The organism is Lentzea sp. NPDC059081 (genome assembly GCF_042738015.1).
GTDB lineage: Bacteria > Actinomycetota > Actinomycetes > Mycobacteriales > Pseudonocardiaceae > Lentzea.
In genome coordinates this window covers 194,958-249,374 of sequence record NZ_JBHYGW010000011.1, presented here as the reverse complement: position 1 = coordinate 249,374, position 54,417 = coordinate 194,958, and the positions used below count along the sequence as shown (strand labels likewise).

59 protein-coding genes, 1 tRNA gene and 1 pseudogene are annotated in these 54,417 nt (G+C 69.8%); 41 read left to right on the top strand and 20 right to left on the bottom strand.

Translation table 11 applies throughout. The features are described from left to right. The first annotated feature begins 279 nt into the window (after positions 1-279). A complete protein-coding gene (locus tag ACFWV3_RS25140; RefSeq protein WP_382414204.1) occupies positions 280-1,050 on the top strand; it encodes a hypothetical protein in 771 nt (256 codons plus the stop codon). A 141-nt stretch (positions 1,051-1,191) separates the two neighbouring features. Continuing rightward, positions 1,192-2,235: a glucose-1-phosphate thymidylyltransferase gene (locus ACFWV3_RS25135; protein ID WP_382414203.1), complete on the top strand. Its 1,044-nt coding sequence runs from the start codon at positions 1,192-1,194 to the stop codon at positions 2,233-2,235. Here ACFWV3_RS25135 and ACFWV3_RS25130 read toward each other — a convergent pair. Continuing rightward, the gene (locus ACFWV3_RS25130) at positions 2,232-3,272 is read right to left on the bottom strand and encodes a winged helix DNA-binding domain-containing protein (RefSeq protein WP_382414201.1); all 1,041 of its coding nucleotides are present in this window, start codon (positions 3,270-3,272) and stop codon (positions 2,232-2,234) included. The genes ACFWV3_RS25135 and ACFWV3_RS25130 overlap by 4 nt on opposite strands. 9 nt (positions 3,273-3,281) lie before the next feature. Continuing rightward, complete coding sequence (locus ACFWV3_RS25125) at positions 3,282-4,385, bottom strand: phytase (protein WP_382414199.1); 1,104 nt, start codon at positions 4,383-4,385, stop codon at positions 3,282-3,284. A 55-nt stretch (positions 4,386-4,440) separates the two neighbouring features. On the opposite strand from ACFWV3_RS25125, the gene ACFWV3_RS25120 reads away from it, so the two are divergent. From ACFWV3_RS25120 to ACFWV3_RS25110, 3 genes are read left to right on the top strand one after another with little or no spacing between them, the layout of a single operon-like run. After that, a complete protein-coding gene (locus ACFWV3_RS25120) occupies positions 4,441-5,064 on the top strand; it encodes a nicotinamide riboside transporter PnuC (protein ID WP_382414197.1) in 624 nt (207 codons plus the stop codon). After that, a complete protein-coding gene (locus ACFWV3_RS25115; protein WP_382414196.1) occupies positions 5,061-6,236 on the top strand; it encodes a M14 family zinc carboxypeptidase in 1,176 nt (391 codons plus the stop codon). The genes ACFWV3_RS25120 and ACFWV3_RS25115 overlap by 4 nt, the downstream gene beginning before the upstream one ends. Positions 6,237-6,286: 50 nt before the next feature. Then, positions 6,287-7,495 carry a GNAT family N-acetyltransferase gene (locus ACFWV3_RS25110; protein WP_382414194.1) on the top strand — a complete coding sequence of 403 codons (1,209 nt, stop codon included), beginning with the start codon at positions 6,287-6,289 and terminating at the stop codon, positions 7,493-7,495. Positions 7,496-7,543: 48 nt separating this feature from the next. On the opposite strand, the gene aceE is transcribed toward ACFWV3_RS25110, so the two are convergent. Continuing rightward, positions 7,544-10,303 carry a pyruvate dehydrogenase (acetyl-transferring), homodimeric type gene (gene aceE / locus ACFWV3_RS25105; protein WP_382414192.1) on the bottom strand — a complete coding sequence of 920 codons (2,760 nt, stop codon included), beginning with the start codon at positions 10,301-10,303 and terminating at the stop codon, positions 7,544-7,546. 319 nt (positions 10,304-10,622) lie between these two features. Between aceE and ACFWV3_RS25100 the strand changes: the two genes are divergently transcribed. The 9 genes from ACFWV3_RS25100 to ACFWV3_RS25060 all read left to right on the top strand — a co-directional run bounded on the left by ACFWV3_RS25100 (position 10,623) and on the right by ACFWV3_RS25060 (position 16,772). Beyond that, positions 10,623-11,054, top strand: a complete 432-nt coding sequence (locus tag ACFWV3_RS25100) for a DUF3052 domain-containing protein (protein ID WP_330851204.1) — start codon at positions 10,623-10,625, stop codon at positions 11,052-11,054. Between the two features lie 58 nt (positions 11,055-11,112). Then, the gene (locus ACFWV3_RS25095; RefSeq protein ID WP_382414190.1) at positions 11,113-11,571 is read left to right on the top strand and encodes a peroxiredoxin; all 459 of its coding nucleotides are present in this window, start codon (positions 11,113-11,115) and stop codon (positions 11,569-11,571) included. A 37-nt stretch (positions 11,572-11,608) separates the two neighbouring features. After that, positions 11,609-11,683: transfer RNA gene (locus tag ACFWV3_RS25090), tRNA-Val, on the top strand. A gap of 285 nt (positions 11,684-11,968) precedes the next feature. Continuing rightward, positions 11,969-12,871, top strand: a complete 903-nt coding sequence (locus tag ACFWV3_RS25085; protein WP_382414188.1) for a hypothetical protein — start codon at positions 11,969-11,971, stop codon at positions 12,869-12,871. A gap of 418 nt (positions 12,872-13,289) precedes the next feature. Continuing rightward, positions 13,290-13,664 carry a hypothetical protein gene (locus ACFWV3_RS25080; protein WP_382414186.1) on the top strand — a complete coding sequence of 125 codons (375 nt, stop codon included), beginning with the start codon at positions 13,290-13,292 and terminating at the stop codon, positions 13,662-13,664. 10 nt (positions 13,665-13,674) lie between these two features. Next, positions 13,675-14,853 (top strand): cytochrome P450, encoded by a 1,179-nt coding sequence (locus ACFWV3_RS25075; RefSeq protein WP_382414184.1) that lies wholly within the window; start codon positions 13,675-13,677, stop codon positions 14,851-14,853. Between the two features lie 13 nt (positions 14,854-14,866). Continuing rightward, complete coding sequence (locus ACFWV3_RS25070) at positions 14,867-15,337, top strand: GNAT family N-acetyltransferase (protein ID WP_382414182.1); 471 nt, start codon at positions 14,867-14,869, stop codon at positions 15,335-15,337. Positions 15,338-15,443: 106 nt separating this feature from the next. Further along, complete coding sequence (locus ACFWV3_RS25065) at positions 15,444-15,737, top strand: hypothetical protein (RefSeq protein ID WP_382414180.1); 294 nt, start codon at positions 15,444-15,446, stop codon at positions 15,735-15,737. Between the two features lie 9 nt (positions 15,738-15,746). Continuing rightward, positions 15,747-16,772 carry a saccharopine dehydrogenase family protein gene (locus ACFWV3_RS25060; protein WP_382414179.1) on the top strand — a complete coding sequence of 342 codons (1,026 nt, stop codon included), beginning with the start codon at positions 15,747-15,749 and terminating at the stop codon, positions 16,770-16,772. A 26-nt stretch (positions 16,773-16,798) separates the two neighbouring features. Here the strand turns inward: ACFWV3_RS25060 and ACFWV3_RS25055 are convergent, their stop codons facing one another. Next, on the bottom strand, positions 16,799-17,005 hold the full coding sequence (locus tag ACFWV3_RS25055; RefSeq protein ID WP_382414177.1) for a CsbD family protein: 207 nt from the start codon (positions 17,003-17,005) through the stop codon (positions 16,799-16,801). A 184-nt stretch (positions 17,006-17,189) separates the two neighbouring features. Here ACFWV3_RS25055 and ACFWV3_RS25050 point away from each other — a divergent pair, with 184 nt between their 5' ends. Genes ACFWV3_RS25050 through ACFWV3_RS25010 form a run of 9 tightly spaced genes read left to right on the top strand, consistent with a single transcriptional unit; the run spans position 17,190 to position 20,985 of the window. Next, positions 17,190-17,747 (top strand): RNA polymerase sigma factor, encoded by a 558-nt coding sequence (locus ACFWV3_RS25050; protein WP_382414175.1) that lies wholly within the window; start codon positions 17,190-17,192, stop codon positions 17,745-17,747. Next, the gene (locus ACFWV3_RS25045) at positions 17,738-18,277 is read left to right on the top strand and encodes an Asp23/Gls24 family envelope stress response protein (protein ID WP_382414173.1); all 540 of its coding nucleotides are present in this window, start codon (positions 17,738-17,740) and stop codon (positions 18,275-18,277) included. The genes ACFWV3_RS25050 and ACFWV3_RS25045 overlap by 10 nt, the downstream gene beginning before the upstream one ends. Before the next feature lie 4 nt (positions 18,278-18,281). Further along, positions 18,282-18,629 (top strand): Asp23/Gls24 family envelope stress response protein, encoded by a 348-nt coding sequence (locus ACFWV3_RS25040; protein WP_382414171.1) that lies wholly within the window; start codon positions 18,282-18,284, stop codon positions 18,627-18,629. Next, positions 18,623-18,916 (top strand): hypothetical protein, encoded by a 294-nt coding sequence (locus ACFWV3_RS25035; RefSeq protein WP_382414169.1) that lies wholly within the window; start codon positions 18,623-18,625, stop codon positions 18,914-18,916. The genes ACFWV3_RS25040 and ACFWV3_RS25035 overlap by 7 nt, the downstream gene beginning before the upstream one ends. 57 nt (positions 18,917-18,973) lie before the next feature. Then, positions 18,974-19,423, top strand: a complete 450-nt coding sequence (locus tag ACFWV3_RS25030; RefSeq protein ID WP_382414167.1) for an Asp23/Gls24 family envelope stress response protein — start codon at positions 18,974-18,976, stop codon at positions 19,421-19,423. An 11-nt stretch (positions 19,424-19,434) separates the two neighbouring features. Further along, positions 19,435-19,611, top strand: a complete 177-nt coding sequence (locus ACFWV3_RS25025; RefSeq protein WP_382414165.1) for a hypothetical protein — start codon at positions 19,435-19,437, stop codon at positions 19,609-19,611. A gap of 2 nt (positions 19,612-19,613) precedes the next feature. Further along, a complete protein-coding gene (locus ACFWV3_RS25020; protein ID WP_382414163.1) occupies positions 19,614-19,934 on the top strand; it encodes an Asp23/Gls24 family envelope stress response protein in 321 nt (106 codons plus the stop codon). Further along, positions 19,931-20,449, top strand: a complete 519-nt coding sequence (locus tag ACFWV3_RS25015; protein ID WP_382414161.1) for a DUF6286 domain-containing protein — start codon at positions 19,931-19,933, stop codon at positions 20,447-20,449. The genes ACFWV3_RS25020 and ACFWV3_RS25015 overlap by 4 nt, the downstream gene beginning before the upstream one ends. Beyond that, entirely contained in the window at positions 20,446-20,985 is a 540-nt protein-coding gene (locus tag ACFWV3_RS25010) for an alkaline shock response membrane anchor protein AmaP (protein WP_382414160.1), read from the top strand. Before ACFWV3_RS25015 ends, ACFWV3_RS25010 begins: the two co-directional genes overlap by 4 nt. Before the next feature lie 51 nt (positions 20,986-21,036). Here ACFWV3_RS25010 and lipA read toward each other — a convergent pair whose 3' ends face one another. The 3 genes from lipA to ACFWV3_RS24995 are packed head-to-tail and all read right to left on the bottom strand — an operon-like array spanning position 21,037 to position 23,301. Then, positions 21,037-22,038 (bottom strand): lipoyl synthase, encoded by a 1,002-nt coding sequence (lipA, locus tag ACFWV3_RS25005; protein ID WP_382414158.1) that lies wholly within the window; start codon positions 22,036-22,038, stop codon positions 21,037-21,039. Between the two features lie 53 nt (positions 22,039-22,091). Beyond that, positions 22,092-22,982, bottom strand: coding sequence for an oxidoreductase (locus ACFWV3_RS25000; protein WP_382414156.1), 891 nt, complete (start codon positions 22,980-22,982; stop codon positions 22,092-22,094). A 10-nt stretch (positions 22,983-22,992) separates the two neighbouring features. Further along, positions 22,993-23,301, bottom strand: coding sequence for a hypothetical protein (locus tag ACFWV3_RS24995; protein ID WP_382414154.1), 309 nt, complete (start codon positions 23,299-23,301; stop codon positions 22,993-22,995). An 87-nt stretch (positions 23,302-23,388) separates the two neighbouring features. Here ACFWV3_RS24995 and ACFWV3_RS24990 point away from each other — a divergent pair, with 87 nt between their 5' ends. From ACFWV3_RS24990 to ACFWV3_RS24980, 3 genes are all read left to right on the top strand, one after another. Next, positions 23,389-23,979 (top strand): TetR/AcrR family transcriptional regulator, encoded by a 591-nt coding sequence (locus ACFWV3_RS24990; protein ID WP_382414152.1) that lies wholly within the window; start codon positions 23,389-23,391, stop codon positions 23,977-23,979. A 66-nt stretch (positions 23,980-24,045) separates the two neighbouring features. Beyond that, positions 24,046-24,726, top strand: coding sequence for an SDR family NAD(P)-dependent oxidoreductase (locus ACFWV3_RS24985; protein ID WP_382414150.1), 681 nt, complete (start codon positions 24,046-24,048; stop codon positions 24,724-24,726). 249 nt (positions 24,727-24,975) lie between these two features. Next, the gene (locus ACFWV3_RS24980) at positions 24,976-25,581 is read left to right on the top strand and encodes a DNA-binding response regulator (RefSeq protein ID WP_090059851.1); all 606 of its coding nucleotides are present in this window, start codon (positions 24,976-24,978) and stop codon (positions 25,579-25,581) included. Between the two features lie 69 nt (positions 25,582-25,650). Here ACFWV3_RS24980 and ACFWV3_RS24975 read toward each other — a convergent pair whose 3' ends face one another. After that, complete coding sequence (locus tag ACFWV3_RS24975; RefSeq protein ID WP_382414147.1) at positions 25,651-26,625, bottom strand: sensor histidine kinase; 975 nt, start codon at positions 26,623-26,625, stop codon at positions 25,651-25,653. Between the two features lie 521 nt (positions 26,626-27,146). Here ACFWV3_RS24975 and ACFWV3_RS24970 point away from each other — a divergent pair. The 3 genes and pseudogenes from ACFWV3_RS24970 (at position 27,147) to ilvN (ending at position 29,958) form a co-directional block, all read left to right on the top strand. Further along, entirely contained in the window at positions 27,147-27,962 is an 816-nt protein-coding gene (locus tag ACFWV3_RS24970; protein ID WP_355302632.1) for an AfsR/SARP family transcriptional regulator, read from the top strand. An 11-nt stretch (positions 27,963-27,973) separates the two neighbouring features. Further along, positions 27,974-29,692: pseudogene (locus tag ACFWV3_RS24965) on the top strand (acetolactate synthase large subunit); the annotation flags it as partial. Beyond that, on the top strand, positions 29,692-29,958 hold the full coding sequence (gene ilvN / locus ACFWV3_RS24960; RefSeq protein ID WP_382414145.1) for an acetolactate synthase small subunit: 267 nt from the start codon (positions 29,692-29,694) through the stop codon (positions 29,956-29,958). The pseudogene ACFWV3_RS24965 and the gene ilvN, both read left to right, overlap by 1 nt. Positions 29,959-30,026: 68 nt before the next feature. Here ilvN and ACFWV3_RS24955 read toward each other — a convergent pair whose 3' ends face one another. Then, positions 30,027-30,500 carry a hypothetical protein gene (locus ACFWV3_RS24955; protein ID WP_382414143.1) on the bottom strand — a complete coding sequence of 158 codons (474 nt, stop codon included), beginning with the start codon at positions 30,498-30,500 and terminating at the stop codon, positions 30,027-30,029. Between the two features lie 203 nt (positions 30,501-30,703). On the opposite strand from ACFWV3_RS24955, the gene ACFWV3_RS24950 reads away from it, so the two are divergent. Beyond that, positions 30,704-31,159 carry a hypothetical protein gene (locus tag ACFWV3_RS24950; RefSeq protein WP_382414141.1) on the top strand — a complete coding sequence of 152 codons (456 nt, stop codon included), beginning with the start codon at positions 30,704-30,706 and terminating at the stop codon, positions 31,157-31,159. 60 nt (positions 31,160-31,219) lie between these two features. Here ACFWV3_RS24950 and ACFWV3_RS24945 read toward each other — a convergent pair whose 3' ends face one another. Continuing rightward, positions 31,220-32,047: an NAD(P)H-binding protein gene (locus ACFWV3_RS24945; protein WP_382414139.1), complete on the bottom strand. Its 828-nt coding sequence runs from the start codon at positions 32,045-32,047 to the stop codon at positions 31,220-31,222. Between the two features lie 221 nt (positions 32,048-32,268). Continuing rightward, complete coding sequence (locus ACFWV3_RS24940; protein ID WP_382414137.1) at positions 32,269-32,751, bottom strand: SRPBCC domain-containing protein; 483 nt, start codon at positions 32,749-32,751, stop codon at positions 32,269-32,271. A 164-nt stretch (positions 32,752-32,915) separates the two neighbouring features. Here ACFWV3_RS24940 and ACFWV3_RS24935 point away from each other — a divergent pair, with 164 nt between their 5' ends. The 3 genes from ACFWV3_RS24935 (at position 32,916) to ACFWV3_RS24925 (ending at position 36,407) form a co-directional block, all read left to right on the top strand. After that, on the top strand, positions 32,916-33,341 hold the full coding sequence (locus ACFWV3_RS24935; protein ID WP_382414134.1) for a nuclear transport factor 2 family protein: 426 nt from the start codon (positions 32,916-32,918) through the stop codon (positions 33,339-33,341). Between the two features lie 24 nt (positions 33,342-33,365). Continuing rightward, positions 33,366-34,445 (top strand): hydrolase, encoded by a 1,080-nt coding sequence (locus ACFWV3_RS24930; RefSeq protein ID WP_382414132.1) that lies wholly within the window; start codon positions 33,366-33,368, stop codon positions 34,443-34,445. 255 nt (positions 34,446-34,700) lie between these two features. After that, entirely contained in the window at positions 34,701-36,407 is a 1,707-nt protein-coding gene (locus ACFWV3_RS24925) for an MFS transporter (protein ID WP_382414131.1), read from the top strand. A gap of 64 nt (positions 36,408-36,471) precedes the next feature. On the opposite strand, the gene ACFWV3_RS24920 is transcribed toward ACFWV3_RS24925, so the two are convergent. Next, positions 36,472-36,924, bottom strand: coding sequence for a hypothetical protein (locus ACFWV3_RS24920; protein WP_382414129.1), 453 nt, complete (start codon positions 36,922-36,924; stop codon positions 36,472-36,474). A gap of 98 nt (positions 36,925-37,022) precedes the next feature. Continuing rightward, entirely contained in the window at positions 37,023-37,829 is an 807-nt protein-coding gene (locus ACFWV3_RS24915) for a methyltransferase domain-containing protein (RefSeq protein ID WP_382414127.1), read from the bottom strand. Positions 37,830-37,962: 133 nt separating this feature from the next. Here ACFWV3_RS24915 and ACFWV3_RS24910 point away from each other — a divergent pair, with 133 nt between their 5' ends. After that, the gene (locus ACFWV3_RS24910) at positions 37,963-39,468 is read left to right on the top strand and encodes an amino acid adenylation domain-containing protein (protein ID WP_382414125.1); all 1,506 of its coding nucleotides are present in this window, start codon (positions 37,963-37,965) and stop codon (positions 39,466-39,468) included. 70 nt (positions 39,469-39,538) lie between these two features. On the opposite strand, the gene ACFWV3_RS24905 is transcribed toward ACFWV3_RS24910, so the two are convergent. The 3 genes from ACFWV3_RS24905 to ACFWV3_RS24895 all read right to left on the bottom strand — a co-directional run bounded on the left by ACFWV3_RS24905 (position 39,539) and on the right by ACFWV3_RS24895 (position 42,179). Beyond that, the gene (locus tag ACFWV3_RS24905; protein ID WP_382414123.1) at positions 39,539-40,585 is read right to left on the bottom strand and encodes a ketoacyl-ACP synthase III family protein; all 1,047 of its coding nucleotides are present in this window, start codon (positions 40,583-40,585) and stop codon (positions 39,539-39,541) included. Positions 40,586-40,606: 21 nt separating this feature from the next. Further along, positions 40,607-40,813, bottom strand: coding sequence for an acyl carrier protein (locus tag ACFWV3_RS24900; RefSeq protein ID WP_382414122.1), 207 nt, complete (start codon positions 40,811-40,813; stop codon positions 40,607-40,609). Between the two features lie 121 nt (positions 40,814-40,934). Further along, positions 40,935-42,179: an NAD(P)/FAD-dependent oxidoreductase gene (locus ACFWV3_RS24895; RefSeq protein WP_382414120.1), complete on the bottom strand. Its 1,245-nt coding sequence runs from the start codon at positions 42,177-42,179 to the stop codon at positions 40,935-40,937. A 121-nt stretch (positions 42,180-42,300) separates the two neighbouring features. Here ACFWV3_RS24895 and ACFWV3_RS24890 point away from each other — a divergent pair, with 121 nt between their 5' ends. Next, positions 42,301-43,518, top strand: coding sequence for a cytochrome P450 (locus ACFWV3_RS24890; protein ID WP_382414118.1), 1,218 nt, complete (start codon positions 42,301-42,303; stop codon positions 43,516-43,518). Here the strand turns inward: ACFWV3_RS24890 and ACFWV3_RS24885 are convergent. After that, positions 43,515-44,939, bottom strand: coding sequence for an MFS transporter (locus tag ACFWV3_RS24885; RefSeq protein WP_382414116.1), 1,425 nt, complete (start codon positions 44,937-44,939; stop codon positions 43,515-43,517). The two genes, ACFWV3_RS24890 and ACFWV3_RS24885, sit on opposite strands and share 4 nt — an antisense overlap. A gap of 68 nt (positions 44,940-45,007) precedes the next feature. Beyond that, positions 45,008-46,129, bottom strand: coding sequence for an epoxide hydrolase family protein (locus ACFWV3_RS24880; protein WP_382414115.1), 1,122 nt, complete (start codon positions 46,127-46,129; stop codon positions 45,008-45,010). Positions 46,130-46,277: 148 nt separating this feature from the next. Here ACFWV3_RS24880 and ACFWV3_RS24875 point away from each other — a divergent pair, with 148 nt between their 5' ends. Together ACFWV3_RS24875 and ACFWV3_RS24870 are read left to right on the top strand one after the other, a co-directional pair. Next, complete coding sequence (locus ACFWV3_RS24875; protein ID WP_382414113.1) at positions 46,278-47,492, top strand: cytochrome P450; 1,215 nt, start codon at positions 46,278-46,280, stop codon at positions 47,490-47,492. Between the two features lie 10 nt (positions 47,493-47,502). After that, complete coding sequence (locus ACFWV3_RS24870; RefSeq protein ID WP_382414112.1) at positions 47,503-48,504, top strand: zinc-binding dehydrogenase; 1,002 nt, start codon at positions 47,503-47,505, stop codon at positions 48,502-48,504. Between the two features lie 57 nt (positions 48,505-48,561). Here ACFWV3_RS24870 and ACFWV3_RS24865 read toward each other — a convergent pair whose 3' ends face one another. Next, a complete protein-coding gene (locus ACFWV3_RS24865) occupies positions 48,562-48,891 on the bottom strand; it encodes a hypothetical protein (RefSeq protein ID WP_382414110.1) in 330 nt (109 codons plus the stop codon). Positions 48,892-48,990: 99 nt separating this feature from the next. On the opposite strand from ACFWV3_RS24865, the gene ACFWV3_RS24860 reads away from it, so the two are divergent. After that, positions 48,991-49,749 carry an SDR family NAD(P)-dependent oxidoreductase gene (locus ACFWV3_RS24860; RefSeq protein ID WP_382414108.1) on the top strand — a complete coding sequence of 253 codons (759 nt, stop codon included), beginning with the start codon at positions 48,991-48,993 and terminating at the stop codon, positions 49,747-49,749. A gap of 30 nt (positions 49,750-49,779) precedes the next feature. Next, the gene (locus ACFWV3_RS24855) at positions 49,780-51,012 is read left to right on the top strand and encodes a cytochrome P450 (protein ID WP_382414106.1); all 1,233 of its coding nucleotides are present in this window, start codon (positions 49,780-49,782) and stop codon (positions 51,010-51,012) included. A 52-nt stretch (positions 51,013-51,064) separates the two neighbouring features. On the opposite strand, the gene ACFWV3_RS24850 is transcribed toward ACFWV3_RS24855, so the two are convergent. Further along, a complete protein-coding gene (locus ACFWV3_RS24850) occupies positions 51,065-52,483 on the bottom strand; it encodes an alpha/beta fold hydrolase (protein ID WP_382414104.1) in 1,419 nt (472 codons plus the stop codon). Between the two features lie 701 nt (positions 52,484-53,184). On the opposite strand from ACFWV3_RS24850, the gene ACFWV3_RS24845 reads away from it, so the two are divergent. Together ACFWV3_RS24845 and ACFWV3_RS24840 are read left to right on the top strand one after the other, a co-directional pair. Next, positions 53,185-53,508: a 2Fe-2S iron-sulfur cluster-binding protein gene (locus ACFWV3_RS24845; RefSeq protein WP_266043475.1), complete on the top strand. Its 324-nt coding sequence runs from the start codon at positions 53,185-53,187 to the stop codon at positions 53,506-53,508. 12 nt (positions 53,509-53,520) lie between these two features. Further along, on the top strand, positions 53,521-54,300 hold the full coding sequence (locus ACFWV3_RS24840; RefSeq protein WP_382414103.1) for an SDR family NAD(P)-dependent oxidoreductase: 780 nt from the start codon (positions 53,521-53,523) through the stop codon (positions 54,298-54,300). Positions 54,301-54,417: the final 117 nt, after the last annotated feature.

The window sequence follows — 54,417 nt, the reverse complement described above, 5'->3', positions numbered from 1 at the left end:
ACGTCCAGCCCTACCTCGATGGCCGTGGGGGGGGCGCTGGGCGTCCTGGAGAGCCCTGGCGCAAGGGGACGGGGGGGGGGGAAGCCCCCGCAAGGGGGGGGGGGGGCCGCTTCCCTCTCCCCGGTCCCCACCGGTGGTTCCACTCTGGACTGTGCTGAGACAAAAATCCACGTCAGCCACCCTTTCGTGTAGCGGTGTCATGGTTGTGGGGCGAGATCATCCGCGAAACGATCACGCGGTCCGATCTTCACTCACCGCAACTTCGTTCTAGGAGGGCCCGTGGGCTCGCAAATCACCGAGGGCCTGGGCCAGGCGTGGGCGATGGTGGCCACGTTCGTGCCGAAGCTGCTCGGCTTCCTGCTCGTCCTGGTCATCGGCTGGTTCATCGCCAAGGCTCTGGCCAAGGGGGTCCAGTTCCTGCTCAAGCGCGTCGGCTTCGAGAAGCTCGTCGACCGCTCCGGCCTGAACGGCGCCATGCGCCAGTCGTCGATGGACGCGTCCGGGCTGATCGCCAAGATCGTGTACTACTTCGTGCTGCTGATCGCGCTGCAGCTGGCGTTCGGCGTCTTCGGCGCCTCGAACCCGGTCAGCACGCTGCTCAACGAGGTCATCGCGTACCTGCCGCGCATCGTCGTCGCCCTGGTGCTCGTGATCGTCGCGTCGGCCATCGGCACCGCGCTGAAGGGTCTCGTGATGGGGGCGCTGGGCCAGCGCTCGTACACGAAGATGCTGGGCAACATCACCTACGGCTTCGTCATGGCGCTCGGCGTCATCGCGGCGCTGAACCAGCTGGGCATCGCGATCTCGGTGACCATGCCGGTCCTGATCGCCGTTCTCGCCACCGTCGCCGGCGTCGTCATCATCGGCGTGGGTGGCGGCCTGGTCCGCCCGATGCAGCAGCGCTGGGAGGGCTGGCTGACCCGCGTGCAGGACGAGGCGCAGGCCCAGTCGCCGATGCCGCGCGCGTCGCAGGAGATGCCGTCCACCGTGGGTGGCCGGATGAGCGACATGCCGACGCCTCCGTCGGGCACCCCGATGTCCGAGAGGTAGTTCTCGTTTTCCAGGGAGGGGCCCCGCGCAAACATGCCGCGCGGGGCCCCTTCCTCGTGTTCCGGGGTTTCTCCACCTGTGGTCCAGCGGGCCGCCGGAGCCTCGTCTCCACCCGAACTGTTCCGTCGCGGTGGAGGACCTATGAAAGCCCTTGTGCTGTCCGCGGGCGTGCGCCCCGCCGGATACTCGATACCCCGGCAGATCGTTCCCATCGCGAACAAGCCGGTGCTCGAGTACGTGGTCGAGAACCTGAGGGACGTCGGGATCACCGAGATCGGCATCGTCGTCGGCGACGGCGGCCAGGAGATCTCCGAGCTGTTCGGCGACGGGTCGTACCTGGGCGTGTCGATCACCTACATCAAGCAGGACCTGCCGCTGGGGCTCGCCCACTGCGTGCGGATCGCGCGGCCGTTCCTCGGCGACGACGACTTCGTGATGTACCTGGGCGACAACGTGCTCACCGAGGGCATCGGGCAGATCGCCGACGAGTTCGCGCGCCTGCGGCCGTCCGCGCAGGTGCTCGTGGACAAGGTCGAGGACCCGCGGCTCTACGGCGTCGCCGAGGTGGACGAGAACTCGCGCGTGACGCGCCTGATCGAGCACCCGCAGGAGCCCCGCAGCGACCTCGCGATGATCGGCGTCTACTTCTTCACGCCCGCGATCCACGCCGCCGTCGACGCGATCGAGCCGTCGTGGCGCGGCGAGTTCGAGATCACCGACGCGCTGCAGTGGCTCGTCTCCAACGAGCGCGACGTGCGGGCGCGGATCTACTCGGGGTTCTGGAAGGACACCGCGAAGGTCGAGGACGTGCTGGAGTGCAACCGCGAGCTGCTGATGGGGCTGCGCACGGACATCCAGGGCATCGTCGACGACGAGTCGCGGCTGATCGGTGACGTCGTCGTCGAGGAGGGCGCCCGCGTGGTGCGGTCGTGCATCGTCGGGCCCGCGATCATCGGCGCCGGCACGCTGGTCGAGGAGTCGATCATCGGCCCGTACACGTCGATCGGCGCGGACTGCCGGATCGTCGAGTCCGGGGTGGCCGACTCGATCGTGCTGAACGAGGCGTCCGTGCACAACGTGTCCGGGATCGAGACGTCGTTGATCGGCCGCCGGGCCCGCGTCGGGTCGGCGCGCCAGCACCGGCTGGTCGTCGGGGACGGCGCGCACGTCGACGTGGCGGCCTAGCTCCGCACCCAGTCCTGAAGGCGGTCGCACTCCTCGGCGACCGCCTTCTGCCTGCTCCTGGGCAGCGTGTCGATGTACTCGACCGTGATCGTGCGTTCCTTGGTGAGTGCCCAGGTCGCGACCACGTAGCCGTCGACGAGGACCGTGGGCTTGCCGCCGATGACGACGCCGAGCCGGTCGTCGGCGATGACCCGCCTGCGGTCGGCGTGGGCGAGCAGGATGTTGTCGAACTCGGGCAGCAGCCGCACGGGCAGCGGGGTGTCCGGGTCGGGGCGCGGGGCGCCGGGCAGGTCGAACAGCTCCTTGCCGGCCTCGTTCCGGAAGGTCACGAGCTTCGGGCGGAGTGCCTCGAACGTGGCCGCGAGCCTGGTGAGGCCGGACCACTGCTGGGCGTCCATGACCGTGGCCGGGCCGAACGCCTTCAGGTAGCGCAGGACGAGCTCCTCTTTGTCCATGGCGTTCTGCGGCCGGCCGAGCCAGTTCTCGACCGTGGTGCAGACGGCTCTGCCGCTCGTGTGCCACAGGCCTCGTGGCGGGAGCTGGACGAGGGCGAGCTTGTTGCGCAGGGCGTTGCCGAGGACGGTGTGCTCGCGGTCGGGCCAGCGTTCCTTGAGCTGCTTGCCGGCGTCCGCGGTGCCCTGCGGCAGGTCGTCGAGGATCTTGCGGCCCGCCTCGGCGACGTCGTCGAAGTCGAGGCCTTTCAACCGGCTCGCGAAGGGACCGCTCTGCAGCTCGCGGTCGAGCTTGAGCTGGGTGTGCGGCCGCAGTCCCAGCGCGTCCCCGGCGCTGACCAGGTGGATCGTGCCGCGCATCAGCAGCAGGCGGACGGCCTGCCGGCTGGTGAGCAGGTCTTCGAGCTCCTGCGGCCGGAAGTCGGTGATACGGGTCCACAGGCCCACGTACGGCGACTTCGGTTCCTGGGCCTGGATGCCGACGAGGTGCTCGATGGTGGCGAGCGCACTCGTGTCGGCGCGCTCGCGCAGCAGCTGGCGTTCGATCAGCGCCCTGTTCAGCTGGTCCTGGTTCAGCGTCCCCATCGGGACAGGTTAGAACCTGATGAACGCGAAACCGGTGCCGTCCGGACGTTCGCCGTCGTGGACCACGAGCAGGTTGAGCTTGCCGAGGACGATGTCGGCGCCGTCGGAGTGCTCGACGTCCTTGACCCGGAAGTCCTTGAGCGGCTTCATGTCCGCCTTGCGGTAGGCGACGAACCGCGAGTCGCCCTGGCTGGACGCGAGCAGCACGTCGTCCGCGATCGTCAGACCCTCGGCGTCGGCTTCGAGCCACTTGCCGCCGAAGCCGGGGTTCGGGCCGTCGGCCTCGCACTCCTCGGTATCCGGGTTGTACTTCTGCGGCGCGCCCCACGTGCGGACCTTGTCGACGAGCTGCGGCTGGCCGAAACCGTTGGAACGCAGCGGGATGCGCCAGATTCCGACGTCCTCCTGCGCCGCGTAGAGGGTGTTCGTGCGTTCGTCGATCACCATGCCCTCGACCTGCGGCCCCTCGCCGGGCTCGCCGCACACCGTCCAGCTCCGGCCGTCCGGCAGGGTGAAGGTGCTGGGGAGGTCCAGAGTGGACACCTTCCTCGTGTTGTAGTTCAGGCCCTTGACGACCTGCAGCAGCGCGATGCTCGTCTCGTTGCGGCGGCTGGTGACGACGACGTCCTTGCCGTTGACCTTCCCGGCGGCCAGGCCGTAGACGGTGTGCTGGTCGTCGACCTCGGCCTCCGTCCTGCTGAACACCGGCTTGGTGGCGGGGTTCGTGACGTCCCGCACGCCGCGTTCGTCCACTTGGAACACCCGGATCCGGTCACGGCCGCGGTCGCTGACGAACGCCAGGTCGCCGAGCACGTCGACGTTGTTGAACCGGCCGGGCTTGGCGTCCGGCGTCGGCGGCTGCGGCGCGGGGTGCACGGTGATCGTGCGGCCGTTCAGGTCGAACGCCGCGAGGCCGCCTTCCTTGAGCGTGCCCAGGACCACACTGCGGTCCGCGTTGCGGGGGTTCACCCAGATGGCCGGGTCGTCCGCGTCCGCCGGCTCCGCGAACGTCTGCGTGACGACCGTCGGGGTGATGACCGTCGGGGTGATGACGGGCGTCGCGGGCGCCGTGAGGAACAAAGGGACGAGCGCGAGTGCTGAGGAAGGTGACATGGTGGGACCGTAGGAAACACCGGTGTACTGCGACTGAACCGCGGGGGAACAAGCCGTGTGGTACGAGACGGGATTGACGATCTTCGGGCAGAAGATCGCGTACACGGAGCTGTTCGGGCAGGTCCTGGCGCTCGCGGTGGTGTTCCTCGCGCAACGCCGGTCGCTGCTGACGTGGCCGGTCCAGCTGGTCTCCGTCGCCCTGCTGTTCACGGTGTACATGTCCTCGCACCTCGGCGGTCTCGCCACGCGGCAGATCGTCGTGGGCCTGATCGCCCTCTACGGCTGGTACGCGTGGGTGAAGCGGCGTGACCCGGTCTTCGGCGTCGTGGTCAGGAAGGGCTCCTGGCTGGAACGCGGTGCGGTGGCCGGTGTCTTCGTCGCGGGCACCATCGCGTTCGCGCTGGTCCTGGACTGGCTGGACGCCTCGTGGGCGCCGTGGCCGGACGCCGCGATCTTCGTCGGCACCGTGCTGGCGTTCGCGCTGCAGGGCCTGGGGCTGGTGGAGTTCTGGCTGGTGTGGCTGGTGGTCGACGCCGTCGGCGTGCCGTTGCAGATCCAGTCGGGCCTGTACTTCAGCGCGTTCGTCTACCTGATCTTCGCCGGGCTCGTCATCCACGGCTTCGTCGACTGGAACCGCACGGCCCGGCGGTTGACACAGGCGGCAAAGTCTCCCCTATGAGGGGACTTGTCGCATTCCTGGCTGCTGCTTCGTTCCTGGTTCCTCAGCCCGCTGTCGCGGCTGTGTCGTCCGAGCCTCCACGCACCGGTTTCGAGAAGACCGGTGCCTGGACGACCGAGGCCGAGGAACAGACCTACCTGCGTGCCCTGGACCTCCCGATCTCGCAGATCGGCGTCACGACCCAGGGCCGTCCGATCCAGCTCGTGCGCGTCGGCCCCCGGTCGGCGCGCACCGTGGTGCTCTTCCTCTGCTCCCAGCACGGCAACGAACCCGCGGGCCGCGAGGCGTGCCTGATCCGCATGCGTTCGCTGCCGCGCACGTCGTCGGTCACGTACCTGTTCGTGCCGAACGCCAACCCGGACGGACGGGTGGCCAACACCCGCGGCAACTCCGCCGGCATCGACATCAACCGCGACCACCTGCTGCTGCGCACCGCGGAGGCGCGCGCGATGGCCGCCGTGATCCGCGACTGGCAGCCCGACGTGATCCACGACCTGCACGAGTTCGGGCCGTCCGCGCCCTACTACGTGAAGGACGCGCTGTGGCTGTGGCCGCGCAACCTCAACGTCGCTCCTGGTGTGCACGACCTGTCCGAGACGTTGTCGCGGTCGTACGTGCGGCCGTCCGTCGAGGCCGCTGGGCGCACGTCCGGTGTCTACGGCATCTACGTCGACCCGGTGACCGGAGAACCCGTCCGGCAGGTCGCCGGTGACGGCCAGGAACGGATCCTGCGCAACACCGGAGGTCTGAAGCACGGCATGGGTCTGCTGGTCGAGACGAACACCTCCGGGACCCCCGCGTTCCGCGTCGAGTCGCACCTGAAGGCCCTGGACGGCACGCAGGCGTTCGTGCGGGACAACCAGGCGGGGATCGAGGCCGCGAACGCCGCGTCGCGCGCCGTGCGTTCCGGGCCGGTCTACTTCGGTGGCGCGGACAACGAGGCCCCCGATCCCGCTGACGTGGTTCCCGCGCCGTGCGGGTACGTGCTGACCGGGGCGCAGGTCGTCGAGGTGCAGGACGAGCTGGCGTTGCACGGGATCACGTCGCAGTACCTGCGGGGTGGCGACCGGATCGTGCCGCTGAGGCAGGAGGCGCGGTCGATCATCCCGTTGCTGCTCGACGCGCGTGCCGACGAGCCGCTGATCGCCGCACGGCCCGTCGCGCAGTGCTGACCCGGTAAAACCGGTCGCGGACGGTCGGGACGAGGTGGTCCGATGGCGGCGTGCGCCTGGAGCAGTACGCCTACTTCGCCCTGAAGAGCCTGACCGTTCCCGCGGCCGAGATGACGCGGCGCCTCGGCCTCGAACCGGACGAGGCGGTCGTGCGGGGCAGCAGGAGCGTGGAGCTCGACGTGCCGTCCGTGCACGCGTGGAAGATCTTCCGGCGCGGTGGCGAGCAGGCCGGCGAGCAGGTCCGGCACCTCGTCGACCGGCTCCTGCCCGTCCGCGACGAGCTCGTCGCCCTCACCGCCGGCCCGGAGGTCGTGGCGGTCCTGCAACTGGTGCGCTACTTCAACTCCGACACCTCGCCGGGCGTGGCGGACGCACCCGTCGGCTGGTACCTCCCGGCGCCGGTGCTCGCGTTCCTCGCCGACGTCGGTGCCGAACTCGATGCCGACGAGTACAACCACGCCAACGACGACGACGCGCTGCGCCTGATCGACACGACCCTGCTCACGAGCATGGAGCGCAACCTCGCCGAGCACGCGTGCCACCTGCACCAGCACCTCGACGGCGCGACCGTGACCGACCACGGGGACGTGGTGATCGCGGACAGCGGGCTGGACGACGACACGTTCAACGTCGTCGCGGCCGCCCGGTTCACCCCGGAGGATGTGACCACCCGCGTCGCAGGGACCGTGCGCGCGGTGCAGGCGACCGGCCGCCCGTTCTCCTGGTGGGTCGGTCCCGCCTCGACGCCCGCCGGGCTCGGCCTGGTGCTGGGGCATCCGTCGGAGACCGAGGCCGCGATGTGGCTGGACCTCGCCGACGCCGCCCTGCCCGAACAGGTCGTCGGCGGGCTGGAGATCCGCCGCGTGACCACGGAGGCGGAGCTCGCGGACTACGCGGAGGTCCTGGCGGCGAACTGGGATCCGCCCGCCGCCACGGTCCGTCGCTTCTACGCCGACGCCGCGCCGTATGCGTTGGACAGTCAGGCGCGCTACCTCGTCGGGTATGTGGACGGTCGTGCCGTGTGCACGGCGGAGGTGTTCCTGCACGCCGGTGTCGCCGGGATCTACAACATCGCGACGCTCGCCACGGACCGTCGTCGGGGCTATGGCGGTGCGGTCACGCTCGCCGCATTGCGCACCGCACGGGCCGAGGGATACCGGATCGCGGTTCTACAGGCTTCTGAGGACGGTGAGGGCGTCTACCGGCGTCTGGGGTTCACCATCGCCGGTCAGTTCACCGAGTACGCCCTCAGGGCGTGAAAAGGGCCGCCCCGCGCGGTGCGGAGCGGCCCCTTCCCGTGGATGTGACTACGCGAGGCCCGCGTCCGACGTGGACGGGCCGGCCGCCTGCACGTCGTCGATGCGGTACTTGCGGGCCGCCTCGACGACCTTCGACTGCTCGACCTCGCCGCGCTTGGCCAGTGCGGCCAGCGTGGCGACGACGACGGACTCCGCGTCCACCAGGAAGTGGCGGCGGGCGGCCGGGCGGGTGTCGGAGAAGCCGAAGCCGTCCGTGCCCAGGGTCGTCATGTCGGTCGGGACGTACGGGCGGATCAGGTCCGGGATCGCCGACGCCCAGTCGGACACGGCGACGACCGGGCCCTGCACGTCCTTCAGCACCTGCGTCACGTACGGCACGCGCGGCTCGGCGTCCGGGTGCAGCAGGTTGTGGCGATCGGTCTCCACGGCGTCGCGGCGCAGCTCCGAGTACGACGTGGCGGACCACACGTCCGCGGAGACGCCCCACTCGTCGGCCAGCATCTGCTGCGCCTTGAGAGCCCACGGGAGGCCCACGCCGCTGCCGAGGATCTGGGCGCGCGGGCCGGACGTCTGCGGGCCGTCCTGGTACTTGTAGAGGCCCCGCAGGAGGCCTTCGACGTCCAGGCCCTCCGGCTCGGCCGGCTGCACGTACGGCTCGTTGTAGACCGTCATGTAGTAAAAGATGTTCTCGGCGTTCTCGCCGTACATCCTGCGCAGACCGTCCTTGACGATGTGCGCCACCTCGAACGACCACGCCGGGTCGTAGGCGACCACGGCCGGGTTCGTGTGCGCCAGCAGCAGCGAGTGGCCGTCGGCGTGCTGCAGGCCCTCACCGGTCAGCGTGGTGCGGCCCGCGGTGGCGCCGAGCACGAAGCCGCGCGCCATCTGGTCCGCCGCCGCCCACAGGCCGTCGCCCGTGCGCTGGAAGCCGAACATCGAGTAGAAGATGTAGATCGGGATCATCGGCTCGCCCTGCGTGGCGTAGGACGTGCCGACCGCCGTGAACGACGCCGTGGACCCCGCCTCGTTGATGCCCTCGTGCAGGATCTGGCCCTGCTCGGACTCCTTGTAGGCGAGCATCAGGTTGGCGTCCACCGACGTGTACGCCTGGCCGTTCGGGTTGTAGATCTTCTGCGTCGGGAACATGGAGTCCATGCCGAACGTTCGTGCCTCGTCCGGGATGATCGGCACGATGCGCGGGCCGATCTCCGGGTCCTTCGCGAGGTCGCGGACGAGCCGGACGAACGCCATCGTGGTGGCGACCTCCTGCTTGCCGGACCCGCGGCGCACGCCTTCGTAGACCTTGTCGCCCGGCAGCACCAGCGCCTTGGACTTGGTGCGGCGCTCCGGCACGAACCCGCCGAGCTGGCGACGGCGTTCCTGCATGTACTGGATCTCCGCCGAGTCCTGCCCGGGGTGGTAGTACGGCGGCAGGTACGGGTCGGCCTCGAGCTGCGCGTCCGAGATCGGGATGCGCAGGCTGTCGCGGAAGCCCTTGAGGTCGTCCAGGGTCATCTTCTTCATCTGGTGCGTCGCGTTGCGGGCCGCGAAGTGCGGGCCGAGCGAGTAGCCCTTGATGGTCTTGGCGAGGATGACGGTGGGCTGGCCGACGGTCTCGGTCGCCGCCTTGTAGGCCGCGTAGACCTTGCGGTAGTCGTGGCCGCCGCGCTTGAGGTTCCACACCTCGTCGTCGCTCATGGCGTCGACGAGGGCCTTCGTGCGCGGGTCACGGCCGAAGAAGTGCTCCTTGACGTACGCGCCGTCGTTGGCCTTGTACGTCTGGTAGTCGCCGTCGGGCGTGTTGTTCATCAGGTTGACGAGCGCGCCGTCGCGGTCGGCGTGCAGCAGCGCGTCCCACTCGCGGCCCCAGACGACCTTGATGACGTTCCAGCCGGCACCCCGGAAGAACGACTCGAGCTCCTGGATGATCTTGCCGTTGCCGCGCACCGGCCCGTCGAGGCGCTGCAGGTTGCAGTTGACGACGAACGTGAGGTTGTCGAGCTGCTCGTTCGCGGCGAGCTGGAGCAGGCCGCGCGACTCCGGCTCGTCCATCTCGCCGTCGCCGAGGAACGCCCACACGTGCTGGTCGGACGTGTCCTTGAAGCCGCGGTCGCGCAGGTAGCGGTTGAACCGCGCCTGGTAGATCGCGTTCATCGGGCCGATGCCCATGGAGACCGTGGGGAACTCCCAGAAGTCCGGCATCAGGCGCGGGTGCGGGTACGACGGCAGGCCGCCACCCGGACCGGCGTGCGAGTACTCCTGGCGGAAGCCGTCGAGCTGGTGCTCGGACAGCCGGCCCTCGAGGAACGCGCGGGCGTAGACACCGGGCGAGGCGTGGCCCTGGATGAAGATCTGGTCGCCGCCGCCGGGGTGGTTCTTGCCGCGGAAGAAGTGGTTGAAGCCGACCTCGTACAGCGACGCGCTGGACGCGTACGTGGAGATGTGGCCACCGACACCCACGCCGGGCCGCTGCGCGCGGTGCACCGTCATCGCGGCGTTCCACCGGATCCACGCACGGTAACGGCGCTCCACCTCCTCGTCACCGGGGAACCACGGCTCCCGCTCGGTGGGGATGGTGTTGACGTAGTCGGTGCTGGTCAGCGAGGGCATGCCGACGTGGTTCTCACGCGCACGCTCCAGCAGACGCAGCATCAGGTACCGCGCCCGCTGCTGGCCACCGCCCTTGAGGACCTCGTCGAACGACTCGAGCCACTCCGACGTCTCTTCTGGGTCGATGTCGGGCAGGTGAGCTGCCAGTCCGTCGCGAATGACACGTACCCGCTCGGGGCCTGTGTTCTGCGGGCTCAAGGTGTCTCCTCGGCTTCGTTGGCGGTACTCGCGTGGCCCGGAAACCGTGCCACGCGCTCCTATCGTTGTCCTTGCGCGACGACTTCGTCATCGCTACTGATCGGTAGTTCTGGATCGTGTCGCTCACGCGCGCGCGATAAGAGGTATAGAGAGCGTGCCTCATGCCAGTGTAGGTGTGTGCACAGGGGGGCCTGTTACGGCGTGTCACGTGGTCAACAGTTGCGCCGGAGGTAGCTGACAGTGTTCGCTAGCCCGAGGTAGTCGACTTGGCGGCAGTCTTCAAGGCTGTCGCTCTTGCGTAGTTGGAGGAGTGAAAACCGTGGTCGCCGCGGAAGACGCCGGCAAGATCGGCGTCGCCGAGAAGCTCGGGATCGAATCGGGCATGGTCGTCCAAGAGCTCGGCTGGGACGAGGATGTCGACGACAACCTCCGTGCCGCCGTCGAAGAGCAGATCGGCGGTGACATCCTCGACGAGGACGCCGACGAGACCGTGAGCGTCGTGCTGCTCTGGTGGCGAGAGGACGACGGCGACCTGGTCGACGCTCTGCTCGAGGCCACCGGGGTGCTCGCCGAGGACGGCGTGATCTGGGTTCTCACCCCGAAGACCGGCCGCCCCGGCCACGTGGAGCCCTCGGACATCGCCGAGGCCGTACCCACCGCGGGCCTCTCGCAGACCTCGAACATCAGCGTGGCCGACGACTGGGCCGGCACCCGCCTGGTGTGGCCGAAGTCCGCCAAGGCCAAGCGCTGACACCGCTCCACGGGCGGCACCGGTCGCCCGTGGAGTCCGTCCGCGTGCCGGAGGACTCATGGTGGTCGACGTCGGTTCGGAAGCCCCGGACTTCACGCTCAAGGACTACAACAAGCAGCCCGTGACGCTGTCGTCGTTCCGCGGCTCCTCGGGCGTGCTGCTGGTCTTCTTCCCGTTCGCGTTCTCCGGCATCTGTCGTGGGGAGCTCTGCCAGCTGCGGGACGAGTTCGACGTGTATGACGGCGTCCAGGTGCTGGGGGTGTCCGTGGACACGCCGTATGCGCTGAAGGCCTGGGCTCTGCAGGAGTCGTACCAGTTCCCGCTGCTGTCGGACTTCTGGCCGCACGGGGCGGTCGCGTCGTCGTACGGGGTGTTCAACTCCGCGTCCGGGATGGCCGTGCGGGGGACATTTTTGGTGGACGTCGGCGGTGTGGTGCGGTTCGCTGAGGTCAGGTCTCCCGGGGAGGCTCGGGACCAGGGTGGGTGGAAGCAGGCTGTGGCCTCGCTTCGGGCATGATGTAGGTCCTGCGTCCTCGTGGTGGGGCGTGGGAGTGGGGCGTGTAGCTCAGCGGAAGAGCACTCGGTTTACACCCGAGCGGTCGCAGGTTCGATCCCTGTCGCGCCCACCAGTGAATTGTGGAGTTCGCACCCGAACAAGTTTCGTGGAGCGCGTTGGGCTTTTCCGGTGACGATCGGCTCGGTTCGCAGTCACTCCGGCGCGGCGGAGCTGTAACGATTTCGTCCGTGTCCTGCATTTGGCATTGAAATTCTTCTTTCGAACGGTCGGTGACCGGACTGCCGCACCCGAACGTACCAGCCTTTTTCGACCAATCGCGACTTACCCTGATTGGCTGGCGCGCGTGCGGAGTGGCGCGGCGAGGAGTGGCTGACCAACGCCACGAAGGGAGGGCGCCGTGCTCAACAGCTTTCTTGAGTGGCTCGACGACTACCTGCAGCGCGAGGACTCGACGGCGGTTGTCAGGGCTGTTGTCGGCCTCATGGGATTCGCCGGCCTGCTCGGCACGGTGCTGGGGAGTTCGGTTGTTCGTGGCGGCGGGTTCGTCGCGATTGCTCTCTTCGTGATTTCGGTGATTCTTCTGCTGCTCGCGGACCGGAGGAGGCTGCGGAAGAAGTACGACTCGCACAAGAAGTTCCTCGGCCGGTACTGCAATTTCATCGTCGAACACCGCGGTGGACCGCTCATCCGCATCACGCTGTGGAAGCAGACCACGTTCGTCCAGCCGAACGGGGACGTGCGCGAGATCCTGCGCATCAATGCGGTCGCGGAGAGGCGCCAGGTGTACTTCCTGCGGTTCCGGGCGGGCGGTGGTGAGGGCAACCAGCCGATGTCCCGGCGTCAGCAGCGCAGGGTGAAGGTGGACGCACGTCCCATCGCTGTCAACGGCGAGCCGGGGCCCCGGTGGGAGGTGACCATGTCCTGGGGTACCGACGGGCGGCTGAACTCGTTCGTCCACTTCCACGAGCCCGTGCGGAGGGGTGGGAAGATCGACATCGAGATCGAGCGGTTCTGGCCGGGCAAGGTCGCGGCGTTCATGCGTGACGGCGCCACCGAGCCGTTCGCGTTCCGCTTCACGGGACTGATGCCGTCGGACGCCATCGAACACACCGTGGTGCTTCCGCTGGGGTACAACGCCTACCACGCGACCGTCGGCTTCGACGAGCCTGATCCAGGCTTCTCGGTGACGGTGGGGAAAGACGACGAAGGCCGCCGGACGTTCACGTTCCGGGGCAAGGGGCTCACGCCCAAGAAGAACTTCGGCATGCGCCTGGACCTGGCGAGGCCCGCGTCCCGGTAATGGCGACGCGGGCCTCGGTGCGACTTCTAGTCGTCACCTTCGGTGCTGCCGCCCATTGGGGTGTTTCTCCTGTTCGGGTTGCTACCGCAGCGCCTGCGAGTAGCTGTGTCCTCATCTTGCTCGCCGGCCGGTGGAGCGCCGGGTTCGCTCGGATGCGGCGAACGATAGGCCACGGGAGGCGCGGAATTCTACTCGAACCTGATACCTCGCGGGTGACTACTTGTATCTAGCGGGCGGAGTAGTTCGTTACTCGTTGTACACGGGGTGGCCGGAGCCTCACTCAGGGCATTCTTCCGGCGCGCTCGAACCGCCGAAGAAATGCACGGTGTCCAAGACCACCTGGAACGCTCCACCTCGGTCCCGTACTTTTACGTGCTGCCGTGACGTTCGGACTCGCCGCGCCGGAGGACGACCACCTGTGAGACGCAAGGCCAAGGCCGCCAAGCCTCCTGTCCCCGCGGAAGTCACCCAGGAGCAGATCAAGCTCCTCGCCCTCGCCGAACAGGGTGGCGTGCACCGCGGCGCCACCAGCTGGTACCTGGAGCACCGGCCGGCCAAGCAGTGGGACGCCGACGACCTCGAGGTGTTGCACCAGCGGCACTGGATCACGTGGGAGCGGCCGGAGAAGCCCGCGGAGCACGGGATGGCGGCGCCTGTCGACATCACGGCGCGGGGGCGGGCGGCGTTGCAGCACCACCTGCCCGAGTGGGTTCTGGGTCGAAAGGCCATAGCTGCTCCGCCACCCAGGTTGCCTTCGGTGCGGACGATCAAGGTTCTCGACTCGTTCCCCTAGCCTCGGGGACATGGTCGATGCTCACTCCCTGTTGATCGGCGACGACTTCCTGGCGCGAGGCCACCACCGGGTGGAGGACGCGGCTCGGGCCGCTGGGCCCGTGCACGACGCCAGACGGCCCGACGGGGTGCGGGTCAAGGTGGTCACGGTCGGGCTGGAGCTCACGCGCCGACTGCTCGCCGACAAGCGGCTCTCCAAGGACAGCGAAGCGTTGCAGCGCGAGATGAAGCGCCAGCTGACCGAGCCGGGGGATCTGGCCGGGTTGTTCGGGCCGAGCATGCTCAACAGCGACAACCCTCGGCACGCGCGGTTGCGGGCGCGGGCGGGCAAGGCGTTCAACAACCAGGCGGTGCACGACCTCGCTCCCCGCGTCGAGGAGATCACCGCGGGGCTGGTCGCGCGGTTGCCGGAGAACGAGGTGGTCGACCTCGTCGGTGCGCTGGCGGTGCCGATGCCGCTGCACGTCATCGGTGAGGTGCTGGGCGTGCCGGAGGAAGACCGCGCGCGAGTTCGCACCTTGATCGAGACGATGATGTCGATGGACCCCGAGGTGTCGCAGCCCGCCAGCGACGCGTTGGCCGGCTACTTCCACGGACTGATCAAGGCGCCGCAGGAGGACTCGCTGTTCGGCGTGATCGCCGCGGACGACGGGCTGACGCACGACGAACTGATCGCGATGGCGTTCCTTCTGGTCGTGGCGGGGCACGAGACGACGGCGGGCCTTATCGCGAATGTCGTGCACGACGCGTTGGACCACGGTCTGTGGGAGCGGGTCGCGAAAGATCCGGAACTGGTGCCGGCGCTGGTCGAGGAGACGCTGCGGCACAACCCGCCGGTCCGGCACGCCACGCACCGCATCACGACCGAACCCGTCGACATCGACGGCACCACGGTTCCCGCGAACTCGATCCTGCTGATCAACCTCGGCGCTGCCGGGCGGTGTCCGCAGGCGCACGACGACGCGGCCGTGTACCGGGTCGACCGGGGGACGGCCGGGCACGCGACGTTCGGGTACGGGCCGCATTTCTGCCTCGGGTCGGTGCTTGCCCGGTTGGAGACCGAGACCGTGCTGCGGCACCTGGTCGCCCGGTTCCCACACGCCGAACGCGTCGGGAGCGCGCAGCCGCCCGTGATGCACAACGACATCATGGTCAGCCTCAAATCGCTTCCCGTCGTGCTGCGGCGCTGACAGGCTGGCCGGTGTGAAGATCGTTCAAGGGGGACCCGAGCACGTCGACGTGGCCGCGCTGATCTGGGCGCACGCGGTCAGCGCGCGGGACGGCTACGACGTTCCGGCGCTCGAAGAGGCGCGGCCGGGCGTCGAGCAGGCGCTGCGGAACGAGCCGTCGTTCCTGCTGATCGCGGACGACGGCGGCGAGGCGACCGGGTTCCTCGCCGGTGGTCCTAAAGAGACGGACGCCGGCACCGCGTTCGTCAACTACGTCGGCGTGCACCCCGCCGCGTGGGGCACGGGAGTGGGCGAGGCGTTGCTGCGGGCGTTGCCGGAGGCGTTGGCCGAACGCGGGTTCGGGAAGGCGGAGCTGATGGTCTTCGTCGACAACGTGCGGGGCGTGCGGCTGTACGAACGCCTCGGATGGATCAAGCTCGGCGCCCCTGCGCCGCATCCGCGCCACGGCCGTGTGGAGCAGCGTTACGGGTTCTCGCTCGCATAGTGGGAACCCCGGGGCGTTCAGAGCAGCCGGCGGGGGATTAGGGGATCAGCCCCAAAGCGTCTGACCAGGGCTATCACGAAGTCCACATGAGACGTAACTTTTGTTCATGTCGGTGCGCACGTTCGCGGTCGTGGTCGGTCTCGCGTTCCTCCTGGGCGGGGGCGCGATCCTGTTGGTGATGCTGGCCGTCGAGGCGCCGAGCGGGGCGCTGATCCCGTGCGGCAACAGTCTGGGGCTCGGGTTCGACGAACCCGCGGCGTCCGCCGTCAGTCCCGCGTACGTGGACATCTGCGCCGACCTGAGGCACCGCCGGCTGCTGTGGGGGCTGCCGGTGATCGGGGTCGGCGTGCTGCTGCTGATCGGGTCGCTGATGGGGTCCCGCAACGCTACTCACCGGTAAGGTCGCGGCATGACGTGGATGGTCTACGGCGCCAACGGCTACACCGGCCGGCTGATCGCGGAGCTCGCGGTCCAGCGCGGGGAACGGCCCGTGCTCGCCGGCCGTTCACGCGAGAAGGTCGAACCGGTCGCCGCCGCACTCGGGCTGGAGCACCGCGCGTTCAGCCTCGAGAACGCGAGGGGGAACCTCGGGGACATCGACGTCGTCGTGCACTGTGCGGGGCCGTTCTCGCAGACGTCCGACGCGATGGTCGATGCCTGCCTGAAGAGCCGTACGCACTATCTCGACATCACGGGCGAGATCGACGTCTTCGAGTCCGTGAGCCTGCGGCACATCGACGCGCGCAAGGCGGGCGTCGTGTTGTTGCCCGGTGCGGGGTTCGACGTCGTGCCCACGGACTGCGTGGCCGCGATGCTCAAGGAAGCCCTGCCGACCGCCACGCACCTCGACCTCGCGTTCGTCGTCGGAGGCGGGGCCAGCGCGGGCACCACCAAGACGTCCGTCGAGGCCGCCGCCGTCGGTGGGCGGATCCGGGTGAACGGTGACCTGAGGAGCGTGCGCATCGGGCACCGCAGGCGCACCGCCTACTTCCGGTCAGGGCCGCGCGAGGTCGGCAGCATCCCGTGGGGTGACGTCAGCACCGCCTACCGGTCGACCGGCATCCCGAACATCACGACGTTCACGACCGTGCCCGGCGTGCTCGGTCAGCTGCAGCAGCTCTTCGCCCCCGTGCTGCAGACCTCGCTCGTGCAGAACCTCGCCAAGAACGTCGCCGGCAAGGTGAAGGGGCCCGACGAGCGCAAGCGCGCCAACACGCGGGCCGAGGTGTTCGGCGAGGCGTGGGACGCCAAGACCAAGGTCGAGTGCGCGATCACCACGCCGAACGCCTACAGCCTCACCGCCGACTCGGTGCTCCGCGCGATCGGGAAGATCCACGACGTCGCGCCGGGCTCGCACACGCCGTCCAGCGCGTTCGGTGCCGGCTTCGTGCGCGAGCTCGACGGCGTCGTCGCGGGGCAGATCCGCTTCAGCTGAGGCCCCGCACTACTTCTTGAGGTGCCCTACTTCTTGAGGTGCTTGGCGACGCTGTCGACGACCCCGCCGACCGCGTCCTTCACCTTCTCCACGCCGTCCTTCAGCGCCGCCTTGGCCTGGTCGGCGCGGCCCTCGTCGGCGAGCTGCTCGTCGCCGGTGACCTCGCCCGCGGTCTCCTTGGCCTTGCCGCCGAGCTCCTCCGCCTTGTTGCCGATCTTGTCCGACAGCGACATCGGGTCCTCCTCCAGCAGAAGTTCGTTGACACCGGTTCGACACGCCTGACCAGGGCACCGTCACGCCACTGTCGGGTGAAAACCGGGTGAGGGTGCTCACGACCGGGAAATTGTGGAACCGCGTGACGTTCCGCGATCGAACGTGTCCATCGGACGACGGAGAAAAATGGGCGGGGGTGTGCGCATGAGCGTGGCCGAGGCAGCCGCACTCGACGATGCCACGCTGGTGGCTAGGTCCCGTGACGGCGACGTGCGTGCTTACGAGCAGCTGGTCCGCCGTTACCAGGGGCCGATGTACCGGCTGGCGCTGCGCATCGTGGGCAGCAGCGGCGATGCCGAGGACGCGGTGCAGGACGTCTTCCTGACCGCGTGGCGGCGTCTCGGACAGCTCCAGGACGACGGGGCGTTCGTCGGCTGGCTCTACCGCACGACCACCAACCAGTGCCTGAACGTGCTGCGCAAGCGCAAGCCGCACACCGACACGGAGCTCGACGAGCACGAGTCGGCGGCACCGCGCACCCGGCCCGACCGCGCGGTGGAGGTGAACGCGCAGCTCGACGCGCTGCAAGCCGCACTGCGCGGCCTCACACCGGAACAGCGGGCGTGCTGGGTGCTGCGCGAGGTCCACGGCCGGTCCTACGACGAGATCGCCGACGCGATCGGCACGACCCAGCAGGCGGTGCGCGGCAGGCTCGCGCGGGCACGGGCTCAACTCGCGGAGGTGATGGCACCGTGGCGGTGACGTCCGACTACGACCTGCCGTGCGGGCGGGACGTCGAACAGGTCTGGGAGGTGATCGACCTCTCCGACGAGCACACGCGGTCGTGCCCGCACTGCGCCGCCGTGCGGGAGAGCCTGCTGGTGCTGCGCGCGGCCACCGACGAGATGGCCCGCGAGGAGCTCGAGCCGCCGGCCGACCTGGTCAGCCGGGTCATGTCCGCCGTGCGCGCCGACGTGCGGCGTTCGGACGTCGTGCCGTTGCCCGGCGACGGACTGGCGCGGATCAGCACGCGGGCGGTCGCGGCGGTGCTGCGCTACGCGGCGGACGGCGTGGACGGCGTGCGCGCGCGGGGCTGCCGGGTCGTCGAGGCCCCGGAGTCGACCGGGCTGGACCCGGTGATCGAGGTCGAGCTCAGCATCGCGATCACCGCACGGGTCACGGTCGCGGCGTACGAGGAGGTGCGGCGGCGGGTGCTGGCCGCGGCCTCCGCGCGGATCGGTGTGCGGCTCGCCCGCCTGGACCTCGTCGTGTCGGACGTTCTCGAAGGGTGAGCGAGTGATCGAGACAGTCGTGTCCGCGCCGGCTGTGGCGGCGGTCGCGGTGCACGCGGCCGAACGGGTCGCCGGTGTGCGCGTGCAGCCCGGCGTGGCGGGCCTGGTGAGTTCGGTGGTGCGCACGGCGCGGCAGCAGATCAAGGGGTTGCAGCCCGCACCCGTCGAGGGTGTGCGCGTGCGGTGGTCGGGCGCGGCCGCGGTGCTGGAGGTGGACGTGGTGATCTCGGGTCTGGACCAGGCGGCCGCGGTGGCCGGCGCCGTGCAGCGGTCGGTGCGCGCGGTCGTGCCGGAGCTGACCGGTGTCGAGGTGGAGTCGGTTCTCGTCACGGTGGTGGACGTCGCATGGTGATCGTGGCGGAGCTGGTGAAGGCGCTGGGAAAGGTGGACGGGCTGCGGCCGTCGGCACCGGAGCCCGCGCGGTCGTGGATCCCGTGGGACGTCGACGCGGTGGCCGTGGACGTCGAGGACGACCTGGTGTGCGTCCGCGTCGTCGCCACCAGGCTGCCGCTGCCGCTCGTCGAGGCGGGCGAGGTGCTGCGGTCGGTTCTCGTTGGCACGCAATGGGAACGCGCGGTGTTGCGGATCGTGGTGACCGATGTGGACAAACGTGCCTTCGATCACCTGAACGGGGCGTGACGTTTCCGGCGCGACCCGTGTCCTTGAGTTGTGGGCACTTCGACGGAAGGGAAAGCGATGAGCACGCAGACGGTGGAGAAGAACGGTGTCGTGGCGGCCGGCGGCAAGCTGGTGACGGACAAGGGATCGACGACCATCGCGGACGTCGTGGTGCAGAAGGTCGCCGGCCTCGCCGCGCGGGAGATCCGCGGGGTGCACGCGCTGGGCGGCGGCGCCACCCGTGCGCTGAGCGCGCTGCGCGACCGGATCCCCGGCGCCACCGCGAGTGCGGGCCAGGGCGTGTCGGTCGAGGTCGGCGAGAAGCAGGCGGCGGTCGACCTCGAGCTCGTCGTCGAGTACGGCGTCCCGATCGCGGACCTCGCGAAGTCGGTGCGTGGCAACGTGATCACCGCGATCGAGCAGATCACCGGCCTCGAGGTCGTCGAGGTCAACATCAACGTCAACGACGTGCACATCCCGAGTGACAACGAGGGCGAAGAGAAGCCCGAACCCGCTCGCGTCCAGTGAGGGAGAACGCCATGAGCACCACCGCACTGGGCCTGCTGACCGGGCTCGCGCTCGGTCTGGCCGCGGCGTTCGGGGGCTTCAGCGCGTTCCTGCTCGTGCTCGTCTTCGGCGCGATCGGCCTCGTGGCCGGCCGCGTCGCCGAGGGCAAGCTCGACCTGGCGCAGCTGCTCGGCAGGGATCGGGACTGACGATGACCGCATCGCTCGTTGCCGTCCAGCCGGGTCTGACCACGGTCGCGGACCGCGCGGTGGGCCGCATCGCCGGCCGCGCCGCGCTGGAGGTGCCGGACGTGCTCGGGGCCGAGGTCACCGCGCGCGTCACCGGGGGAGTGGCCGCGCTGGACGCGCGCCTCGACCTGCGGTACCCGGCGCCGGTCGCGTCGACGGCCGCACGGGTGCGCGCCCACCTCGTCGACCGCGTCGGAGCGTTGACGGGACTGCGGGTGTCCGTCGTGGACGTGTCGGTCGACGTGTTGCGCGTGGAGACGGCTGCCGCGGGGAGGGTGTTGTGACTCGTCGCTCACGGCGGGTCCTGCCCGCCACCCTGACTGCGCTGATGCTGCTGGCCGTCTCGGTCGTGGTCGCGGTCTGCGCGATCCAGCTCGCCCTCGGCGAGACACCGCTGCTGTCCTACGACGCGGTGGTGGCGCGGCTGCACGACACGACGTGGTCGTCGCGGGAGGTGGTCGTGGCGGGCGGGGTCGTCGCGGCCGTCGGGTTGCTGCTGTTCCTGGCGGCGGTCGTGCCCGGCCGCGCCAGGACGGCCGCGCTCGACGAGCACACGGCGGTGTCGTTGCGCGGGCTGCGCAACGCCGTGCGGCTCGCCGCCCACGTCGACGGCGTCGAGTCCGCGGCGGTGAAAGCCGGCCGCCGCAAGGTGAAGGCGGTGGTGCGCACCCGGCGTTCCGTCGTGGACGGCCTCGGGGACACCGTCCGCGCGGCCGTCGAGAACCGTGTCGGTGAGTTCGCCCTCGCCCGGCCGCCTCAGGTCGTGGTGCGGGTCAAGGAGCTGAGGAGCACGTCGTGAACCGCTTCCTGCTCGGCCTGCTGGGCCTGGTCCTGCTGCTCGCGGGCGGTGCCGCGGTCGCGGTGCACTTCGGGGTCGTGCCCAGGGTGGACCGGGACGCCGCCCTGGTGCCCGGCACGGCGCTGCCGCCGACGTGGGTGCTCGTGGTCGTCGCCGCCGCGGCGGTGGTGCTCGCGCTGCTCTGCCTGCGGTGGCTGCTCGCCCAGGTTCCGCGGCGCAAGGTCGCGAGCTGGCGCTGGGCGGAGGAGGCCGGCGCCACTCGTCTCTCCTCGTCGACGGCCGCCGCGCCGTTCGCCGAGGAGGTCGCCGCCTACCCCGGCGTGCGCAAGGTCGACGCCGAGCTGACCGGCCCGCGCACGGCACCGAACCTGGCCCTCGTCGTGCGCGCCCACGGCGACGCCGATCTGCGGGGGATCCGCCGCCGCATCGACGACGAGGGCCTGCCGCGGCTGCGGGAGGCGCTGGAGACACCGGACCTGCGGGCCACCGTGGAGTTCCGGGTGGCCGCGGCGAAAGCCGGTGCGCGCGTTCGGTGAAAACCAGAAGCCCAGGTCTTTTGACCTGGGCTTCTGTGCTGTCAGCGGGAACTAGCGGGGCGCGAGGAGGCTCGTGATCTCCTGGGACGCCGACACCGTGAGCAGGTGCTGCAGGTTCTCCGGCAGCTCCTCGCCACGGGACTGCTTCGCCTGCGCGTACAGGCGGCCGGCGCGGTAGGACGAGCGGACCAGCGGGCCCGCCATGACGCCGAGGAAGCCGATCTCCTCCGCCGTCTCCTTGTGCTGCACGAACTCCTCGGGCTTGACCCAGCGCTCGACCGGGTGGTGGCGCGGCGAGGGGCGCAGGTACTGCGTGATGGTGATGATGTCGCAGCCCGCGTCGTGCAGGTCGGCCAGCGCCTCGGTGACCTCGTCCGGGGTCTCGCCCATGCCGAGGATCAGGTTGGACTTGGTGACCAGGCCGAACTCGCGCGCCTGCGTGATGACGTCCAGCGACCGCTCGTAGCGGAACGCGGGGCGGATGCGCTTGAAGATCCGCGGGACGGTCTCCAGGTTGTGCGCGAGCACCTCGGGGCGGGACTCGAAAACCTCGGCCAGCTGCTCGGGGACCGCGTTGAAGTCCGGGATCAGCAGCTCGACGCCGGTGCCGGGGTTCATCTCGTGGATCTGGCGGACGGTCTCGGCGTAGAGCCACGCGCCGCCGTCGGCCAGGTCGTCGCGGGCGACGCCGGTGACGGTCGAGTAGCGCAGGCCCATCGCCTGGACCGACTCGGCGACGCGGCGGGGTTCGTCGCGGTCGAGGTCGGCGGGCTTGCCCGTGTCGATCTGGCAGAAGTCGCAGCGCCGGGTGCACTGCTCGCCGCCGATCAGGAACGTGGCCTCGCGGTCTTCCCAGCACTCGTAGATGTTGGGACAGCCGGCCTCTTCGCAGACCGTGTGGAGGCCTTCGCGTTTGACCAGACCTTTGAGCTCCCGGTACTCGGGGCCCATCTTCGCGCGCGTCTTGATCCAGGACGGCTTCTTCTCGATCGGCGTCTGGCTGTTGCGGACCTCGAGCCGCAGCAGCTTCCGACCCTCCGGTACCACAGTCACGACCTCACCCTACGCCGCGACCCCGCGTGTCCGGCGTCACGCACGCTTGAGAGTCAGGGCAGGTCCGGTGTGATCCCGGTCAGCTTCACGGTGAGGTCCCACAGGCGGTTCGCGGCGAGGTCGTCACGGGCGGCGGCACTCATGCGCGCGACCGTCGGGTGGCCGCGCAGGCCGTTGAACCCGTCCGGGCCGTAGTACTGGCCGCCGCGCGCGTCCGGGGAGGTCGCCGCGTACAGCTGCGGCAGCGTGCCCATCTCCACGGACTGCGAGAACAGGTGGCTGATCTTGCCGCCGACGCGGACGAGCACCGAGTTGTGGGCGCTCGCCATGTTGTTGGTGAGCTCGGTGACCGTGGCGCCGGGGTGCGCCGCGATGGACGTCACGTCCGGCGAGCGGCGCTCCAGCTCGCGTGCGAACAGGATGTTGGCCAGCTTGGACTGCCCGTAGGCCGCGCGGGCGCTGTACGGGCGGCGGTCCCAGTTCGGGTCGTCGAAGTCCATGTGGCCGTACTGGTGCATCACCGACGAGACGGTGACGACGCGCGCGCCGGGCCGTTGCCGCAGCGCAGGCAGGAGCAGGAACGTCAGGGCTGCGTGGCCCAGGTGGTTGGTGCCGAACTGGCGTTCAAAGCCGTCGATGGTCCTGCTCGCGGGCACGGCCATGATCCCGGCGTTGTTGACGAGGACGTCGAGCGCGCCGACCTTCTCTGCGGCCGTGCGCACCGACTCGAGGTCGGCGAGGTCCAGTTCCAGGACCTCGGCTGAGCCGTGGACAGTGCGCAACGCTGCTTCTCCGCGCTGGACCGAACGACACCCCATGAGCACGTGGGCCCCCTTGGCCGCTAGCACCTGGGCGGTGCGCAGGCCCAGGCCGGAGTTCGCGCCCGTCACCAGGACGGTGCGGCCGGTCTGGTCGGGGATGTCGGCTTCGGTCCAACGGCTCATGGAGTCCTTCCTACCGTCCGGTAACCACCGAGCGGAAGGTGTCGAGCGACAGATGTGCGTCCAGCACCGCGCGCAGCACCGGCTCGTCGGCGGCGAGCTCCGCGGTGACGACGTCCTCGTCCACCCGGCCCTCCAGCGCGGCGGCCTCCATGCGGGCGGTCAGCTTGTTCTGCCACCGGTGGTCGAGCGCCAGCAGCAGCTCGTGCAGCGAACCGAAGACGTCCGGATCCACGATCAGCGGCGCGGCCGGGTCGCGACGGGCGTCGCGCAGCACGGCGTCGAGCGCGTCACGTCGGCGGTAGTGGTGTGCCCAGCCCATTTCGTACCCCCGGTCTCTCGCATACTCTCGGTATGACACGACCATACCACCGGTACGTACCGTCGGTATGTGAGATACGTTTCGCCCGTGCGAACCAGGCGTGCGGAGTACTCGGAGTCGACCAGGCAGGCGCTCGTCGACAGCGCGGTCGACCTCTTCACCAAGCGCGGGTACGCCGCGACCTCGCTCGACGAGGTCGTGAAGCGCGCCCGTGTGACGAAAGGCGCGCTTTATCACCACTTCAGCGGCAAGCAGGCGCTGTTCGAGGCGGCGTTCACCCAGGTCGAGACGAAGTCGATCGAGTCGCTGACGGCGGTCGTCACCGGCGACGGCCCGGCCTGGGACACCGCCATCGCGGGCGTGCGGGCGTACGTCCGCAAGTGCCTGGAGCCCGAGTACCAGCGGATCATCGTCCACGAGGCGCCCGTGGTGATGGGCTGGGAGCGCTGGCGGGAGGCGGAGGAGCACTTCAGCTTCGGTCTGCTCCGCACGGCCGTGCAGCTGCTCGTGGACGCCGGCGAGATCGAGGAGGCGCCGGTGGAGATCATGGCGCGGCTGCTGTTCGGGGCGTTGTCCGCGGCCGCGGGCACCATCGCGAGCTCGTCCGACCCGAAGCGCACCGGGCGTGAGGTCGAACGCGCGATCCTGCGCGTTCTGGAGGGTTTGCGCAAGAAGTAGTCGAGTCCGTCCCTAGCGGCCGGGCGGACCGTCGATCACCACGCGGACAACGAGGTGGTCAGCATCATGATCGAACCGGTCAACACGCGCCTGGGACTCGACGGCAAGATCGCCCTTGTCACGTCGGGGACGCACGGGCTCGGGCTCGCCATCGCGAGCAAGCTCTGCGACAACGGCGCCCACGTCATCCTCACGACCTCCGACGACGACGTCGACCTGGAGCGGGCGAAGCTCGTGCTCGCGGGCAAGCCCGGCTCGGTGGCGATCACCCAGCTGGACATCCAGGACGAGAACGCGGTGCGGACGCTGCTGGAGCGGATCAAGCAGGAACGCGGCCAGCTGGACGTCTTCGTGCACCACGCCGTGTCGCCCGACCTGACGCCGTTGCTCAACATCGTCGAGCCGCTCGCCAAGACCCTCCAGGACGGGGGACGGGTGGTGATCGCCGGCTACTCGGTGACCCCGGTGCACGGCGTGATCAGGACGCTGGCCCTGGAGATGGCCTGGTACAAGGTCGCCGTCAACGCCGTCATCACCACCGTCGTCGACAACGGCCCCATGAACATCGACCCGGAGATGGTCGACCGGCTCGCGATCAAGAGCCCGTCCGGCCGCGTCACCCTGCCCCAGGACATCGCCAACGCCGTGTCGCTGCTCTGCACCGACGAGGCCGCGTGGATCCAGGGTCAGGTCATCACCGTCGACGGCGGTCTCGAACTGCTGGAGCGGTGGGGCGAGACGCGCTGACATCGCGGCGGTGAGGGCCGAATCGCGTGTACGGGTTCGCACTCGGACAGCGCTCGAGCCGATCCGGTTCGCTTTTCGGTTCTCACCTGGCTGTGAGCGGCCGGTGACGCCAGGTCATCCGCCGATTAGTGTTGTCAATTGCTCCTCGCGCATCTGGAGTAACGCCCCGCGCGGCCGGACCCCGCGCTTGCCCATGCGGTCACCGAGTGTAAAACTCGAATTGGTGACCTGGGGGTAAGAGGGGGTCGGATGATCAGAGTGCTACTCGCCGAGGACGTGCAAATGGTCCGAGGCGCTTTGGTTGCTTTGTTGAATCTCGAACCGGATATTGAGGTCGTGGCGTCCGTGGCAACCGGTGACGAAATCGTGTCGGCGGTGGCGAAGAACAAGCCGGACGTTGCGGTCCTGGACATCGACCTGCCCGGTATGGACGGTCTTTCCGCGGCCACGGTGATCCACGACACCGCCCCCGAGACGCGCACCCTGATTCTCACGAGCCTCGGTCGTCCCGGCACTCTGCGGCGCGCGCTCAACGCGCGGGTCAACGGCTTCATCCTCAAGGACGCTCCCGTCGGCGAGCTCGCCGACGCCATTCGCGGAGTCTCGGTTGGACGCCGCGTGATCGACTCCCAGCTGGCACTGTCCGCGTGGGACACCGACGAGTGCCCGCTGACCCCGCGCGAGCTCGAGGTCCTCCGGCTCGCCTCCGACGGCGCCGACGCCAACGAGATCGCCACGACGCTGTTCCTGTCCGTCGGCACCGTCCGCAACTACCTGACGGCGGCGACGGCGAAGCTCGACGCCCGCAACCGCGTCGACGCGGTGCGCATCGCCCGCAAGTCCGGCTGGTTCTAGCCGCTGTCCGACCCTCGCAACAGGACTTTTGCCGACGACGTCAAAAGCCGCTGCCGCGCCGGCGCGCGGTCAGGGCGTGAACGGCGTCGCCGGGATCGCGGCGTGCACGTGGAACGAGCCGTCGCCGATGTGGCGGGCGGTGAACGTGCCTCCGGCGGCCTGGACGCGTTCGGCCTGGTTGCGCACGCCGTTGCAGTCGGCGGAGGCGGCGCGGTCGGCGGCGCCGTCGTTGATGACGTCGAGCAGGACGGTCGTGCCGCACTGCTGCACGCCGATCGTGCAGGTGCTGGCCTCGCTGTGGCGCAGGACGTTCGTGACGGCCTCGCACAGCACGGCGGCGAGGACGGTCTCGACCGGTTCCGGCAGCGGGTCGTGGTTGAGCTCGACGCGGACGTCGATGTTCGACGCCGCCAGCATCGCCTTGGCCGAGTCCGACGTCGTCGCGAGCGAGATCGGGCGGTAGGCGCGGGCCAGTGAGCGCACGTCGGCCAGTGCGTGGTGAGTGATATCCAATATATCGCTGATGTGCTCCCGGACGTACTCCCACTCGTCGTCCCGGCTGTCCGAGACGAGGCGCTGGGCGAGCTCGCTCTTCAGCTTGATCGCGCTGAGGCTGTAGCTGAGCAGGTCGTGCAGGTCGCGGGCCACGCGGACGCGTTCGGCGGCGACCGCGGCGGTCGTGATGCCCGCGACCTCCACCACCAGGTCGGCGGCGGCCGGCGCGGGCGTCGGTGAGGCCGGCCAGTCGCGGTGGGTGGCGAAGCCGGTGGCGAGACCCGCCAGCAGCAGGGCGATCGCGGCGGTCGCCATCATCACCTCGACCTCGGTGTGGGCGGCCTCCGCGAGGCCCGTGGCGACCACGACGGCCGCGAACGCGGGCCAGCCGAACGCCGGGCGCAGGACGAGCAGCGCGTTGCCGGCCACCAGGCCCGCGACACCCGCCCAGGAATGTCCGAAGACGACATAAGGAAGCACCAGCAGCACCACCTGGGCCGCCAATGTGAGGTGTCGTCGCAAAGCGCTCAGATGCCGGAAATACGACACTTGCAGTAGGACAAGTAGCGCCAAATCAATGGCCGACACCGCCAATTCGGTGATCTCTCCGGCAAGAAGTAGCGCGCGGGTCAGGTCGGTCAGGCAGATCGCGACGAACACCGCGACGATGATCGCGCGGTATCGCGGTATCGCAGGCGATGTATTCACGTGCCCCCCAAGAGCACCCGCTCCGGAGCAAACGCGCCCCTAGGCGCGCGCTCAAGGCCGAATACTAGACAGGCGAGGGCAGTTCGGGACGTGTACTGAATCGGTTAAGGAGGTGAAGTTGCATTGATTCGCGACTCAGCGTCACGCCAATGGCGGAGTATTTTCCCGGACCTGTCACAGCACGTGCTTGATCGATCACCCGCCGAAGTGGTTCGGGTTCGTTCGGGCCTATGAATTTCTCACGCCCGGCGCAGTAGTTCGCCACTCGAGAGTCATGGCGGGATACGTGGCGGGCGATAGCCCGGCTCAGGTGAACTTGACGGCACGACCAAGTCGACCGCCGCTGAGCAGGGGAGGCTCCAATGGAGATCAAGGTTCTGGGACCGCTGGAGGCACGGGAGAACGGCGTCTCGATCGCGCCGAGCGCCGTGAAGCCCAGGCAGGTGCTCTCGCTGCTCGGACTGCAGGCCGGTCACGTCGTCACGGTGCCGACGCTGATCGAGGAACTCTGGGGCATGACACCGCCCCGCAGCGCGCTCACGACGCTGCAGACCTACGTGCTGCAGGTGCGCAGGCGCATCGAGGCCGCCATGCCGGGCGACGGCCCCGGTGTCGCGAAGAACGTCCTGGTGACCCGGTACGGCGGCTACATGCTGGACGTCCCGCCGGAGAGCGTCGACGTCCGCAGCTACGAGCGGCTCGCGAGCGCGGGTCAGCGGGCGTTCGAGGTCGGCGACCTGGAGTCCGCGAGCCGGTTGCTGCGCAGTGCCGCCGAGGTGTGGCGCGGGCCGGTGCTGGTGGACGTGCAGATCGGCGTCCGCCTGGGCATGGAGGTCACCCGGTTGCAGGAGAGCCGCCTCGGCGTGCTGGAGACCCGCATCGAGGCCGACCTCCAGCTGGGCAAGCACCAGTCGCTGCTGAGCGAGCTGTCCGTGCTCACCGCGCAGCACCCGATGCACGAGAACCTGTGTGCGCAGTACATGCTCGCGCTCTACCGGGCGGGCCGGCAGTGGAAGTCGCTGGAGGCCTACCAGTCGCTGCGGGACACGCTGATCGAGGAGCTGGGGCTTGAGCCGTCCGAAAGGCTGCGTCAGCTGCAGCGGGCGATCCTGAGCTCCGAGCCGTCGCTCGACAAGCCGCTGTCCCCGCGCCAGCTGGAGCGTCAGCTCGCGGGCTGAAACACAGTTCGGGAGCAACCGTGGATACCACCGGTGCAGGTGCGTTGGTCAAGGCGCTCGAGGACGTCGGCTGCGAGGTGATCTTCGGGATGCCGGGCGGGGCGATCCTGCCCGCCTACGACCCGCTGCTCGACTCGGTGAAGATCCGCCACGTGCTGGTGCGCCACGAGCAGGGCGCCGGGCATGCGGCCCAGGGGTACGCGCAGGCGACCGGACGGGTGGGCGTCTGCATGGCGACGTCGGGACCCGGTGCCACGAACCTGGTGACACCGCTGGCGGACGCGTACATGGACTCCGTCCCGATCGTCGCGATCACCGGGCAGGTCGCCCGGTCGGTGATCGGCACGGACGCCTTCCAGGAGGCGGACATCCGCAGCATCACCCTGCCGATCACCAAGCACAGCTTCCAGGTGCACGACCCGGCCGAGATTCCGCGCGTGATCGCCGAGGCGTTCACGATCGCGTCTTCGGGGCGGCCGGGCCCCGTGCTGGTGGACCTGCCCAAGGACGTGCTGGCCTCCGCCACGACGTACACACCGCCGGTGCTCACGACGCCCTCGCGGCCGGCGGTCTCGCCGGTGCAGGTCCGCCACGCCGCGCAGCTCATCGGGTCGTCGAAACGGCCGGTGTTCTACGTCGGCGGTGGCGTGATCCGCAGCGGCGCGGCGGCGGAGCTGAGGAAGCTGGCGGAGAGGACCGGGATCCCGGTCGTCACCACGCTGATGGCGCGCGGCGCCTTCCCGGACTCGCACCGGCTGCACCTGGGGATGCCGGGCATGCACGGGACGGTGCCCGCCGTCGCCGCGCTGCAGCGGTCCGACCTGCTGATCGCGCTGGGGACCCGGTTCGACGACCGGGTCACCGGGCTGCTGCCGGAGTTCGCCCCGCACGCCGCGGTGGTGCACGCCGACATCGACCCGGCCGAGATCTCCAAGAACCGCAAGGCGGACGTCGGCATCGTCGGCGACTGCCGCGACGTGCTGGCCGCGCTCTCGGCGGTGGTCACCAGGGCACCCGACCTCACGGCGTGGTGGAACTACCTGGGCGGCCTGCGCGCCACCTACCCCCTGGGCTACGACTGGCCACCGGACGGCATGCTGGCGCCGCAGTACGTGATCGAGCGGATCAGCACGCTCGCCGGCCCCGAGGCCATCTACACCTCGGGCGTCGGTCAGCACCAGATGTGGGCGGCGCAGTACGTGCGGTACGAACGCCCCGGCTCGTTCATCAACTCCGGCGGCGCGGGCACGATGGGCTTCGGCGTGCCGGCGGCGATGGGGGCGCAGGCGGGCGCGCCGGACCGCGCGGTGTGGGCGATCGACGGCGACGGCTGCTTCCAGATGACGAACCAGGAGCTCGCGACCTGTGCCGCCGAGGGCCTCCCGATCAAGGTCGCGATCATCAACAACGGCAACCTCGGCATGGTCCGCCAGTGGCAGACCCTGTTCTACGACGGCCGCTACTCCAACACCGGGCTCGGCACGCACCAGCGCCACCCCGACTTCGTGAAGCTGGCCGAGGCACTGGGCTGCGTCGGTCTGCGGTGTTCGGAGCAGTCCGAGGTGGACGGTGCGATCCTCCAGGCGATGGCGGTCACCGACCGGCCCGTCGTGATCGATTTCGTGGTGGGGCAGGACGCCCAGGTGTGGCCGATGGTGGCCGCCGGCACGGGCAACGACGAAGTCATGGCCGCGCGGGGCATCCGGCCCCTGTTCGACGAGGTGGAGTGATGACCAGACATTCGCTGTCCCTGTTGCTGCGCAACGAACCCGGCGCGCTGGCGCGGATCGTGGTCCTGTTCTCGAGCCGCGGCGTGGACGTCGAGTCGCTGAGCCTCGCGCCGGCGGGCAGGGGCGACCTCTCGCGCCTCGACGTGGACGTGGCGCTGCAGCCCGGCCGCACGCTCTCGCAGCTCGTGAAGCAGCTCGGCCGGATCGTCGACGTGAAGAACGTCGTCGACCGCACGCACGACGAGGCCCTGGAGCTCCCTGCCTAGGTCCACTCACGCGAAACGCTCGGCTGGTGTTCCAGCCGAGCGTTTTCACGTGGGCGGCGCAGGGGCCTTCAGATGCGGAACGCGTCACCCTCGACGTTGACCGGGCCCTGCCACGGGGAGTCGTCGTGCATGTCGATGTAGGTGTGCGCGCGGGTCGTGAACTTCTTCTTGTTCGGGCTGATCTTGCCGAGGTGGCTCGCGTAGATCGAGCCGACCGGGTTGCCCTGCTCGTCGCGGTGCGCGTGGTGGGTGATCCAGAAGCTGAACTGGCCGTCCTTGGCCATCGTCCAGACCCCGCGGCCCTCGAGCTGGTCGGGGTTGCCCGGCTTGGTCACGCAGTGCAGCAGGTAGTCGGCGGTGAAGTCGCAGAACAGCGGCGCGTAGAGCGGCGGCTCCTGGATGTGGATGGTCACCGTGAGGTCCCAGCGGCCGACGAGCGCGGTCGAGTAGTCGGGCTTCGCCTCGGCACCAGCGGCCGCGACCACGGGGACGGCGAGCGCACAGGCCGCCAGGGCCGCCAGTACCTTCTTGCGGACGTTCATGGGGAGTGCCTCCGGTCGGGTGGGGCGGTGGACCAGCCGAGTGTTGTGCGCACGGCTCAAACACCCCTGTAGTGCCGGTGGTGACCGAAGGCTCGTGGTGCACGGAGAACGGCGTGTTCGAGCCGAGCTGCAGCCGTTCTGCAGGGGAGTGCTCCACGGTTGCGCGCGTCCGCCGCACGCAGACCCGTTGGGAGCCCACACAGATGCTGACGTTCACTCCGAAACGATCGACCCTGTTCACCCGCGCCGCCGCCATCACGGCCGTGGTCCTGCTCTCCCTGGCCGGCCTCGACGCCACGGCGAACGCGACCGTCTGCACCCCGGTCGGCACGTGGACAGGCCAGGTGACGCGCTCGGACGGCGACCACCCGACACAGCTGGTGTTCAAGGCGAACGGGAACGTGTTCATCACCAACGAGCAGAACACCACGACGAAGGGCACGTGGTGGTTCACCGGGACCAACACGTTCCACTACCGGATCCGCGGCGAGAAGGTCTACGACGAGAACGGCGCCTACTTCGCCTACGTCGACTTCGACCAGGACGGCGTCCAAAGTGGACCGAACAGCTTCACCAGCTCCGGCCCGTCCACGTTCTACCTCGTCGACGGGACGAACCTGGGCACGTCGACGATCGTCTTCACGATGACCCGCGCCTGAGCTCGGCCGGGGCCGGGACGGGTCCGCCGTCCCAGCCCCGGGTCACGCGTCCTGTCGCTGTCAGGCCAGGAAGGCGGCGTGCTCCTCCACCCACTGGCGGAACGTGCGGGCCGGCTTGCCGGTGACCCGCTCGGCGGTGGCGCTGGTGTCCGCGACGACGCCGACCGCGGCCTCCCACTGCGCGAGCAGCGAGGCGAGGACGGGCGGCGGCACGAAGTTGCTCATCTGCGCCTCGGCCTCGGCGCGGCTCTGGGTGGTGATCACGAGTGTGCGGCCGAGCACCTCGCCGACGATCTCCAGCTGCTGCCGGAAGGTCAGCGACTCCGGGCCGCTCAGCGTGACGACCTGGTCGTCGAGCGACGACTCGGTGAGCGCGACGACCGCCACGTCGGCGATGTCGTCCTCGTGCACGGGCGCGATCTGCGCCTCGGGGAAGACCTGGTCGATGGTGTCGCCGGCCTTGAGCGAGTAGCTCCAGCCGAACGCGTTGCTCATGAACGCGCCGGGCCGCAGGAGCGTGTAGGTGAGGCCGGAGGCGACCACCGCCTGCTCGGCGACCTCGTGGTGGTGCGCCAGCGGGTCGCCGGGCGTGCCGACCGTGCTGGACGACAGCAGGACGACCTTCTCGACGCCGGCCTTCTCGGCCTCGTCGAGGAACTTCACGATGCCGTCCGGCTCCGCGTAGAGCAGGACCTTGGAGACACCCGCGAGGGCCGCGACGAAGGTCTCCTGGTCGTTGAGGTCGAGTGCGACGGTCTCCACTCCGGCGGGCACGTCGAGCTCCGCCGGGTTCCTGCCGGACGCGCGGAGGCTGTGACCCGCCGCGTAGAGCCCCTGGAGCACACGACGGCCGACGTTGCCGCGCGCCCCGGTGACGAGGATGGTCATGTGGATCTCCCGGTCTGGGTGTTCGTCTGAATGGCTGATCACGCTCAGTGTCCAGGCGGTCACTAGAACGGCGCTGGACCGGGCTTCAGGCCACCACGGGCGACGTGCGGAAACAACCAGCCCAGAAAAACGACCCGGAAAAACAACGTGGCCGCCGCAACCCCCGGACGGGGAGTTGCGACGGCCACGTTCTTCTTGCACGCCTGCGAGTCTGGGTTCTCTCAGGCAGCCTTGGGGACGTGCCGGTCGACCACGGCGGCGTACTTCTCCAGCGTCTCGCCGGGTGACGGGCCGTCCAGCGCCTTATGGATGCCCTCGGCGATCTCGCCGTGGCGGTGCAGGTCGGCGTGGGTCAGCGTGACCTTCGTGGTCGTCGGGCCGACGGCCTCGAAGTCGACCTTGATGAACGACGCGTTCTCGTCCTCGAAGATCGGCTGCCAGTAGGGGCCGACCCGCCACGTCATGACGAGGCGCTTCGGCGGCTCCCACTCGGTGATGGTGCCCCAGGCGATCTCCTCGCCGTCCGCACCGCGCTCGAAGTAGCGTCCGCCGACGACCGGCTCGATCGTGATGGCCTGCCGGTCCTTCACGAACACGTGCGACTCCGGCCACCACTCGATCGGCTTCGACGCGAAGATCTCGAACGCCTGCTCGATCGTCGCCTCGACCGTCACCGACTTGGCGACATCGGGAGTTGAGGCCATGGGGCCCTCCTCGCGAGTTTCTGGGATGGGTGATGTCGCGCTCGACCGTGCCCGGTTTGTCTCAACCCCACCTGGAACCGGGGTGGAACCAGGACGGCTCGACCGGATGTCCAGTGGCGGCACCCATATTCGCGGCAGCGAAACCGGCAGACCGAGGAGTTGTCGTGTCCCCAGTCAATGTTGCGGTCCACATCGAGGTCCAGACGTTCTACGCCCGCCAGATGCGGCTGCTCGACGCGCTGGACGTCGAGGGCTACGCCCAGACGTTCACCGAGGACGGGGTCACCGACCACGCCCACCGCGACGAGCGGGTCGAGGGTCGTGCCGCCCTGATCGCCGGTGCGAGCGCCGCGCTGCCCCGCTACAAGGGCGTCGCCGTGCGGCACTGGAACGACCACTACCTGATCGACGAGGTCGACGAGAACACGCTGCACGTCAGCTACGCGTCCCTCGTCACGCGCACCACCGAGGAGGGCCAGGTCAGCTTCGAGCCGACGTTCTCCATCGAGGACGTGCTCGTGCGGATCGACGGCGTGCTCTACACCAGGTCCCGCACGATCCACCGCGACCTGCCCGTCCAGGCAGCCTGACCGCGTTCTCCAGGAGGTGACGAGGTGACTGCTCAGAACGTCGGGCTGGCCGCTGCCGCGGAGAAGGTGAAGCTGATCGCCGCCGAGCACGCGGCGCAGGCGGACGCCACCCGCAAGCTCGCTCCCGAGGTCGTGGACGCACTGCGCGAAGCCGGGTTCGCGCGGCACTTCGTCGCAGCCGCGCGTGGTGGCTCGGAGGGGTCGTTCGCCGAGCTGACCCAGGCTGTCTTCCTGGTGGGCCAGGGGTGTGCGTCCGCGGCGTGGTGCGCCTCGCTGTCGGCCTTCTCGTCCCGGTTCGCGGCGCTGCTGCCGGAACGGGGCCACGACGAGATCTGGGCGTCCGGCCCCGACACGTTCGTCGTGACCGGGCAGCCGCCCATGGGCAAGGGCGTCGAGGTGGACGGCGGGCACCGGGTCAGCGGCCGGTGGCTCTACGTCAGCGGCGTCGACTTCGCCGACTGGGCGCTGCTGTGCGGCATGGTCGGCGACGAGGGCCGCTTCTTCGCGTTGCCGCGCAAGGACTTCACCGTGCTGGAGACGTGGGACAGCGTCGGCATGAAGGCGACCAGCAGCCACTCCGTGGTGGTGGACGACGTGTTCGTGCCGTCCCACCTGTCGTTCTCCCGCGCGGATCTCGTCACCGGCACCAGCTGGTCGCCGGTGGAGAGCCACAACGTCCCGTTCCAGGCGGTCGGCGGCCTCACGTTCGCCGCCCCGGCCGTCGGTGCGGCGATGGGAGCGCTCGAAGCGTGCGTCTCGGTGCTGTCGGGGAAGAAGCAGGCCGTGACGTCCGCGGTCGACCTGGTCCGCGCGTCCGGCCAGGTCGAGTCGGCGAAGCTGCTCGTCGAGCAGAACGCCGGGGTGCTCGACGACCGCGAGTTCACCCCGGCCGCGATGGCGCGCAACGAGCGCAACGTCGCCTACGCGGCCGAGGTCCTGGTCGACGCGGTCGGTGGCCTGGTGCGGGCCGCCGGCACCAGCGGACTCGCGGAAGGCGGTGCGCTGCAACGGTTCTGGCGCGACGTGGTGAGCAGCTCCAGCCACGTGGCGCTGCGGTACGAGACCGCGTCCGTGCGCACCTACCCGGCGTCGCTGTACGGCTGACCGGCGCACCGCCCGGCCCTGGCGCCTCCCTCCCGGCGCCGGGGCCCTCGGCGTGCCCCGGCCGCTCCGCCACGACCTGACCGCGCCTCAAGCGCGTGAGGCCACGCTGGTTGCTCGACCGGCAGTCGTCGCCACCGGACGCGGGGAGGTGGGACCCCTTCGGCTCGACCGGCCTTCCAGCCGCGGCGAGTAGTCAGGACCCGCACCTCACCGGCGTTCGTGCGCAGCGAAACATCAGTGATCTGAGGAGTAACAGTGACCTCCACCAATGCCAAGCCCGACCTGGAGTCGCCACCGGCGACTGCCACTGCGCAGGCGACCCAGGTCGCCGGCGCACCGGCCCCCGACAAGAGGCGGTGGGCCGCGTTCGTCATCATGACCGTCGCCGTCTTCATGGACATGCTCGACGGCAGCATCGTCAACGTCGCCCTGCCGTCGATCCAGCGCGACCTCGGCGCGTCGTTCGGCCAGCTGCAGTGGATCACCGCGGGCTACGTGTTCGCGTTCGCCGTCACCCTGATCACGGGCGGGCGGCTCGGTGACATCTACGGACGTCGCCGCATGTTCCAGCTCGGTGTCATCGGCTTCGCCGTGTCGTCGCTGCTGTGCGGCATCGCGATCGACCCCGGCATGCTGGTCGGCGCCCGCCTGCTGCAGGGCCTCTCGGCCGGTCTGATGGTGCCGCAGGTGCTGTCGATCATCCACGTGACCTTCCCCGACGAGGAGAAGGGCAAGGTCTTCGCGGTCCACGGCATGGTCGGTGGCATCGCGGCCACGGTCGCGCCGCTGATCGGTGGCGTGCTGGTCGCCGCGAACATCTTCGGCTGGGACTGGCGGCCGATCTTCCTGATCAACGTGCCCATCGGCGTCATCGGCTGCATCCTGGGCTACAAGTTCATCCCGGAGTCGAAGGCGCCGCACGCGATGAAGCTGGACCTCGTCGGTGTCGTGCTGGCCACGGTCAGCCTCGCGCTGCTGCTGTTCCCGCTGACCTTCGGCCGTGAGCTGCACTGGCCCGTGTGGACGATCGCGTCGATGGTCGTGTCGGTCGCCGGCTTCGCGGCCTTCATCGCGTGGGAGCGCACCAAGCAGCGTCGTGACGGCGCGCCCCTGGTGCCGCTCAGCCTGTTCAAGGCCCGCAGCTTCTCGTCCGCTCTCGCCCTGATGCTGGTGACGTTCTCCTTCACCGGCATGTTCATGCTGGCGCTGTACCTGTTCATGCAGGAGGGCCTCGGCTTCTCCCCGCTGCGCAACGGTGTGACGCTGCTGGCGTTCTGCATCGGCGCGTTCTTCACGGCGTCGGCGTCGGTCATCGCGCTGGTGCCGAAGTTCGGCCGGGCGGTGCTGCAGGCGGGCGCGGTCGTGATCGTCATCGGCATCGGCCTGTTCCTGCTGGTCAACAGCGGCGAGGTGAGCAGCTGGGGCATGGTGCCCGCGCTGTTCGTCATCGGTCTGGGCTTCGGCGCCCTGGCCACGCCGATCTCGCTGTTCGCGCTCACCGACGTGCCGCACAAGGACGCGGGCGCCGCGTCGGGCCTCGTCAGCACCCAGCAGCAGCTCGGCTTCACGCTCGGCATCGCCGTCGTGTCGCTGGCGTTCTTCGCGCCGCTGAGCTCCACCGCGGCCACCAGCGCGGACGAGCTCACCCCGCAGCTGCGCCAGGAGCTGGTCGTGGCGGGCGTGCCGGCCGAGCGGGCCGACCAGATCGCCGGCTCGTTCAAGGCGTGCACCGTCGAGCGCCTGGGCGGTTCCGCGGAGCCGGGCACCTCGGAGAGCTGCGTCGCGGTGGCGCAGGACGCGCAGGCCAAGCCGGTCGTGGAGAAGTTCTCCGCGAAGGCGGCCGGGAACACGATGTCCGGCGCGTTCGACATCACCCTGTGGGTCGGGCTGGGCCTGGCCGTGCTGGCGCTCCTGCTGGCCGGGGCGCTGCCGAAGAAGCTGGCCGCACCGCAGGGCGCCTGAGCCCCGCGGCACTGCCGAGAACGCCCCGGGCGGATCACCGCCCGGGGCGTTCTGCTCATCCGTCTCAGGACCGGATTCGCACGGCCTCGGTCTCGACCTGGACCGGCCCGGCGAGCGCTGTGCCGTCGGGGGAGTAGACGTAGGCGTGGGCACCGGTGGTGAAGTGCGAGCGGGTGACCCTGCCGAGGTGGGTCGCGTTGATGGCGCCGTTCACCTCCGGGTGGGTGATCCAGAAGCTGAACGTGCCGCGGCCCGTCCTGGTCCAGATGCCGGTGCCCTGCTGTGGTGGGCCGCCGGGTTTGGTGGTGCAGTGCAACAGGAAGTCCGGGGTGAAGTCGCAGAGCATGGGACCCCGCTGCGGTGGCACTCCGTTGTGGACGGTCACCATCACGTCCCACCGGCCGACGAGGACGTCCTCCGCGGTGGCGGTGGCGGAGCCCGCGGCGGCGAGCGGGAAGGCGAGCACGCACGCGGCCAGCGCGGTGCGGGCACGACGGGGTTCGCGGAACATGGCCATGGAAACTCCTCCTGGTTGGAATGTGCTTCGAACGGTGATGAAAAGAGAAGTGGCCGCCAACTGCGAGGCTGGCGGCCACTTCCGTTCCGAGGTGCGGGTTATGCGGTCTTGACACCCGCGGCCACCAGCAACGGGCCGTGCACGAACGTGCGGTCGCGCCCGGAACGCTCGCGCTGCTCGGCCAGCCAGCCGTCTGCCTGCTCCTGGCTCGCCACGCCGGCCGTCACGCCCGCCTTCGCGATGCTCTCCAGCACGTGCACGCAGTCGTCGTACCTGGTGTAGACGCAGGTGAACGCCTCGGCTCGGACACCGGTGAAACCGTTGTCCAGCAACAGGCCGCGCAGCTTGCGCCCGCTCCACGGGTTGCTGATCGTGTCCGCGAACGCCTGCAGCAGCGTGCGCGTCAGCTCCTTGTCGTCGGAGTCGACGCACCAGCCGTCGGCGTCGATGTCGATCAGCACGATCCGGCCGCCGGTCTTGAGCACCCGGCGGGCCTCCGTGATCGCGACCTGCGAGTCGGCGAGGTGCTGGTACACCCGCTCGGCGCGGTAGCCGTCCGCGGAGGCGTCGGCCAGCGGGATCTCCTCGGCGCCGGCGACGCGGTAGTCGCAGTCCGGGAAGCGCTGCCGGGCCACGTCGATCATGCCCTCGCTGGGGTCGACCCCGGTCACCTCGGTGCCGAGCTTGGCGAGCTCCGCGACCGAGATCCCGGCCCCGCAGCCGACGTCGACGACCCGGTCGCCGGGCCGCACGTCGAGCAGGTCGTAGGACCGCTCGCGCAGGGCGGGAATCGGGGCCATGTTCTCGGCGTGCTCGATGAACGCCACGAGCTTCGCGGCGCCCGCGCTCGAGTCCACATCGGAGAAATGACCGAGTTCGGCCGTCTGGTCTGACGAGGTGCTCAACTTCCCCCTCCTTCGTGAAGACACTGCTCATCCACGGTCATCGTCCCGGCCCCGGCTCGGGCCTTCCTGGAAGTGCCGTCTCGACCTGACGTCGAGGCCGGTGCCCGATCCTGGACCGGACGAGGAGGCGGGGATGACGACGAGATCGGTCACGCGGGCGTTCCGCGACCAGGTGGCGAGGACGCCCCGGTCGGTCGCGGTGTCGGCGGAGGGGGACGCGGTCACCTACGAGGAGCTCGACAGCTGGTCGGACGCACTGGCGTGGCGGCTGGCGGAGGCGGGGGTGCGGCCGGGCGACCGGGTGGTCGTCTCGCTGCCCCGCTCGCTCGAGCTGGTGGTGGCGCTGGTCGGCGTGCTCAAGGCGGGAGCGGCCTACGTGCCGGTCGACCCGGCCGATCCCGGCGGCAGGACGGCGCTGGTGCTGGCCGACTCGGCCGCGGCCGCCGCACTGTCCACACCGGACCGGGCGGACACCTTCGCCGGTGTGGTGGCGTTGGAGGTGCCGCCCAGGCCGGACGTGCCCGCGGCGCTGTTCGGCGCGCCCGTCGCACCGGACGACCTCGCCTACCTGATGTACACCTCGGGGTCCACCGGCAAGCCCAAGTCCGTGATGGTGGAGCACCGCAACATCACGAACCTGGTGAGCAGCCCCAACTTCGTGGACCTCACCGCAGACGACCGGATCCTGCAGCTGGCGCCGGTGGCCTTCGACGCCGCGACGTTCGAGATCTGGGGCGCGCTGCTGAACGGCGCGCGGCTGGTGCTGGCGCCACCCGGTGTGGTGCACGCCGACGAGCTGGGCGACCTGCTGCGCGACAACGGGGTCACCACGATGTGGCTGACCGCCGCGCTCTTCCACCGCCAGATCGACGTGGACGTCGAGGCGTTCGCCGGCCTGCGCACCGCGCTGGCCGGCGGTGACGTCCTGTCCGTGCCGCACGTGCGGCTGCTCCGCGACACCTACCCGGACCTGCGGATCGTCAACGGGTACGGGCCCACCGAGACCACCACGTTCGCGCTGTGCCACGGCATCACGCCCGGTGAGGAGCTGACCGGCTCGGTGCCGATCGGCAGGCCCCTGCAGAACGTGGACGTCCGGGTGGTCGACGGTGACGGCGCCCCCGTGCCTCCCGGCACACCCGGTGAGCTGCTGATCGGCGGCGCCGGGGTGTCCCGCGGCTACTGGCGGCGCCCGGAGCTCACCGCGCAGGCGTTCGTCGAGCGGACCTTCGACGGGGTGACCGGCCGGTTCTACCGCAGCGGTGACCGCGTGGTCCGCCGGCCGGACGGCGTGGTCGAGTTCCTGGGCAGGACGGACGACCAGGTCAAGCTGCGCGGGTTCCGGATCGAGCCGGGCGAGGTCGAGGCGGTGTTGGCCGAGCACCCCCAGGTGCGGGAGGGCGCCGTGGGGGTCCGGGAGCACCACGACGGGGACCGGCGGCTGGTCGCGTGGATCGTGAGCGCGGGGGAGGACTTCGACCGGCCGTCGCTGCGCGCCCATCTGCGCGCCCACCTGCCGGAGCACATGGTGCCCGCGGGGTTCGTGGCCGTGGCGGAGCTGCCGATCACGGTCAACGGCAAGGTCGACCGCAAGGCGCTGCCGGACCCTGACTGGTCCTCGCGGTCCCTGTACGTCTAGTTCCCGCGACGACGAAGGTGGGCCTCCCGGAAGGGAAGCCCACCTTCGGTTGTCCTCTGTGGACGTTGTGTCAGTCCTTCGCCCAGTGCGGCGTCTCGAGGATCTCGACCACCGCCGCGGTCCACACGTACCCCCCGCCCGCGCACTGCAGCAGGACGAAGTCGCCGGGCTTCGGCTGCCGTTCGGTGAGCACGTGGTCGAGCCCCAGCACCACGTCGACCGTGCCGACCATGCCGACGTCCTTGCCCCAGTCGTAGGCCGTCTTGGCCCGGTCGACGCCCAGCAGGTTGTACAGGCCGTGCACCGCGATGGTCTCGGCGAGCTGCTGGTGCAGGAAGAAGGAGACGTCCCCCAGCTCGATCTCCGCCTCGTACAGCGCCTGCTTCACCGAGTGCTGGACGCCACCGGAGATCCGCTCGACGATCTCGTCCAGGTCGATGTCCTTGTTGTGCATGTAGTCCTGCATGCTGCGGTCGAGCTGCAGCGTCTTGCCGTCCGGGAACGGCGCTGTGCTGAACTCGGCGCGGCAGCGTCCCAGTGGTTCGAGCGACGGGTCGCCGTAGGAGAACATCGAACGGATCCGGGCGAAGCCGGACCGCGTGGACAGCACGACCGCTCCGGCGCCGTCGCTGTCGACGTTCTGCTCGTGCGAGTTCCACCGGTCGATGAACGGCAGCTGGAACGCGTCGCCGCCGGTGACCAGCGCGGCACCGGCGTCCGGCCGGGCGTGCAGGTAGGAGGCGGCGAGCTCCATGCCTCCCAGGAACGCGTTGCAGCCCTGCCTGACCTCGTACGCCGGCGCGGTGCCGCCGATGGTCTGCTGCTGCACGAAGCTCGCCGGCGTCCACAGGTCGAGGCCCTGGTGGCCGACGTAGCTGTGCACGACGATCGCGAACTCGTCGTGCGCGAGCCCGGACCGCGCCACCGCCTCCCTGCCCGCGACGGCCGCCATCACCGGCCCCGTCTCACCGGGCGCGGCCACGCGGGCGGCGCGGTAGCCGTTCATGGCTTTCTTCTGCTCGGTGTACCGTCCGGCGGCGATCGCCTCGTCGACGGTCTCCACGTGGTCCGGTAAATATGTGCCGATACCGGCCAAGTACAGGTTGTCCCAACGCATTGCGGTTTCCCCTCGAGTGGCTCAGGCGCTCAGCTGATCCAGCTCCCGCATCACGGCGGAGACGGTCGGCGCCTCGTAGAAGCGGCGCAAGGTGATTCTCACGCCGAACTGGGCGTGGATGCGGCGGACCAGCTTGGACGCGAGCAGGGAGTGCCCGCCCAGGTCGAAGAAGCTGTCGTCCGGAGCGATCTCCTCCACCCCCAGCACCTCAGCGAACAATGTGCTCATCTGCTCTTCTCGCACGGTCACCGACCTCCCCAGCACGTGTCGACGCGGTCTCCTGGTGCAGCGCCACGGTGCCGTGAGCGGGTCGAACTCAGCTCGCACTGAAGCGGACAGATATTCCGCTTCACCCGGACAACGCCGCGTCGAGCTCGTCGTCGTCGAACTCCTCGACGGTCAGCACGCCGGACGCGGTGGCGAAGTACCGGTCGGTGAGCCGGGGCGAGCCCGCCACCGCGCGCAGCATCGCGAGCTTGTGGCCGGTCACCTCGAGCTGCCCGACCGCCATCGTGTTGCGGTAGCACTCGAACAGCCCGTCCACCAGGTCGTCGGCGTACGCCGCCAGCCGCTTGTCCAGCGCCACCGGGTCGTGCAGCACGTCGGCCACCGCCGTGGTGAGCAGCTCCGCCTGCCAGAAGGCGTCGTTGATGCCGCGCGCGGTGATGGAGTCCTTGTGGTGCGCGGCGTCGCCGACCAGGGCCCAGCCGGGACCGGACGCCTGGCGGAAGAAGTTCTGCTGGTCGCCGCTGCCGTGCATGCGGTCGACCTGCTCCGCCGCCATCGCCCGGTCGTACAGGGCGGGCGCGGTCGTGCGGATGCTCTCCAGGTAGTGCGCCCGCGGATCGGCGCGCACGACGTCGAACTCGGCCTGCGGCGAGTAGGAGGCGATGAGCGTCGCGTCGTTGGTCGGGACCACGCCGATCCAGTTGCCTGGTCGCTCGTAGAGCTCGAAGTCCGCGGGCAACCCGGCCCAGTAGCTGTAGTACGCGCACGTCCTCAGCGGGTCCTGGACGACGAAGTCCGCGCCGAGCTTCTTGGCCATGGTGGACCGCATGCCGTCCGCGCCGACGACGAGGTGCGCGCGTTCCCCGGTCCGGCCGGCGCGCTCGGCGCGGAACTCGACGCCGACGGCCCGGTCGCCGTCGAAGACCGCCCCGGCGACCGAGGTGCCCTCGCGGAACTCCACGCCCGCCGCGACCGCCGCGTCGATGAGGATCTTGTCGAGCAGGTGGCGCCGGGGAGCGTAGGCGGCGCGCTGGTCGCCCGCCGGCAACGAGCACCCCGTCAGCCGGACGTCCGCGACCTGGTAGACCGCCCTGTCCAGGGCCGGGCACCCGGTGGCCACCACGGCGTCGAGCACACCCCAGCGGGCGAGCCGGTCCACGCCGGGCTGGTGGATGTACAAGGTGGACAGCTTGTCGCTGGGGAACCGCGCCCGGTCGACCATCAGGACCCGGTGGCCCGCTTCGGCGAACTGCAGCGCTGTGGCGGCTCCCGCGACTCTCGCGCCCACCACGATGACGTCGTACACGTGGACCCCCTCGTCCGTGCCGGTTCGCTCGACGACCGGCGAATCCTCGGCGGCCAGCATGGCGACGGGCTCTCGGCATCGGCTCGACCACGGGCAGCGTGCTCGAACGGCGCTGGACCTGGCTTCAGGCCGCCACTCCTAGCGTTCGGGGCGAACCCCGTTGTCGCGCCGAGGAGAGACCGTGGCCACCGGAGACGAATTCCCCCTGCCCGGATCGACCTACCGGGGCCCGGCCCCGCACTTCGCCCGGTTCCGCGCCGAGCAGCCCGTCGTCCGGGTGCCCGCGACCGGCGGAGGCCACGCGTGGCTCGTGACCCGGTACGACGACGTCCGCGCCGTGCTGAACGACGTGCGGTTCAGCCGGGCCGCCTCCTACGCGCCGGACGCCCCGCGGTTCCCCGGTCTGTTCCAGGCCCCGCCCGGCATGATCATCTCGCTGGACCCGCCCGACCACACCCGCCTGCGGACCCTGGTGGCCCAGGCGTTCTCGGTCGAACGGATCGAGGGCATGCGTCCGCGGGTGGCGCAGCTGGTGGACGAGCTGCTCGACCGCGCCGACTCCGAGGCCGTCACGGCACCGGTGGACCTGTTGGGGCGCTTCACCTTCCCGCTGGCCCTGACGGTCATCGCCGAGCTGCTGGGCGTGCCGTCGGAGGACCAGGAGCGCTTCAGCGTGTGGATCCGCCAGTTCGCCGCCGTCGACGGCCCGGAGGACGAGGCGATCGCGGCCAGGGAACAGCTCGGCGAGTACATGGCCGGCCTGGTGGTGGGCAAGACCGCGGAGCCCGGCGACGACGTCCTGTCGGCCCTGGTGCGCGCGCGGATCGGCGAGGACCGGCTGGACGTGGGCGAGCTGATCGGCCTCGGCTACACGCTGCTGGGCGCCGGCGGTGACTCGACCGCCTGCCAGCTGGCCAGCTCGGTCGTCACGCTGCTCGCCCGCGAACGGGACACGTGGGTGCGGCTGGGGGAGCACCCGGAGGAGGTGCCCGCCGCCGTCGAGGAGCTGCTGCGCTGGGTGAACCTGCCCACCAACGACACGTCCGGCCTGCCGCGCATCACCGTGGAGGACGTGGAGATCGGCGGCGTCACGATCCCGGCCGGCGACGCGGTGTTCGTGTCGATCACGTCGGCGAACCGGGACGAGGCCGTGTTCGGCTCACCGGACGAGCTCGACTTCGCCCGCGGCGGCGAGCACCTGGCGTTCGGGCACGGCATCCACCAGTGCCTGGGCGCGCCGCTGGCCCGCATCGAGCTCGTCCTGGCGTTGCGGGAGCTGACGCGCCGCTTCCCCGCGGCGCGTCTCGCGGTTGCCGAGCAGGAGCTGCGGTGGCAGCCGGCCGACATGAACCACCGCCTGCTCGAGCTGCCGATCGACCTGCACGGCAAGGGTTTCTAGGCGGTCTTGCGAGGGACCGCCAGTGCGGCCAGCGCACCGCAGAAGGTGAAGGCGGCCGCACCGAGCAGTGCCAGCCCGTACCCGGAGCCCAGGGCGTGCCTCAGCGGTTCGCCCTGGGCCAGCAGGGAGTCGGCGCGGGCCGACGACAGCGTCGCCAGCACGACCAGGCCGATCGCGCTGCCCATCTGCCGGATGGTGTTGAGCAGACCCGACGCCAGACCCGCCTGCTCGCGCGGCACACCGGACGTCGCGGCGTTCGTGGTGGCGTTGAGCACCGCGCCCATCCCCAGGCCCAGCAACGTGGTCGGGACGAGCAGGGCGCCCAGGAACGTCGACGTCTCGGTCGCCGCCGACGACCACAGCAGACCCGCGCACGCCGTGAGCAGACCGGTGATCAGCACCGGCCGCGGACCGACGCGCGGGACGATCCTGGCCACGCCGAACCCGCCGAGCGCGATGCCGATCGACAACGGCAGGTAGCCCAGGCCCGTCGCGAGTGGACCGAAGCCCATCACCTGCTGCATCACCAGCGTGAGGAAGTAGAACGTGCTGAACAGGGCGGCGATCGCGAAGAACGCCACCAGGTTCGCGGCGCTCACCGAGCGGTTGCGGAAGATGCCGAGCGGCATGAGCGGGTGGTCGGACCGGGTCTGCTGGCGCAGGAAGAACGCGAACAGCACGACCGACAGGACGAGCGACCCGGCCGACTGCCACGAGTACCAGCCGTACTGGTGCGACTGCGCGATGCCGAAGACGCCCGCCATCAGGCCGATCGTCACGGTGACCGCGCCGGGAACGTCGAGGCCCTTGCGGCCACCGTTGCTCGCGGTCTCCGGCACCACCCAGCGGATCAGCGACAGCAGCGCGATGCCCAGCGGCACGTTGATCAGCAGGACCCAGCGCCAGGACAGCGACTCGGTGATGATCCCGCCGAGCAGCACGCCGACCGCGCCGGCCGACCCGGAGACCGCGCTCCACCAGCCGAACGCCTTGGCGCGTCCGGCCGGGTCGGTGAACGTGGTGCCGAGGACCGTCAGCGTCGCGGGTGCCATCACCGCGGCGCCGAGGCCCTGGAAGCCGCGGGCGGCGATCAGCGTGCCGGGCGAGGTGGCCAGGCCGCCGACCGCGCTGGCGAGGGTGAACAGGCCGGCGCCGAACAGGAACACGCGGCGCTGCCCGAAGAGGTCGGCGAGCCTGCCGCCCAGCAGCAGGAAGCCGCACACGGCGATGGTGTACGCGCTGTTGACCCACTGCAGGTCGTGGCGCTCGAAGTGGAGCTCCTCGAAGATCGAGGGCAGCGCGACGTTCATGACCGAGGCGTCCAGCACGTTCATGAACTGGCCCAGGCAGCACACGGCCAGCACCAGGCCGAGCCGCGAGGCCACCGGGGCGGACCGGGCGCTCGTCGTGTGAGTTGTCATGCGCTCACGGTGCTCCGGCGTGGTCCACCTCGGTTCGGGCCTCACTCGAAACGTCGTCGGCGCAGGTGTCAGCGCAGCGTGCGGAAGAACCCGCGCAGCTCCTCGACCAGCACGTCCGGGCACTCCAGCGCGGGGAAGTGGCCGCCCACCGGCATCTCCTTCCAGTACCGCAGGTCGGTGAACCGGTGCTCGGCCCAGGCCTTCGGCATGCGCGCGTCGGCGGGGAACACGGAGAAGCCCGTGGGCACGCCGACCTGCGTGAGCGGCGACTTGTTGTAGCTCTCCCAGTACAACCGGCCCGACGACGCGGCGGTCTTGGTGAACCAGCACACCGACACCATGTCGAGGATGCGGTCGCGCGAGATGATCTTCTCCGCGTCGCCGTCGTGGTCGCTCCACGACCAGTACTTCTCCCCGGCCCAGCCGAGCTGGCCGACGGGGGAGTCGGTGAGGCCGTAGGCGAGCGACTGCGGTTTCGTGGACTGCACCGCGGCGTAGGCGGACTCCTTGGCCGCGAACTCCTTCAGCGCGCCGAGGCCGCGGTAGTCCTCTTGGGACAGTTGCACCTCTTGTTCGGGCGCGGAGGCGAAGGGCATCACGAGGTGGATGCCGTCGACGTGGTCCGGCGCGATGTGGCCGAGGATGCCCGTGATGAACGAGCCCCAGTCGTTGCCGTGCGCGAAGAACCGGTCGTAGCCGAGGCGTCCCATGAGCGTCACCAGCACCGCAGCGATGCGTTCCAGCGTCCAGCCCGAGTCGGTCGGCTTGTCGCTGAAACCGTAGCCGGGCAACGAGGGCGCGACGACGTGGAACGCGTCGGCGGGGTCCGGCGGGTTCGTCAGCGGCTCCAGGACGTCGAGGAACTCCGCGACCGACCCCGGCCAGCCGTGCGTGATCAGCAGCGGCCGGGCCTGCGGGTGCGGCGACCGGGCGTGCAGGAAGTGGACGCCCACGCCGTCGATCTCGGTCTTGAACTGGGGCACGGCGTTCAGCCGCGCCTCGGTCGCGCGCCAGTCGTAGCCGCTCGCCCAGTACTCGCTGAGTTCTTTTGCGTAGGCCAGCGGCATGCCCTGGGACCAGTCGTCGACGGTCTCCGCGTCCGGCCACCTCGTCGCCGCCAGCCGGGTGCGCAGGTCAGCCAGTTCGGAGTCGGCGACGGCGACCCGGAACGGCACGAGTTCAGCGTTCATGGCGACGAAGCTAGGTTCCCCTCCTCGATTCCGGGTCGACGTCCTGCGGTGACTGCCTGTTGTCGAGCCGCTTTCGAGGTGCGGCGGGCACTGTCGGGGCCGATGCCCGGCTCGTCGCGAGCCGTCCCGCCATTCCGGAGGTGCCCCCTTGTCTGCGCATGAGCTGGAAGAGTTTCCGTTCGCCGGCTCGTCCTACCACGGACCGGCTCCCGTCTACGCCAAGATGCGCGCCGAATGCCCGGTGGCGAAGGTGTCGACGGCGGGTGGCGTGGACGCCTGGGTGGTGTCCCGCTACGAGGACGTCCGGACCGCACTGGCCGACCCGCGGCTGAGCCGCGCACTGACCTGCGCGGAGGGTGCGCCGCGCATCGGCGGGTCGATGACCACCACCCCCGAGATGATCATCTCGCTGGACAGCTCCGAGCACTCGCGGCTGCGCAAGCTCGTCGCCGGCGCGTTCACCGTCCGCCGCGTCGAGGCCATGCGCCCCAACGTGCAGCGGGTGTGCGACGAGCTGCTCGACGCCATCCAGGAGAAGGGCCCGGTCGTCGACCTGGTCGAGGCGTTCTGCGTGCCGTTGCCGCTGACCGTCATCGGCGAGATGCTCGGCGTGCCGAGCGAGGACCTCCGCGCGTTCGAGAAGGACGCCCGCGCGTTCGCCACGGTCGACGACCGGGCGGGCGGCGAGGAGTCGCTGGCCGCGCTGGGCAGGCTCAACGACTACATCGTCGGCCTCATCGCCGAGAAGCGGGCGAACCCCGGCGACGACATGCTGTCCGACCTGATCGCGGCCAGGGACAACGACGACCGGCTGAGCGAGCGCGAGCTCGTGACGTTCGGCTTCACGCTCATCGGCGCCGGGTTCGACACGACCGCGAACCAGCTGGCCAACTCGCTGCTGGCACTGCTCGAGCACCACCGCGAGGACTGGGACCGGCTGGCCGCGCAGCCCGAGCTCATCCCGACCGCCGTCGAGGAGCTGCTGCGGCACGTCAACCTCTTCGCCACCGACACCACCGGCTTCCCGCGCATCGCCGCGGAGGACCTGGAGATCGGCGGCGTGCAGATCTCCGCCGGTGACCCGGTCATCTTCTCGCTCACCTCGGCCAACCGCGACGGGGACGTGTTCGCCGACCCCGACACGCTCGACATCACCCGCGAGCACAACCCGCACATCTCGTTCGGGCACGGCATGCACTACTGCCTCGGCAAGCAGCTGGGCCGCATGGAGATGGCGATCGCGCTCGAAGGCCTGCTGCGCCGCTTCCCCGACCTCCGGCTCGCGAAGCCGGAGAACGAGCTGGGGTGGCACCACGGCGAGATCAACCACACGCTCAGCGCCCTCCCGGTCATCTGGGGATAGGAGACAAGCCATGCCGGACAAGCAGTGCGAGGTCAGACTGGCCAAGCACGTCGAGGACGACCTCACCCTCGAGCACTTCGACGTCGTCGAGGTGGACGTCCCCGAGCCCGGTGACGGTGAGGTGCTGGTGCGCGTCGATTACGTGTCGGTGGCGGCAGCCTTCAAGGAGTTCATGAAGTCCGACTGCCAGATCCCCGGCGTGCCGCCGTGGAAGGTCGGCGACGCCGCGGGCGCCGGAGGTGTCGGCACGGTCGTGAAGTCGAACAGCCCGGACCTCGCGGTCGGCGACTGCGTGCAGTCGTTCGGCGGCTGGCAGGAGTACTGGGTCGGGCCCGCGCAGCAGTTCATCAAGCAGAACCCGCAGTACGTGCCGTCGCCCGTGTACTTCCTGTCGCAGGGACCCACGGCGTACTACGGCATGGCGACCCTGGCGAAGGCCGGTGAGGGCGACGTCGTGTTCGTCACCGGTGCCGCCGGCGGCGTCGGTTCGCTGGCCGGGCAGATCGCCAAAGCCCGTGGCGCCAAGGTGATCGGCTCGGCCGGCAGCCAGGAGAAGGTCGACTGGCTGGTGAACGAGCTCGGCTTCGACGCCGCGTTCAACTACAAGGACGGCCCGGCGATCGACCGGCTGCGTGAACTGGCGCCCGACGGCATCAGCGTGTTCTTCGACAACGTCGGCGGCGAGCAGTTCGAGGCCGCGGTCCAGGCCGCCCGCCCGCACGCCCGGTTCGCGCTGTGCGGCGAGCTGTCCAGCCAGAACAGCGGTGCCGAGCACCCGCGGCTCGACCTGATGACGGCGATCACCAAGCACCTGGAGATCCGCCCGTTCGCCTGCTACCACCTGCCGGAGCAGATCCAGGACTGGGTCGTCCACTTCGGACAGTGGCTGCAGGAGGGCAGGTTCGTCTTCCCGCACACGATCGTCGAGGGCGGGATCAAGGCCGCGCCGCAGGCGTTGCTGTCGCTGTTGGCCGGCGAGTACACCGGCAACGTGACGGTCAAGATCTCCTGACGCGCGCACGGGAGAAGGGGGCGCCTGCGATCGACTGGCGCCCCCTTCGAGGTGTGTCTACCCGAGCCGCTGAGCCGTGATCCGGATCGCCGCTTCCCGTGCCGTGGTGCCGTTTTCGAGGCGCACCACCGCGTTCCCGCTGCTGACGAACTCGTCGCCGCGCAGCACGCCGTCCTGCGAGATCTCGATCGTGCCTCGTGCCTCGGTCAGCTCCTCGAGGATGTGGTAGCTGAACGTGTCGGGGCCGGTCGACCTCCAGGTGCCGGATCCCCTTCCGCCCACGACGAGCAACGCAGACCCGTCGCGGGCGAACTCGAGCTCGCTCTCCGTGTCGCCACCGGGTCGGCCGACCCGTGCGCGCCACCTGCCCACCGCGAGAATTCCCATACCCCCCAGGGTTTCCGTCCGACCTAGACCTGGACTCAAGGAACACCGAGCAGGGTTGCAGACGACTGCCCTACCGAGTGGAGAGAAGCTGGAGGCGTCATGTCGGACGCACCATTTGCCGGACAGCAGGTCGTCGTGACGGGTGGGGGAACCGGCATCGGCCGCGCGGCGGCGCTGGCGTTCGCCGACCTCGGCGCGTCGAACGTGATCATCACCGGCCGCCGGGAGAACCGGCTCACCGAGGTCGTCGCGCTGCACCCCGCGATCACCGCCGTCGTCGCGGACGTGACGACGCCCGAGGGTGCGGAGAAGGTCGCCGACGCCGTGAAGCTGGGCGGCGGCAGGGTCGACGTGCTGGTGCACAACGCCGGCATCTTCCGCTTCACCCCCGTCGCGGGCTTCGACCTCGGCACCGCCCGCGACGTGCTGGAGACCAACCTGGTCGGCCCGCTGGTGCTGACCGCAGCGCTGCTGCCGAGGATGACCTCGCCCGGCGGCAGCATCGTGTTCGTCTCGAGCAACGCCGGCCACAACGCCAACCCCGGCGGTGGCGTGTACGGCGCGAGCAAGGCCGCCGTGAACAGCCTCGTCCGCAGCTGGGCCCTCGAGCTGGCCCCGCAGGGCATCCGCGTCAACGCGGTCGCCCCCGCGGCGGTGCGCACGGAGGTCTACGCGGCCAACGGCCTGAGCGCCGAGGAGGTCGAGGGCTACTTCGGCTTCCAGGCCTCCCAGACGCCTCTGGGGCGCACGGGCGAGGTCGACGACGTCGTGCCGTGGATCACCCGCTTCGCCGAGCCGGCGAGCGGGTGGGTGACCGGTCAGATCATCACGCTCGATGGCGGCGCTGACCTGGCGTGAGCCAACTTCTCGACTAGGAGGAAGACCCAGATGACCAGCAGCGCCACCGAGCCAGGTGTGGACACGTTCCCGTACAAGCGCACCTGCCCGTTCACGCCGCCCGCGCAGTACACGCAGATGGCCGAGGAAGACGTCGTCGAGGTGACGCTCACCGGGTCCGGGCTGCGGATCTGGACGATCAGCGGCTACCACACGATCAAGCAGATCCTGACGGACCCGCGGATCAGCGCCTCCCGCAAGCACGACAACTTCCCGTTCTACTTCGTCGCGCCGCCGGAGTTCCGCACCGAGACGTCGTTCATCGGCTACGACAACCCGGAGCACACCAAGACCCGGCGCAAGGCGGCCGTGACGTTCACCAACCGCCAGGTGAAGCGGCTGCGCGGCCGCATCCAGGAGATCGTCGACGAGTACATCGACAAGATCCTGACGATGACACCGCCGATCGACTTCCACCGCGAGTTCTCGCTCGCCGTGCCGATGACCGTCATCTGCGAGCTGCTCGGCATCCCGCAGGACGAGCACGACTTCTTCATCGAGCACGGCACCTGTCTGCTCGGCGGCCACTCGACGCCCGAGCAGCGCCAGGCCGCGATCGTCGAGGTGAACGCCTACGTCGACAAGCTGATCACGTTGAAGGAGAAGGAGCCCGGCGAGGACCTCCTGTCCCGCGCGATGGCCGAGTACGCGGCCTCCGGCGAGGAGTACACGCGGCGCGACCTGTTCAACATGATCCGCCTGCTGATGAACGGCGGCCACGAGACCACGGCCTCGATGCTGTCGCTGGGCACCGCCGCGCTGCTGGAGAACCCGGACCAGCTGAAGCTGCTGCTCGACGACCCCGAGGGCATGATCGAGCCGGCCGTCGAGGAACTGGTCCGCATCGCGACCATCGGCGACACCGCCATCCCGCGCGTGGCGCTGGAGGACATCGAGATCGCGGGCAAGACCATCAAGGCCGGCGACGGCATCCTGTGCCTGGGCCTGAACGGCAACCGCGACCCCGAGGTCTTCCCGGAGCCGGAGAAGCTGCTGCTGGAGCGCGGCACCCGCAAGCACCTCGGGTTCGGCCACGGCCTGCACCACTGCATCGGCGCCGACCTCGCGCGCCTGGAGATGCAGCTGGTGTGGACGACGCTGTTCCAGCGCATCCCGTCGCTGCGCCTGGCGAAGCCGTTCCTGGAGATCCCGCGCAAGGAGGGCGCCGTGATCTACGGCCTCTGGGAGCTCCCCGTGACGTGGGACCTGCCCGCGGAGGACTGATCGTGCTGAAAAGGCCCCGCTCTCCTTTCGAGAGCGGGGCCTTTTCGTTGTTTCAGTCCTTCGGGATGTCCGGGCGCTTCACGTGGCCGGGAATCCGGGTGTGCTTGGTCTGCGGGAGAACGCCGTCGACCAGGTAGTCGTCGACCAGCGCGTCGAGAACCTCGTTGCCCACCAACGCGTACACCTCGTGGTCACCGGAGTCCGCGATGACGACCAGCGGGTGGTCCAGCAGCGCGGCCAGTTCGATGCCGCCCTCGACGCGGTCCATCGGATCGCCGTCGGCCTGCACCACGAGCCCCTTGGGGTATCCCGGCTGCGCCAGTTTCGTGGGTGGCTCAACGCTTTCATACGTCCGGAACGCCCCGACCCACGGCTGGGCCCGCAGCACCCCGTACCCGTACGGGTGCTCGGCCCGGTGCTTGCGGACGTCGCGGTAGTAGACCTCCAGGTCCTGCGGCCAGTAGGTCTCGAGCGTGATGGCCTCCAGCACGCCGACCCGCAGGTCGCCCTCCTGGTCCTGCGGCCGCCACGTCCCCTGCCCGACGATCAACGTGCGGGCCTTGTCGAGGTTGCCGTCGTCGAGCGCCGTGTTCAGGTCCCCGATGAGGTACCCCAACGAGTCCCACTGCGCCCGGTCCGTGGCCCTCGTGCCGACCGCGCCGTCGAGCAGCGTCCGCAGGTGAACCTGCTCCTTCTCGTCGAGCTTGGCGACGACCTTCTCGATCTCGTCGATGACGGCCTTCTTGGTGGTGCCGAGGTGGAAGTGCCCGTCGCGTTCCGCGGTCCACTCGGCCCACAGCTCGACGTTGCGGTACACCGCCTCCGCCTGCGTGACGAACTGGTCGCGCCACGTCCACTGTGGATTGATGCACGAGTCGAGAACCGTTCGGTCGAGGTTTTCGGGGAACATCGTCCCGTAGACGGCGCCGACGTAGGTGCCGTACGCATACCCGACGAACGAGATCTTCTCCTCGCCCAGCACGACCCGGATCAGGTCCATGTCGCGCGCGGTGTTGCGCGTCGTGATGTGCTTGCGCAGCTCACCGCCGGCCTTCTCGCAGCCCAGCTCGCGCAACCGCATGTCCTCGGCCAGCTGCTCGAACAACGAGTCCGGCGGCCGCGAGTCGAAGGGCGCCTTGGGAACCGTCACCTCGCTGTAGAGCTTGGTCGACTCCCCGTACCCGCGCGGGTCGAACCCGATGAGGTCGTAGGCGGTCCTGAGCCTGGCACCGAAGTGCTTGATCAGGTTCAGCCCGTCCCCGCCGTCACCGCCGGGCCCGCCGTTGACGGCCAGCAGCACACCGCGGCGCTGCGCCCGGTCCGTGGCCTTGAGACGAGCGAGGGCGATGGTGAGCTTGGGACCGTCCGGATCGGAGTAGTCGCGTGGCACGACGACCGTCGCGCGTTCAAGGCCGTCCTCGAACGGCGGTGACCAGTTCACCTGCTGGTCGTAGAACTCCTTGAGGGGCACGGTGGAACCTCCGCGTGTGGGGTGTGCGCCGACACCGCAGCGTCGCAAGGGCCCCTCGAACGGCCCTGGAACCGCCGCCTCGCTGGCCAGCCGCTGCTTCTGCCATGTGCCGGCCGCCGGCCTGCCCCGCTGCTCCTGCCGCGTGCCGGCCGCGGGCCTGGCCCGCGCCCCCTGCTGCGCCTTCTTGCGCCGGGCGGGGGCGGGTGCCAGCTCGTGCCTGCGTCTGCATCGACTGCGCCCCGTACTGCCGTTCCGTGCCCCGATCTGTCCGTGTGTGCTGTCCGTGCCTGCCCCCTGACCGCGCCTTCCTTTTGCGGCGGCGAAGATGACCATGTTTCCGTGACATCGAACAGACGGCGCCGAGCGTGAATCAGGACAAGGTTCACTCGTCCGGGTGACCACGGCCCGCAGCCGGCACGCACACGCCGTGCCCGGAACGTCCTCAGACGCTCCCGCGCAAGCCTCACCCGCGCCAACCGCACCGCGCCAACCGCGCCTGCGCCCGCACCAACCCGATCCCGCGCCGTCCTCAGCCACACCCGCGCCGCCCACCCCCGACCAAGCCGTCCCGACCAAGCCGTCCCGGCCAAGTCGTCCCGACCAAACCCCGTGAACGCTCAAGGTCCCCTCCACCACGTGCAAAGCGCCGCCGTCCAAGGTGAACCACGTCCGGCGAGCCGCAGATCCGTGGGAGAACTGCCATGCCAAAGATCACTTACGTAGCGCACGACGGGGTTGAGACCGTTGTCGACGTTGCCCAGGACGACACCGTGATGCGCGGCGCGGTTCTCAACGGCATCAAGGGAATCGTCGCCCAGTGCGGCGGCGGGGCTTCCTGCGGCACGTGCCACGTGTACATCGACCCCGAGAACACCAAGCCGCTGTCCCAGATGCACCAGGTCGAGGACGAGCTCCTCTACTTCACGGCCTGCGAGCGCAAGGAGAACAGCCGCCTGAGCTGCCAGATCCCCGTGACCGAGGAGCAGGACGGGCTCGTCGTGCACATGCCTGAGAAGCAACTCTGAGGGAGTGAAAGCATGAGCCAGCGACGGGTCGCCCTGGTCACGGGCGCTACCAGCGGTATCGGTCTCGAGGTCGCACGCAGCCTCGGCAAGGAGGGGCACGCCGTCTTCGTCGTCGCCCGCAACGCCGAGAACGTCCAGACCACGGTGAAGCAGCTCCGCGAGGAAGGCATCGAGGCCGACGGCGCGGCTAGTGACGTCACGTCCACTGAGGACATTCGAAGCGCTGTCCAGAAGGCCGTCGACGTCTTCGGGCCCATCGAGATCCTCGTGAACAACGCCGGCCGCGGTGGTGGCGGCATCACCGCCGAGCTGGACGAGAACCTCTGGCTCGACGTCATCGACACCAACCTGAACGGTGTTTTCCGCTTTACCAAAGAGGTTCTGAGCACCGGCAAGATGGTCGAGCAGAGCTGGGGCCGGATCATCAACATCGCCTCCACCGGCGGCAAGCAGGGCGTCGTGTTCGCCGCGCCCTACTCCGCGTCCAAGCACGGCGTCGTCGGCTTCAGCAAGGCTGTCGGCATCGAGCTCGCGAAGTCCGGCATCACCGTCAACGCGGTGTGCCCCGGCTACGTCGAGACGCCGATGGCCAGCCGGGTGCGCCAGGGCTACGCGAACCACTGGGGTGTCAGCGAGGACGAGGTCCTCGAGAAGTTCAACGCCAAGATCCCGCTGGGTCGGTACAGCACGCCGGAAGAGGTCGCCGGTCTCGTGACGTACCTGACCACGGACACCGCGTCCTCGATCACCGCGCAGGCGCTCAACGTCTGCGGCGGGCTGGGCAACTACTGACATGCGCGGCGAGTCGGTAGTCGTCGTCGGGGCCGGGCAGGCGGGCTGCCAGGTCGCGGGGGTTCCCTCGGACTCAGAAAAACCCCATCCCCCCACCCCCCCTCTTCCGCAGGCGAC

What these genes read in the sequence shown, in the direction of transcription:
- ACFWV3_RS25000 (WP_382414156.1), bottom strand. Translation starts at nt 22,982, where the DNA reads ATGAGCCGTTGGACCGAAGCCGACATCCCCGACCAGACCGGCCGCACC.
- ACFWV3_RS25020 (WP_382414163.1), top strand. Translation starts at nt 19,614, where the DNA reads ATGACCGCATCGCTCGTTGCCGTCCAGCCGGGTCTGACCACGGTCGCG.
- ACFWV3_RS24845 (WP_266043475.1), top strand. Translation starts at nt 53,185, where the DNA reads ATGCCAAAGATCACTTACGTAGCGCACGACGGGGTTGAGACCGTTGTC.
- ACFWV3_RS24985 (WP_382414150.1), top strand. Translation starts at nt 24,046, where the DNA reads ATGATCGAACCGGTCAACACGCGCCTGGGACTCGACGGCAAGATCGCC.
- ACFWV3_RS25025 (WP_382414165.1), top strand. Translation starts at nt 19,435, where the DNA reads ATGAGCACCACCGCACTGGGCCTGCTGACCGGGCTCGCGCTCGGTCTG.
- ACFWV3_RS24855 (WP_382414106.1), top strand. Translation starts at nt 49,780, where the DNA reads ATGACCAGCAGCGCCACCGAGCCAGGTGTGGACACGTTCCCGTACAAG.
- ACFWV3_RS25115 (WP_382414196.1), top strand. Translation starts at nt 5,061, where the DNA reads ATGAGGGGACTTGTCGCATTCCTGGCTGCTGCTTCGTTCCTGGTTCCT.
- ilvN (WP_382414145.1), top strand. Translation starts at nt 29,692, where the DNA reads ATGACCAGACATTCGCTGTCCCTGTTGCTGCGCAACGAACCCGGCGCG.
- ACFWV3_RS24970 (WP_355302632.1), top strand. Translation starts at nt 27,147, where the DNA reads ATGGAGATCAAGGTTCTGGGACCGCTGGAGGCACGGGAGAACGGCGTC.
- ACFWV3_RS25030 (WP_382414167.1), top strand. Translation starts at nt 18,974, where the DNA reads ATGAGCACGCAGACGGTGGAGAAGAACGGTGTCGTGGCGGCCGGCGGC.
- ACFWV3_RS25060 (WP_382414179.1), top strand. Translation starts at nt 15,747, where the DNA reads ATGACGTGGATGGTCTACGGCGCCAACGGCTACACCGGCCGGCTGATC.
- ACFWV3_RS25065 (WP_382414180.1), top strand. Translation starts at nt 15,444, where the DNA reads ATGTCGGTGCGCACGTTCGCGGTCGTGGTCGGTCTCGCGTTCCTCCTG.
- ACFWV3_RS25055 (WP_382414177.1), bottom strand. Translation starts at nt 17,005, where the DNA reads ATGTCGCTGTCGGACAAGATCGGCAACAAGGCGGAGGAGCTCGGCGGC.
- ACFWV3_RS25125 (WP_382414199.1), bottom strand. Translation starts at nt 4,385, where the DNA reads ATGTCACCTTCCTCAGCACTCGCGCTCGTCCCTTTGTTCCTCACGGCG.
- ACFWV3_RS25035 (WP_382414169.1), top strand. Translation starts at nt 18,623, where the DNA reads ATGGTGATCGTGGCGGAGCTGGTGAAGGCGCTGGGAAAGGTGGACGGG.
- ACFWV3_RS25050 (WP_382414175.1), top strand. Translation starts at nt 17,190, where the DNA reads ATGAGCGTGGCCGAGGCAGCCGCACTCGACGATGCCACGCTGGTGGCT.
- ACFWV3_RS25130 (WP_382414201.1), bottom strand. Translation starts at nt 3,272, where the DNA reads ATGGGGACGCTGAACCAGGACCAGCTGAACAGGGCGCTGATCGAACGC.
- ACFWV3_RS24870 (WP_382414112.1), top strand. Translation starts at nt 47,503, where the DNA reads ATGCCGGACAAGCAGTGCGAGGTCAGACTGGCCAAGCACGTCGAGGAC.
- ACFWV3_RS24895 (WP_382414120.1), bottom strand. Translation starts at nt 42,179, where the DNA reads ATGCTGGCCGCCGAGGATTCGCCGGTCGTCGAGCGAACCGGCACGGAC.
- ACFWV3_RS24945 (WP_382414139.1), bottom strand. Translation starts at nt 32,047, where the DNA reads ATGACCATCCTCGTCACCGGGGCGCGCGGCAACGTCGGCCGTCGTGTG.
- ACFWV3_RS25095 (WP_382414190.1), top strand. Translation starts at nt 11,113, where the DNA reads ATGGTGGTCGACGTCGGTTCGGAAGCCCCGGACTTCACGCTCAAGGAC.
- ACFWV3_RS24995 (WP_382414154.1), bottom strand. Translation starts at nt 23,301, where the DNA reads ATGGGCTGGGCACACCACTACCGCCGACGTGACGCGCTCGACGCCGTG.
- ACFWV3_RS24920 (WP_382414129.1), bottom strand. Translation starts at nt 36,924, where the DNA reads ATGGCCATGTTCCGCGAACCCCGTCGTGCCCGCACCGCGCTGGCCGCG.
- ACFWV3_RS24840 (WP_382414103.1), top strand. Translation starts at nt 53,521, where the DNA reads ATGAGCCAGCGACGGGTCGCCCTGGTCACGGGCGCTACCAGCGGTATC.
- ACFWV3_RS24910 (WP_382414125.1), top strand. Translation starts at nt 37,963, where the DNA reads ATGACGACGAGATCGGTCACGCGGGCGTTCCGCGACCAGGTGGCGAGG.
- ACFWV3_RS24905 (WP_382414123.1), bottom strand. Translation starts at nt 40,585, where the DNA reads ATGCGTTGGGACAACCTGTACTTGGCCGGTATCGGCACATATTTACCG.
- ACFWV3_RS24860 (WP_382414108.1), top strand. Translation starts at nt 48,991, where the DNA reads ATGTCGGACGCACCATTTGCCGGACAGCAGGTCGTCGTGACGGGTGGG.
- ACFWV3_RS24940 (WP_382414137.1), bottom strand. Translation starts at nt 32,751, where the DNA reads ATGGCCTCAACTCCCGATGTCGCCAAGTCGGTGACGGTCGAGGCGACG.
- ACFWV3_RS24865 (WP_382414110.1), bottom strand. Translation starts at nt 48,891, where the DNA reads ATGGGAATTCTCGCGGTGGGCAGGTGGCGCGCACGGGTCGGCCGACCC.
- ACFWV3_RS24955 (WP_382414143.1), bottom strand. Translation starts at nt 30,500, where the DNA reads ATGAACGTCCGCAAGAAGGTACTGGCGGCCCTGGCGGCCTGTGCGCTC.
- ACFWV3_RS24880 (WP_382414115.1), bottom strand. Translation starts at nt 46,129, where the DNA reads ATGAACGCTGAACTCGTGCCGTTCCGGGTCGCCGTCGCCGACTCCGAA.
- ACFWV3_RS24980 (WP_090059851.1), top strand. Translation starts at nt 24,976, where the DNA reads ATGATCAGAGTGCTACTCGCCGAGGACGTGCAAATGGTCCGAGGCGCT.
- ACFWV3_RS24900 (WP_382414122.1), bottom strand. Translation starts at nt 40,813, where the DNA reads ATGAGCACATTGTTCGCTGAGGTGCTGGGGGTGGAGGAGATCGCTCCG.
- ACFWV3_RS24885 (WP_382414116.1), bottom strand. Translation starts at nt 44,939, where the DNA reads ATGACAACTCACACGACGAGCGCCCGGTCCGCCCCGGTGGCCTCGCGG.
- ACFWV3_RS25075 (WP_382414184.1), top strand. Translation starts at nt 13,675, where the DNA reads ATGGTCGATGCTCACTCCCTGTTGATCGGCGACGACTTCCTGGCGCGA.
- ACFWV3_RS24950 (WP_382414141.1), top strand. Translation starts at nt 30,704, where the DNA reads ATGCTGACGTTCACTCCGAAACGATCGACCCTGTTCACCCGCGCCGCC.
- ACFWV3_RS25135 (WP_382414203.1), top strand. Translation starts at nt 1,192, where the DNA reads ATGAAAGCCCTTGTGCTGTCCGCGGGCGTGCGCCCCGCCGGATACTCG.